Raw genomic sequence first — 46,849 nt, forward strand, 5'->3', positions numbered from 1 at the left:
AAATATTCAACGGCCAGATCAGCGCCAGGAAGTTTGCTGGCCGCCAGACGTGAGCACCATCGGTGGGTTGTATAGCGCTTAAGTTCGGCGCTGCTATTGTGGTAATGGGCGGTTTTGCTGCCAGAATGATAGGTGAATCCGGTTTTTTGATCAAAAACGGACGTTTTTACCAGACTGAGTTCTTCGGTCATCATCGCCTCCTTTTTCTTTTTCAGAAAAAACAGAACGTTAATGACCTCAGTATATCATTTATGGGGTCTGAATTTTGTTACGTATAGACAGTAGCAATCTATAGTTTGGTAGGTTCTGTGGAATCTATATCTTCGAAGTGGCAATTGTCAGTTCATCCGGATCTGCTCACTCCGTAGGAGTTTCAAGTGAGAGAACAGATGAAACGCATCGCTTCCAAAAGCTGCACTTCGGCCTGATCCCCCCTTACATCACGGCTGGCAGGCAGACCATCCGTAGCCTGCTGTCAGTTGCGGACGTCCTGTCCGAACCCCTTCGAGCCTCGCTGAGAACCGCCGGCACGCGTCAGCGAGGTGTTTCCCTCCCAGCAATAACCTTTGTCTTCCCGATCGCAGATACATGGGCCTGATTCGGATGAACCATAATTTGTCCCACCCCATTTTTTTTTGAACCTTCTCCCTGTCCGGCCACACCAATAGGAAAAGCACACGAAAAGAAGACAAACAAACGCGTCATCACCCAGCGATATCGCAGGAAAACAACAAGGGGGTACGAACATGTTTGGAATTATTGATCTGATCGTTTCATTGTGGCTGCTTCCGGTAATCCTGTTTGTGGTTCTGCCGATGGGAATGCTTTGTCTCTGGGTGGTCGCTCATTTCGCACGAAAGATGCTGACCATCTTCGGCGTGGCTATCGAGTATGGCAGACAGGAAGTTGAGTTAAAAAATGTTTCCGCGGTCAAAGCATAAACCAGGTTCATCAGGCAAAAAGACAATTCATAAATATCCCTATCAATTTATCTACTGCACAGGAGACCCGCCATGAAACTTTCGACCAGCATCCTTACTATAATTGGCTCTTTTCTCATGATACTGGGTACCGCCACTTGCGGATTTACATACGACAGTACTGAGGTGGTCGATCCTGATGGAACTGTCCGTGTTTGGGAGATGTATGATGATGGCTCAGTGTGGATCTGGACGTATTATAAAGACGGCAGAATAGTTGGTAGCGAATCCGATAGCGCCGATCCCGACAGTGGGGCATCCGGTTCAAGGCCGACCGCTGACGATATCAAAGACCTTGCCCGCCGAGCATATCAGGGCAAACTGAGCAAAGGCGTCCAGACCAACAACCCTTTTGCGATCAAGCAAAGCGCCAGAGGGAAAGGGCTGGCACCCCGCTGGAATCCGCCCGGACGTCACTTCAACGGAATTGACGGCACGGGTGGGTCGGGCCCGGGGAGCAACGGTGGCGGAACCAGCGAATGGTTCAAGTCAATGGCTAAAAAAGGCAGCAGTGACGATGATACGAACGAATCCGGAAAAGGTCCGGGCAAACGACCTGAACTCGGCACGAACGGTTCTGTGCGCCCGGAACGGGTCAACCCGGTTCCGTTCCTCAATCAACAACTGCGCCACTCTGCTGCCTCCCGATCCCTCGGTCAGGCGGCGCGTACCATCGGCACGAGCAACACCAAAACACACATCGGCGCCAGTACCAAAATAGCATCGCCTCTGCCGAAAAAGGCATCGCTGAAAAAAACTCGCACCACTGCACAGGCAGTGAAAAGCAGTACTCATAACAACAGCGTAATGACACACAAAGAGGTCCAGAACCAAAGCGGCAAGCTCACTGTCAAGACTGTTGCCGTTGCGTCAACTGAGAAACGGGTTGCTGTTGCGGCCCAGCAGATTCTCCGCAAGTAGGAAAGCAAGAGAACAGGCCCGTCACGCTTTAATCGACCGAAGCACCGGTTAAAAAAATCTTGACCAAGCAAGCCGCGGACAACCTCTTCCAGGGACAGGACTTGTTCCTGAAAGGGGTTGTCCTCGGTTGTCAGAGATTCGAAAAAGCAATGCGGACGAAGTGATTCGATGCACATATCAAGCACTGGCTATGTTCATCCAGGAAAAAGGGCAGGCGTATTTTCCTAGCAATAAAAGGTTGCGATACGTATGCTGATCAAGAGGATAAGCAAGCCTGATCCGTGTAAGCGCCTAACACAGTGTGACCGGGAAAATCGCTCCGTGAAATTGACAAATGATTGGATAGCTCATTTATGCCCCGCCTACAGACTACGAGGTGAACGACCATGAAACAATTTCTTGCTGCCGTGATTGTCATCGTATCTGGTCTCTGTGCGAAGCCGGCCTGTGCACTCTGGAATTGCAGTGATGCTGAATTATTTAGTCATTCCTTCGGTTATACGCAAAACTCCTATATCATTTCGTGGCGATGCAATCAGGTTTATCCAAACAGTGTGAAGATAGAAGTAATAAAAACTGCATATGGTGGGTGGAAGAAAAATACGAACTTGGCGTCTGAAACAATTAAGGACAGTTATCGCCGCTGGGATAAAAATGGATCTCCAACGGGGGAATGGGAAAATTCGGAAAATCTCAGTGCCTCATGTCAGGAAGATCCCTGGCTATCAGAACTACCTTGTCTTCCTCCACAATCAAGCAGCAGGACGATTCTCGCCAAAACGGTAAGAGCCTATCTGCAGCAGCAATACGCGATCCAAAATACTGCGCCCGAGATCTTGGAACCGCATGATGGCAGGGTCTTCGATTATCCCGTCGACCTCCCGGTCAAGATCCGTCACCATCCTGATTACAACGTCCGTTTCAAGATCGAATGGCGTGAAGATGCCACTCAGGCCTGGACCTCGGTAACAAACTCGATCATTTACGGAAAACAGACAAGCGATGGGGTGACCACGGCGAAAATGCGCCCGATGAAGATCGGCAAATGGGTACTACGTGCTCAACTAGATACGTCTACAGACCCCTGGTGGAGTGATCCGTGCACCTTTACGGTTAACGAGGGCGCGCCGAAGGTGGAATTTTTGTCGCCCAAGCCCGACCAGGTCTTCTACGACAATAGTACGATAACGTTTCACCTCGATACGGAAAGTGGAAAACCGTGGAGTAGCAGTGATGCACAAGGCGGTAGAGGCAGTCGAGTGGTTTTAATGGAAATGTGGTTCAAACCCCTGCCGAAAGAAGGAGGGATACAGCCTTTCCCGATCAAAGTAGTTGAAACGTATGTCCCTGCTGATTTTTTTGAATCCGCCCCTGCAAATAGTTATTCGGAAGGTGTTTGGAACCTGGTCGCCAAATATCCAGCCTCGTTGAGTGAAGGGGAGACCCAACAAGCCACCGCTCAAGTCACTTTCAAGGTTATCAAACCACTGCTTGGTGAACCGCCGGTGCCACCCAATAAACCGCTCGCCATAAAACCGCCGCTCGTCTTGCAGAAGATGGCAACGGTCCCGTTGGCTAAACAAAACCTCAAACCGCAGACGACCAAACTCACCGTGACCGCCCAGCATGGTGCCTTAAAGACGGCGCCGACCATCATTGGGCCGGCAGAGAATCAACGTTTCAGCAAAACGGGTACCATTCCCATCAACGCCAAGGTGAGCGCTGCCGATGCTTCATTGATCTGGGAGATCGAATATCAGGCGTTCGGGGCAACATCTTTTTTGCGGCAAAAGCCGTCACTGGCCGGTGGGCCGGCAACAGGCGCCGGTATGGTCAAAACGGCCCGACTCACTTTTTCGGCACCGGGCACGTATCGTTTCCGGGTTAGGGAAGACGATGCAAAGGCCCTGTGGAGCGGTTGGCGCACGGTGATTGTCGGTTCGCCGCCTGCCGTGGCACCGGCCGCCAAGACGATGCATCTCAGCAAACCAGAACCGGTTACTGATGCAGTAAAGAGCTTGCCGCAGGAGCAACCGACAAAGCCATTACCGCAGACGGGACAAAAGAAGATTCAACCGGGCATCATGAAACCACCGACAGCGCCGATTACGGTACCACGGCACTAAAACATTTTTGAACCTTTTCATGTCCTGGTGACACATATCGGTAGAGCAAACGGAGATCGCTGTCGTTACAACAGCTTTTCCCGACAAACGGGGGATCGGTTTTTAGGGTAGCAGAGGCACATAACTTCTTATCACCACAGGAGAGGGTACAATGATTACGTCGAAAAAAGCAGTGAGCTCGTTGATAATCGCACTGGTAATGTGTGCTGGTTCGGCAATGGCGCAGGACGGTATTGGTGCGGCAAAAAAACAAGTAGCACCGGTGAAGCCGGACATCCCAAAGAACGTGGTCGTTCTCCCCGATCTGAAAATCAGTCGTGTTGATTTTACGCCGAATAATGTTTTCAGAGCGACTGTACAAGTCGCGAATATCGGCTTGGCCCCATCGACTCCCTGTCTTTTGATGATGGAAGTGGGCTGTTCGTCCCCTAAAAAATTAATATTTAATATTCCTGCATTGAAACAGACTATACCTGGTGCTTTTCCCGATCCTGCCTCACAGGAAACAATCGTGATCAATAGCCCCATTGCCTTTAATGTTTCTAACATCAAACTGACGGTCGACTCTCAAAATGCGGTAAAGGAGAAAAACGAAACCAATAACACGTGGTCGAAGAATAATTGTGTGAAATAGTGTTGGTCTGAGTGACGAAGAGGCTACAAGACGTAGTCAAGCCTCCGGTGACCATGACTTCTGTGCCAAAGGGGAGTTCCAAAGGCGAAACGTATGCTCAATCCGGATGAGCCTTGAAAATGATTACACGCCGGTTATCTGGAACGTGGGGGATTATCTCGTTCACTGGTATGACGATAGTGATCGTGGGTGTCCTGGTGCTGCTGGATCTGCCGCCGGTTATCAGGTGGTGCGGCAGTCTGCTTGCGGGCGTACTGTTGCTGCTCCGGATTTACTCGGTGATACGGGGAACAGCCAAACGTTCCCAGCGTTTTTCAGCATTTGAACACAATACCCTGGGGCAACCGGTAACAGAGGCCTTCCTCCCACCGATTCAGTATGACTTGGATCTGTCCAGCGATGAATCGGTGGTGGCCTTGCATGCCCCTGTGCTGCGGGTCATGAGCAGCCTCGGCAGCCTGTTCAGGGGCGGTACCTGGAGCTTTTTGGGTAAAGGGAAAACGACGGATGCAGAAAACGGGCTGGTGCTCACGCAGAAAAGGTTGCTTTTCCTCATGATAGGCCCGGAGACACTGAGAAGGTATTGTTCCTCCTCTCATGCCGCAAGGCTCCTGGATGCACTCCCTGGTGATGCCTTCGCCAAGCGGCTCATGCTTTGGCAGGCAGGGGCAAGCGACGTGCACGATGCATTGGCGGGTCTGGTCGCCGAACAGAACCTGGAGCAGGTGCTACAGACGCATTTCAGTTTTTCCATTCCACTAACCGAGATTCGTTCTGTGGGCTATTCGCTGGAGAGGCACACCGTACAATTGCACCTGGCTGAGTTGAGCCTGCGCTATTGCTTGAAAAGCGCGGAGGAGCTGGGCAGTTTGGTAAAAGAATTGAGAGATCTTGGCGTAAAAATTGAGTAGGTCAGAAATGGGCGCTCCAGTCGGCACAATAGTGCGCTTTTGCCCCATCGGCGACTGCCGCCCCTTGGTAAAGAACGTGCATGATTTCTTAAACTGGCGCATAGAGCGTGCCAAGGTGACAGCGCCCCTCGTGACGCCGGTACTTGCCGATGACGAAAGGGGTACTATTTGACAAAGCCGACTTCGACATGGTTCGCGTTGTTTGCCTGGTTGCATTCTTCACCGGCCTGAAAATTTGATGGGCCAGCCGGTTTGACCGACAGGGTAAAGAGAAGTAGTATCGATTGCTTGAACAGAATCGTAGCAAAATTAAGGCGGGTTCTGGCAAGATTAAACTGATATCCAGGGCTCTAACTTGAGATGTTTCCTGATATGGTTAGGTCAACTATGAGGAGAAAACTGATCAAAAATGGAGTAACTGCTCAGTTGAGGTTCCCAAAGAACACCTTTCCCAAGTGCAATGGCACGCCAAGTTGAAGTGTCTATTGCGAATCTCGTTTTATCCTTCCATCCAGCAGCAATGATCTGTCATATAAGGTTGCGCCATCTTAGTGGCAATTGCCAGATTGGAACACGTTTTTTACAGTTGATCTGAGTCAACAGGCACCGGCCGAAACCTTTCCCGCCGTTGGATGTTTGCAGAGGACAGGTTGAAACCTGTCCCACCGTTGATTTAGATAGCCCAGCTCTTGATATGCTCCTCGTCCGGCGGCTCGCCGGTCAGCTCCAGGCGCTCCGCGCCGGTCTCAACAACCACCCGGGCGGCGGCCGGACGGCCGTCGATCTTTTTGGCATAACGGGCGACGAGGTCGGCGGCCAAGCTCAGATCGGCCGCCTGAACTGCGCTATCGGCAACCGATTCACCGGCACGACGCAGCAACGCGGCCGGGCCGGGTCGTTCTTCGACGAGCAGCAAGACGTCGCCGGCCTCGCGCAACTCGACGATACGCAACGATTCCTTCTCATCACGGCCGAGTACCAACCAACCGCCACCCGGCATCAGGAACTGGCGTCCGACGAGCATCAGCCGGATGTCGGTTACGCTCATGGAGTCCGGGGTAACAACAAAACCACCGTCGTAGACCCGGGCGATTCGCTTGCTGAGAATCGGGTCGGCCAGAATGCAGCCGCCGGCCGGCGCCGGGAAATCGGTGATACCGAACTGCCTGGCCAGGGCGATCTGCCGGGATCGTCCGCGGCCGCTGAAATCGAGCAAGCGTTCACGATCGACCCAGCCCTGACGCTCCGCCTCGGTCTCCGTGAGCAACCGGGCGGAGAGCGGGCGCAGCAGAATAGTACGGCTGCCGGAATCGCGCTCGATGATATTGAGCGTATCACGCCGCTGCGACATCGGCCGCTGACCGAGGACTTCACCGCTGATCAGAAACGCCGCGCCCAATTGCCCGAGCATGGTCCGGGCCCGCTTGAGCATGAAGATCTTGCAATCGATACAGGGATTAAAATAGCGGCCGAACCCATGCGCCGGTCGGCGCAGCATCTGCAGGTAATCATCGCTGATGTCGACCACCACCGCATTGATGCCGTACTTGTCCCGCACCTCGCGTTGATACCGCTGCGGGTCGCGCAGGATCGCATCGCCGAAAAACGGGGTGATAAAACGGACGGCGAGCACCTCGACCCCCTGCTCCATAACCACCCGGGTCGCCAGAATCGAATCAAGTCCACCGGAAAAAAGGCTCAACGCTCGAACGACACTCATCGAGCCGTCTGTCCCTTCTCAAGCAGCGTGGTCGCCCAGTCGCGCGTCTGTCTGGTAACCGACTCGCCGGCAAGCATTCGCGCCAGTTCGTCGATCCGCTGCTCCTCGTTGAGCTGGACCACCGAGGACAGCGTGCGCCCGTTGCGAACTGACTTTTCCACGACGAAGTGCGCGGTCCCCCGAGCGGCGATCTGCGGCAGATGGGTGATGCAGATCACCTGGTGGTGGCCGGCCAACTCGCGAATCTTCCGGGCCACCGCCTCGGCCGCTTCACCGCCGATGCCCGCATCGACCTCGTCGAAAATTACCGTTTCCACCATATCCTTGCGGGCCAACAGGCACTTGAGAGCCAGCATCAATCGTGACAATTCGCCGCCCGAGGCAACTTTGGCCAACGGCCGGGCCGGCTCTCCCGGATTGGGCGCAAAGAAGAATTCCGCCCGGTCCAATCCGCTCAGCCGAACTCCGTCAACTCCATCGAGCTGCTGCTGAAAATGCACCTCGATACCCGATTGACTGAAGGCGAGCGAGCCCAATTCTGCGGCCATAGCCGTTTCCATCTGTTGGGCCGTGGCCCGCCTGGCGTCGGACAAGGCCCGGCCGAGCTTGAGAAGCCGCTGCTCCAGTCGCTCAACTTCGTGCCCCTGCAGTTCGATCTCTCGATCGAGATTCTCGATCGACTCCAACTCTCGCTTCGCCTGGCTTAAATAGCCGAGAATCTCCTCGATCGTCTCACCGTATTTGCGCTTGAGCATCTTGAGCTGGTCGAGTCGGGCGCTGACCGCTTCGAGTCGATGCGGATCGACCTCCAGGGCGGTATAATAGTCACGCAGACGACCACTATAATCCTCGGCCAGAAAGGAGTAGGAACTGAGTTCCTCGGCCAGACCGGATGCCTCGGGATCCAGTCCGGCAAGCTGTTCCATGTTTCGGCGGACGATAGCAAGATTGTCGCTGATCGTCGTTTCGAAGAGATTATAGCTTTCCCGGCCGAGACGGATCAGCGTCTCGGCGCTTTTCAAACGCCGCCGCTCCACGGCGAGTTGTTCATCTTCTCCGGGCTGAAGTGCGGCTTCGATGATTTCCGCCACCTGAAACGTCAGAAAATCATAGCGCTGACCGCGTTCACGATCCCGGGCACGCAACTCGGCAAGCCGTTCTTTGGCCTGCTGCCAGTGTTGATAACAGGCGGTGAAAGCGACCCGATCGGGCCAATGGTCGCCGAGGGTGTCGAGAAAATCGAGGTGAGACGCCGGTTGCAGCAATTGTTGATGATCGTGCTGACTGGCAATATTGAGCAGGTAGAGGCAAATTTCGGCGACCGTTTTGGCCGGCGCCATCGAACCGTTGATATAGAGCCGGCTCCGCCCTTTGCTGGTGATCACTCGTTTGATGATGATTTCGTTGGTACCGCCGTACCCTCCAGCTTCAAGCAGCTCAAGCAGCTCCTGCTGGCGATCGCTGATTTCGAACAGCGCCTCGACCGTGCAGCTGTCGGCGCCGCTCCTGATCCAGTCGGCGGACGCCCGGCCGCCGGTCAGCAAACCGATGGCCCGCATCATGATCGATTTGCCGGCCCCGGTCTCGCCGGTCATCACCACCAGCGAATCGCCGCTTGCATCGGCAAAACTCAGGTGTAGTGTTTCGATCAGGGCCAGGTTCTCTACTTTGAGTTCGCAAAGCATCCCTTTTCCACGTATCTTCGGCCAACTATCAGCTCCATTGTTGACGGAGCGACAAAAGGTGGGTATCGTAACAGGCGTATACCAACCACGCTTCGACTTGGCAACCAGTTTCCTGGAAACCGTGCTGCCCGGCCGGGATCATCCTGCCATGGAATCATGAAAAAATCTACCGATACCGTCGACCTGAGCGCCAGCCTCGAAGACTATATCGAAGCGATCTACCACATCGTTGAAGAAAAACTGGTTGCCCGCAGCAAGGATATCGCCTCCCGGCTCGACGTCAGCCGCGCCTCGGTAACGGAAGCCCTGCGGGCGCTGGCCAAGAAGGATCTAATCAACTACTCGCCGTACGAAGCGATCACCATGACTGAACAAGGCCGGCGGGTGGCTGAGGATGTCATTTACCGGCACGACTCGCTGAAACGCTTTTTCACCGAAGTGCTGGCCATCAAACCCGATCTGGCCGAAGAAGCGGCCTGCAAGATCGAGCACGCGGCGCCGCCGGTGGTGATCAGCCGGATGATCGATTTTATCACGTTCCTGCAAGTTTGCCCGCGTGGCGGCGACGATTTGCTCAACGGCTTTGCCGATTACTGCCGGCACGGGTCCACCAGGATCGACTGCAGCAAATGCATCTCTTCCTGTCTCGACGGCTCAGGCGGCAAATCCTGACCATCATTTCTTGCCGCCGAGCAAGGCGGCCAGTTCCTCCGCTTCCGGAAATCGCCCGAGTTTCTTTTTTGAAAAAACCAGCTGTCCGTCTACGGTTACCTCGAACACTCCCCCGGACGAAGCGACCAGTTCAATATCGGCATCGAATCGGCGGCGCAATTCGTCTCCCAGACTGGAAGCACGTGGCTGATAATTTCACACCTGGCAATATTCTATGACCGCTTTCATGAATTCTGCTCCTGATCGAGTTTTATATCAAAATCGGCGGAACAGGTTTTAACCTGTCCCCCGCTCACTTTCACTAACCGGATCTTCCGACCACGGCGTCGATTTTCTTCGTTCGTTGTGACCTCTGGTCATGGGCGTTATATGCGAATAGGTGTTCCGGATTGATGGTCGACTCTTCCTGCCATTATACAGTAATCACTGGACAATTCGACCCCAAAATGACCTTTTCCAGGTCCCACCGTATGCACGTCATCGACTTTTGCCCGCAGGCTGATTATGCTGTCCCGAGAATAAGACGACCGCATCCCCTGTTGCCGAACCATGACCGCACCCCCGGATTATAGCCCGATGTTCGAGTTGCTCGCCGCTCTCAACGACGAAGAAACCAGGCGCCTCTCCCCGGCCGCCGCCCTCAGTGCCGACGGCCGCCGCCGCAGGGCGGAAGAACGAATCGGTTATCGCCAGCACTTTGCCCAGGACGCCGATCGCATCCTCCATTCCCGTGCCTACACCCGCTACATCGACAAGACCCAGGTATTCTGCCTGATCAGTAACGACCACATCACCCACCGGGTGCTGCATGTCCAGCTGGTTTCACGTATCGCCCGGACCATCGGCCGCTTCCTGCGCCTCAACGAGGACCTGATTGAGGCCATCGCGCTTGGCCATGATATCGGTCACCCGCCGTTCGGCCACGCCGGCGAGCACGTTCTCAGCTCGCTGTGTAGCGTCCACGATCTACCGCCGTTTCAACACAATATCCAATCGGTCCGGGCTCTGGAACGTTTGGAGCGCAAGGGGCGCGGATGGAATCTGACCCTGCAGACCCTGGACGGTATCCTCTGCCATGACGGCGAAGTACATGCCGCCCGCCTGGCTCCGGAACCGCTCGGCGATTTTGCCGGCTTCGACGCCAAGCTCACCGCGAAATCCGCCGACCCGGCGATTAACCTGCTGCCGATGACCCTCGAAGCCTGTGTGGTCCGCCTCGCAGATACCGTCGCCTATATCGGCAGGGATATCGAGGATGCCATCATCCTCGGTCTGATCCGCCGCGACGACATCCCCGCCGGTCCCCGCCAGCTGCTCGGCGAGACCAACGGCTCGATCGTTTACTCGCTGGTCACCGACCTGATCGGTCACAGCCGGGTCACACCGCCCGACTGCCCTCTGACTGCCGGAACGGACTATATCGGCTTCAGCCAGCCGGTGGCTGAAGCGCTCGACGAATTGAAACGATTCAACTATGAAAAAATCTACCTGAGCCAGCAGACCCGGCAGCATATACCGATGATCGAGCGCTGTTATCGGGACCTTTTTTCCTTCTATCTGCGCCATCTGGAAGACGGCACTTCCGACCGGCTTCATGTCGACCTGATGGGCGATCTGGAAGACAGTTACACTCGCTACCAGCCGCCGGCAGCCAGGGTTCGCGATTTCATCGCCGGCATGACCGACGACTACTTTCTGGCCCAGGCCGCCGCTATCGGCTGCCCTGTCCCACCGCGACTCTGACGGATATGGGTTGCACCGGAGCAATGACGCTCGTTCGGCTGATCATCATTTTGTTCGCAATCGTGCTGTTCGGCCCCGCCAAAGCGACCGCAGCGTCCGGCGAGACGCTGTCGATTCACGTGGTCGATGTCGGTCAAGGGGACGCGATGATCCTGCACCAGCCCGGCGTCTGCACTGCGCTGATCGACGCCGGCGGTCTGCTTTTCGGCCATCGGGTCACCGAAAAGCTGCAGGAACTGGGGCTCTCCGAGATCGACCTGGCCATCATCAGTCATCCCCACCTCGACCACTTCGGCGGTCTGTTCGACCTGCTGCCGCGGGTCGGCATCAAAGAACTCTACGACAATGGCGGCAGCAATCCGGTCCCGGACTATTTCGACGACTATCTGGCGCTGCGCAGCAGCCTCCAAGGAAAAACATTGCGGCGCGGTGACCGTCTGACCTGCGGCGACCTCGAGCTTGCCGTTCTCCATCCGGAGAAACCGCCGCAACCGCAGGATGATATCAACGGCTCTTCATTGGTATTGCTGGTAACCTTTGGCGATTTCCGGTTGCTCCACCTCGGCGACCTGTCCGGCGCCGCGGAAAGAACCTTTCTCGATCGCACCGACGACCTGCGCGCCGATCTTTTGAAAATAGCCCATCACGGCGCCGCCGACGCCACCGCCCCGGAACTGCTGGCCCGCAGTCGGCCGGATCTGGCGGTAATCAGCTGCGGCCCCGACAACCGCATCGGCGCCCCGGCCGAGCAGGTCCTGCAGCGGTTGCAGGCCGCAGGTATCCCGGTCCGGCGTACTGACCGGGAAGGCACCATTTCGCTGACGATCAGATAACCAGGCAAACGCTATTTTTTCAACCAGAGGCGCAGTCCGGTAAGAGCGGCGGCGGCAACGGCGATCACCGCCACCAGGAGCAAGTAGCTGCCGAGATCCGGATTTCGCAGCGAGGCGGCAAGGCGGTCGGTAACTGCCGCCAGCGCCGTGATAGCCGGCAGCATGCCGATCAGCGTGCCGAGTTGGAAGTCGCGCCAGCGGAGACGGGACACCCCGGCAATGAGGTTGATCAGCGAGAACGGGGCGACCGGGACGACGCGCAAGGTAATCACCGCAATCAGGCCGGAGTTGGAGAGCCGGCGGTCGAGACGGTTGACCAGGCCGCCACCGAAGCGATCGATCATGTCTTTCCCGAGAACGCGTCCCAGGAAAAACAGGCAGAGCGCGCTGAGTTGCGTTCCGAGCAGCGCATAGGCAAATCCCCACCACGGCCCGAAAATGATCAGGCTGCCGATCACCATCAACGTAACCGGGACAGCGGCGCAGCCGCCGACAATAAACGCCGCCAGCACCAGCAGCGGTGTAAACCGCCCATCCTTGAGCCAGGCTCCCACCGAGTGGACCGTCTCGATGTCGAGCCATTGATTCAACGGCGTCCAGCGCCATGCGGCGGCCAACCCGAGCACGGCGGCGATCAGGAGACCACCGGTTACAAGGTGTCGGTACGCCGGTTTTCGCTGTTTGCGACCGACAAAATAATCGAGCAGGCCGGTCGGTTCGATCGGCTTTTCCGGATCGAGAAGCTCGGACTCCGGGACCAGCCGATCGACATCTTCAGCAACCGTGCCGTCAAGCGGGACAAGCGTCCGTTCACCGTCGCACAGCGCTTCGATGGCCTCGATCAACGAGCCTCGCTCCGACCGCTGCCGGGCCACGTCGGCGGCGGAAACCCCGAGATGCTCGGCCAGCAGGCGGTTGCACAGGGAGCCGATGGTCTGTTCATCATCACTGTCCGGGCGAGCGGCGACGGCAAGATCGCACTCGGAATCGAGTCCCAGGGAACGATTACTCAGATTCGACGAACCGACACGAACCACTCGATCATCGATCACCATGAGTTTGGCATGTACCATCAGGTCGACCGGTGGCTTGACGGCCAGTCTCGGGTAATAGATGCGTAGACGATCACCGCGGTCCGCCTCACGCAGCAGGACCATGATCCGCCCCCGCAAGACATCCATGGTGTGTTGCTCCAGCCAGCCCCCGGTCTGCTTCGGCAACACGATAACGATTTCCGGGCCGGTATCCTGCGACAACGACGCCTGCAACGCTTCACCGATCCGGTAGGAACTGAGATATTGATTTTCGATATAGATGTACCGGCGCGCCGCTGCGATCATATCGAGATAGAGGCGCTCCACTTCACGTATTTCAGCATGCCCCCGATACAGCGGCATGGTCCGGGCGATCGCCACGTCGATATCGTGAAAGACCGGCTCGACACTCTCCGGCCAGGGTGCCCTGTCATCCGAGGGCCGGACATCAGGCAGCCGTTTTCCCACAGCCCGCTGCCAACGCTCTCGGGCCAACTCGCCAAGGGCCGCCGCAGCCGCCCCGTCAACGACCATCTGGATGTCGTGAAACGGCGGATACGATTTACCCTCGGGATCGATGCGTTGCGGATCGTCCGGCTTGTGCTCTGACGTGTCCCAGCGCCATTTGCTCACATCCAGGCCACCGGCAAAGGCGAGCGCATCATCGATTACGACCACTTTCTGGTGCTGGGAACCGCCGACGGGATGACAATCATCAAGACGGAAATGAATATTGCGATGACTGCGCCAGGTCAGCCTGTAGCGGGGGAAAAATTCTCGCTCCAGTGCGTAGATCATCGCAAAATCCCAGCTCAGCAAGTAAATCTCGAGCTGTCGCTGTCGCTTGGCGACAAAATCAAGAAACGCACCCAACGTGCTTGGCGTATCACCTCCATCACCGTTGCGGATCAGTCGCACTTCGCTGTGCAGGTCCCAGCCGAGAATAAAAACAGACCGGCGTGCCTGGAGTATCGCCTCGTGCAGGGCCTGAAAATAATCCTTGCCATCGACCAACACGGCAACGCGATCACCACGCCGCACCCGCCAGCAATTCTCAGATGGTTTAAAGCATTCGCTCATTTCTCAATCGATACCGGAAAACGGTGGAAAAACGTACCCGTGACGGCAAACGCATCACCACAGCAGCACAACGAGCAGTCCCGGCAGCATCGCAACGCCCATAAACACGGGCAGACGAATCGCCTGCCTGGTGCCGCTGATGGTGGCAAACATGATTCCCTTGACCAAGGTATTGGTCGCACACGCAAGCAAAATCCCGACGATAGCGACATCGGCCTGCGCGGGCTGCCGGGCGGATTTGGCAAGAGACAGCGTAATGGCATCGACGTCCATTATCCCCGAGACCACCGACAGGGCGTAGACACCGTAGTCGCCGAACCAGGCTTTCATCGCCTCCGACAACAGCAGGATAGCGGCCAGCAGGACACCGAATTGCAGGGCCATGCCGAGTTGCAGGGGATTTTTCACCTCGACATCCCGACTCACATCCGGGCTGCTCCGGCCGCCGCGCAGCCAGAGCCAGACAAAACCGGCGAGCAATCCGATGCACATCATGCTGAGCGGCAACCACATCCGGGCGAGCAGGCCCGGGTAGACGACGAATATCTCGATCATCACCCGCAGGAACATGATCGCCGACGCCAACAGGACCCCGCCGGCAAACAGCCGGTAGCGCTGACGCTGTTTGGCCAATCGCGCCAGACTGACGGTTACCGCGGTAGAAGACGCCAGGGCGCCGACGATGGCCGTCATGATCAGGCCGGCACGCTCACCGAGTATCTTCATGCCGACGTAGCCGAGAAAAGACAGCCCGGAGATCAGCACCACCATCAGCCAGGTCCAGAAAGGATTCATCACCTGCCACGGTCCATACCCCTGATTCGGCAACAGGGGCAGCAAAACGACCGAGATGATCAGCAATTTGGCGCCGGCAAAGAAATCCTGCGGCGAGATCATATGCAGCCAGGAATGCAGCACCGGCTTGTAGCCCAATAGAGAGATGACCACCACGGTAACCGCCATTGCCGGAACGACAGCACCGTACGCCGCCCAGGCGGCCAGCACGAAGACCAGCATCATGGAAAAAGCAGTCGTCGTCCCCAGGTCCTGATCTTCCTGGACATCGAGGACATGTGCGGTGATACTGAGAGCAGCCACTACGATGAAGGCGACGCCGACAAACCAGCCGCCGACTTCCCGACCCAACAACACCGCTACGCCGCCGAGCAGACCGATCAGGCTGAAGGTGCGCAGACCGGCGATACGCGAACCCTCTTCGCCATCGCGATCGCTCCAACTCCGCTCGATCCCGACCAGCAGGCCGATAGCCAGCGACACCGCCAGCGTGATCACACTTTGATAGGTGTCTTCCATCGCACTGAGTTTTCTGGTCTGCAAAGGACGAGTAACCGCCGGCAACGCGTTCCCGGACAACCGACAAAGGCGGGACGGCACCGACACTGGAGAGTCTTGACACTACCCAGTCTCGGCCGCATTTGTCAATATCGTCGCTCACTGGCTACGGCACCTGCGGTGATAATCATCGGGCCGATCCCGGCCTGATCTGGTATTATTGACGCAACAATTCACCGTCACCGCAGGAGACACGACAATGACCACAGAAAAAACCGTCGGCTTCATCGGGCTGGGTCGCATGGGCGCGCCGATGGCCGGAAACCTCGCCCGAGCCGGGTACAAGCTGGTCCTGTTCGACCGGCAGTCGGACATCACCAATCGCCTTGCCGAACAGTGCGGCGGGCGGGCGGCGACCACTCCGGCCGAAGTCGGCCGGAGCGCCTCGGTGGTGATTACCATGTTGCCCGACAGCACCGCCGTCAGGCAGGTTGTTCTCGGCGATGGCCGGGAATGGGGCATCGCCGACGCGGCACCGGTGGGCACCATTTTTGTCGACATGAGCTCCTCCGCTCCGGCCGATACGAGAGGACTGGCCGGCGAACTCCAGCAGCGCTCGTTGTCGCTCATCGACGCCCCGGTATCGGGCGGCGTCGCCAAGGCTGTCAGCGGGACGCTGACCATCATCACCGGCGGCGAGCCCGCCTTGATCGAATCCATCTCGCCGCTGCTGCTGGCCATGGGCAGCAGCTGTATCCATGCCGGCCCGATCGGCGCCGCCCACGCGATGAAGGCTCTCAACAACTACGTGTCCGCCGCCGGACTGGCCGCCGCGTCCGAAGCGCTGCGTATCGGCAGCACCTTCGGCATCGACCCGGCGGTCATGGTCGATATCTTCAACGCCTCGACCGGCCGCAACAACAGCACGGAGAACAAGTTTCACCAATTCATCCTGCCGCAGACCTTCGCCTCCGGCTTCTCCCTCGGCCTGATGGCCAAAGACCTCGATCTGGCGCGCGATCTCGCCGACACCTCGGGTGAGTTCGCACCACTGCTCAAGCGTTGCGCGGAACTCTGGCGCCAGGCCGCCGAAGCGCTTGGCCCCGACGCCGACCACACCGAATTCATTCGGTTCACCAGGAACTGACCCGGTCGACGACGCCGCGCCATCGCCGGCACCAAGGAAGCTCAACGCAACGTTTGCGCCCCCGCCGACCGCCCGGTTCGGCCGACATCATCGCCGCAAAAAAATCCGCTTGCATACATACACGGATGTATGTATATAGGGAGGTTTCGTAATCACCTCTTCTCTCTTTTATAACAAGGATGATTGATATGAATGGAAATAAACGATCCCCATTGCTCCTGCTGTTCGCCCTTGTCGCTGGACTGACCATCGGCGGCTGCAAGGATCAGGAACAGGCGGCACGGCCGGCCCCCGGCCCGGTCGAGGTCAACGTCGTGACCCTGGAGGCACAACCGGTCGAGCTCTTCGCCGAACTTCCCGGACGAACCGCCGCCCACAGAATCGCCGAAGTACGCCCCCAGGTGAGCGGCATCGTGCAGAAACGATTGTTCACCGAAGGCAGCGAAGTCGCCGCCGGGGAACTGCTCTACCAGATAGATCCTGCCTTGTACCAGGCCAACTTCGACAGCGCCAAGGCCGCCTTGGCCAAGGCCGAGGTCATTGAACAATCGGCCCGCCAGAAGGCGGAGCGCTACCGGACCCTGGTACGCACCAAAGCGGTCAGCGAACAAGAACAAATCGAGGTAGAAGCCGCCTGGAAGCAGGCTCAAGCGGAAGTTGCGGCCGCCAACGCGGCACTCGCCCGCGCCAGGATCGACCTCGATTACACCCAGGTCACGGCACCGATCTCGGGCCGCATCGGCAAGTCGATGGTCTCCGAGGGATCACTGGTCACCGCCCAGCAGGGCATGGCCCTGGCCATCATCCAGCAACTCGACCCGATCTACGTGGACGTCAACCAGTCCAGCACCGAGCTGCTGCGTTTGAAACAGGAACTGGCCGCCGGCCAGATTGCCAAAGACCAGCACCTTCGTTCGGAGGTATCGGTTATCCTCGATGACGGTTCCCTCTACTCGCATAACGGTTTTCTCGAATTCTCCGATGTCTCGGTCGATCAGTCGACCGGCACGGTAACCCTGCGGGCCATCGTCGAAAATCCCGATCAGGATTTGCTGCCGGGCATGTTCGTCCGGGCCCGCATCACCAAAGGTACCCGACCGGACGCGATCCTCGTGCCGGCGGCCAGCGTCATCCGCAACAGTCGCGGCCAAGCCACAGTGCTGCTGGTCAATACGGAGAATCAGGTGGAGAGCCGAATCATCGAAGTCGAACAAAACCGCGGCGAGCAGGTCCTCATCGGCAGCGGTCTGGCCGTCGGTGACAAGGTGATCGTCGCCGGCATCCAGAAAGTAAAAGCAGGCGCCCAGGTCACCGTCGTCGAGATGCCGGCTCCGGGCTCGGACCAGGCAACGGCGCCCCTCGCCACTGCCGGGAAAACGGAGTAAGCCATGGCCAGATTTTTCATCGATCGCCCGATCTTCGCCTGGGTCATCGCTATCGTCATCATGCTGGCCGGTACGCTGTCGATCCTGCGCCTGCCGGTTTCCCAGTATCCGGAAATCGCCCCCCCGTCGGTCCGCGTCACCGCCAGCTACCCGGGAGCATCGGCGCAGACCGTCGAAGACAGCGTCACGCAGATCATTGAACAGAACATGACTGGGTTGGACAATCTGCTCTATATGAATTCGCAGAGTTCTTCCAACGGCTCGGTCACCATCTCCCTGACTTTTGATTCCGGCACCGATCCGGACATCGCCCAGGTCCAAGTGCAGAACAAGCTGCAGCAGGCCCTGCGATTGCTCCCCCAGGAGGTTCAGGAGCAAGGCGTCCAGGTCAACAAATCGAACTCGACCTTCCTGATGATTGTCGGCCTGATATCTTCCGACGGCTCCATGGATCAGCGCGATCTGTCCGACTTCATGGTCTCGGAGTTGCGCGATCCGCTCAGCCGGACTCCCGGCGTCGGAAGCATTCAGATCTTCGGCAGCCAGTATGCGATGCGCATCTGGCTCGATCCGCACAAACTGACCAGCTATCAGCTGACCCCCAGCGACGTCGCCGCCGCGATCCGGGCCCAGAACAACCAGGTCGCCGTCGGCGATCTCGGCGGCGCCCCCTCAGTTGACGGTCAGCAGGTCACCGCCAGCATGATGGCGCAGACCAAACTCAGTTCCCCAGAGGAATTTGCCAAGATCCTGCTGCGCGTCAACCAGGACGGCTCGCAGATTCGACTGCGCGATGTGGCTCGCGTGGAAATCGGCGGCGAAAACTACTCCGCGACCGGCACCTATAACGGCCAACCATCGGGCGGCATGGCCGTCATGCTGGCCACCGGGGCCAACGCGCTGGACACCTCAGAAGCAGTCCGTGACAAGGTAGAGGAGCTGAAACCCTATTTCCCAGCCGGTATCGAGGTCGTCTATCCCTACGACACCACCACGTTTATTAAAATTTCCATCGAAGAAGTAGCACAGACCCTGGTGGAAGCCATCATTCTCGTTTTTCTGGTAATGTTTCTCTTCCTCCAGAACTTCCGGGCCACGCTGATTCCGTCGATAGCCGTACCGGTCGTCCTGCTCGGCACGTTCGGCATCATGGCCGCCTTCGGCTTCTCGATCAATACCCTGACCATGTTCGGCATGGTCCTGGCCATCGGCCTGCTGGTCGACGATGCGATCGTCGTCGTCGAGAACGTCGAGCGAATCATGAGCCAGGAAGGGTTGTCACCCCTGGCGGCGACGAGAAAGTCGATGGACCAGATCACCAGCGCCCTGATCGGTATTGCCCTGGTCCTGTCCGCCGTCTTCGTCCCGATGGCCTTTTTCGGCGGCTCCACCGGCGCCATCTATCGCCAGTTCTCCCTGACCATCGTCTCGGCCATGGCCCTGTCGGTCCTGGTGGCCTTGATCCTCACGCCGGCCTTGTGCGCCACCATCCTCAAACCGATCGACCCGCACAAGCATGCCAGGAAACGTGGCTTCTTCGGCTGGTTCAACCGCATATTCAAGCGCGGAACCGATCGTTACCAGCGGACCGTCGGCTATGTCCTGCGCCGCTCGGTACGGTTCGGCCTCATCTACCTGCTGTTGGTCGGCGGCATGGCCTTTCTCTTCGCCAAGCTGCCTACCTCTTTTATTCCGGAAGAAGATCAAGGCGTCTTTCTGACCATGATCCAACTGCCGGCCGGAGCGACGATGGAGCGGACCCAAGAGGTGATCGACGTCGTCCGTGATCACTACCTGATAAACGAAAAAGAGAACATCAACTCGGCATTCGCCGTCGCCGGCTTCAGTTTTGCCGGCAGCGGACAGAATAACGGTATGGTGTTCGCCCAGCTCAGGGACTGGGATGAGCGAAAACGGGCCGACCAATCGGTCAACGCCATCATCGGCCGGGCCATGGGTCGCTTCATGCAGATCAAGGAGGCCCAGATCTACGCTTTCAACATTCCGGCAATCCCCGCTCTCGGGCTGGCAACCGGGTTCGATCTCTATCTCCAGGATCGGGGCAACCTCGGCCATGAAAAGCTGGTCGAGGCACGCAACATGCTGCTCGGCATGGCCGCCCAGCATCCGGACCTGACGAGGGTCCGTCCCAACGGCATGGAAGACACGCCGCAGTATAACATAGACATCGACTACGAGAAGGCGATGGCCCTCGGCGTCGCCGTCGCCGACATCAACACCACCCTGTCAACCGCCTGGGGCTCGAACTACGTCAACGACTTCATCCACCGCGGCCGAATCAAGAAAGTATACCTCCAGGCCGACGCACCGTTCAGGATGCAGCCCGAAGATGTCGCACTCTGGCACGTTCGCAACAACACCAAGGAGATGGTGCCCTTTTCTACCTTCGCCGAAGGTCACTGGAGCTACGGTTCTCCGCGACTGGAGCGGTTCAACGGTATCCCGGCCGTAGAGATCGTCGGCGAGGCCGCACCCGGCAAGTCAAGCGGCGAAGGCATGGCGACAATCAGTGAGCTGATCTCCCGCCTGCCGGCCGGCATCGGCTTCGAGTGGACCGGAGCCTCCTACCAGGAGGTTCAGTCCGGGGCGCAGGCGCCGGCACTCTATGCCATTTCGGTGCTGGTCGTCTTTCTCTGCCTGGCCGCCTTGTATGAGAGCTGGTCGGTACCGTTTTCGGTCATGCTCGCTGTTCCGCTCGGCGTGTTGGGTGCTCTCGGGGCAGCCTGGCTGCGGGGCATGGAAAATGATGTCTACTTCCAGGTCGGCCTGCTCACCACCATTGGCCTGTCAGCGAAAAACGCCATTTTGATCGTCGAATTCGCCAAAGCACGCTACGATAAGGGCGACGGGTTGTTCGAGGCAACAATCGCCGCCTGCAAACTGCGACTGCGTCCGATCCTGATGACCTCAATGGCCTTTATGCTCGGCGTCCTGCCGCTGGCGATCAGCACTGGAGCCGGCGCCAACAGCCGGAACGCCATCGGTACAGGAGTTCTCGGCGGCATGATTTCGGCAACGGTACTGGCAATCGTCTTTATACCGCTGTTCTTCTACGTAGTCGTCCGCGTTTTCAAAACTCGTCCGCGAATAGAAATCGAAGCGGAACGAGAAGCAACTTCAACGGTGGTTCAGTCATGAGTACCTCCAGAAACCTGTCTGCGCTCATTGCTATTTTTGGTCTGCTGCTCGGCGGCTGTTCGCTGACCCCTTCATACCAGCGACCGGACCTACCGGTGGCCGACAACCTGATCGGATCGTCCGCCGGCTCCTCGACCGCTGAGCCGGCACCTGGGCAGACCGGCACCATCGCCGATCTCGGCTGGCGCACCTACTTCCCCGACCCGACCCTCCAGCGTCTGATCGACCAGGCCCTGGCGGCTAATCGCGACTTGCGCATTTCAGCGCTGAACATCGCCGCCTATCAGGCTCAGTACCGGATTCAACGCGCTGCATTGCTGCCCGGTGTCGATGGAGACGCGTCGGCTGCCAGACAACGAACGCTCGTCGGCAACACCCACGCCACCGGCAATCTCTTCCAGGTCAAGGTCGGCCTCGCCGCCTACGAACTCGACTTCTTCGGACGACTGCGCAGTCTTGAAGACAAGGCCCTCGAGAACTACCTGGCGATGGAGCAAAACCATCGCAGTGCACTGATCAACCTGATCGCCGAAGTCGCCGGCGCTTATCTGAACCTGCTGGCCGATCGGGAATTGCTCGCCATCACCAAGGACACACGCCGTATCGAAGAGGAGTCCTTCGAGCTGATCAAGCAGCGGGTCAAAGTCGGCATCGCCAACGAGTTGGCCCTTGCGCAGGCACGGACCAACCTGGAAGCCGTCAAGGCCAACCTTGCCCTGTACCAGCGGCGAGTCGCCCAGGATCGCAATTACCTGGATTTGCTGACCGGTGGCGGTGGTGCCACGACCCCGGCGACGGCCGATGAAGGTCTCCTGAACGGCCGGCTGATCGAGGCCGAAACACCACCATCCCAGCTCTCCTCCCGGGTCTTGCTGCAGCGCCCCGACATCATGGCCGCCGAGCACGAACTGAAGGCGGCCAATGCCGACATCGGCGCCGCCCGCGCCGCTTTCTTTCCGGCCATCAGTCTGACAGCCAACGCCGGACTGATCAGCACCGAACTCGACAGTTTATTCAACGGTGATTCGGGGATGTGGCTCTTTTCGCCGGCCATTCGCCTGCCCATCTTCACCGGCGGCCGACTGGAAGCACAACTCGATGTCGCCCAGATCCGTAAAGACATCTCTATTGCCCGCTACGAAAAAGCCATCCAGGTCGCGTTCAAAGAAACGGCCGATTCCCTGGTCGCAGTCACCACCTACCGTGACCAGATGATTGCCCAGCAGGCCAACCTGGAAGCCAGCCAGGACTACCACGCCATCGCCAGCCAGCGTTACGAACAGGGACTGGACAGTTTTTTGACCCTGCTGGATGCCCAGCGCTCGCTCTACGGTGCCCGGCAGAATTTCCTCAGCCTGAAACTGGCACAGTTGATCAACCAGATCACGCTCTACAAGGTCCTGGGCGGCGGCTGGCAGGAGCAGAACTGAACCATGGCCCGCAAGACCAAGGAGGAGGCACGGCAGACCCGAACCGATATCCTGTCTGCGGCGATCCGGATTTTCTCGGTCCGCGGCGTGTCCCGAACGACACTGAACGATATCGCCAAGGAAGCCGGTGTCACCAGGGGTGCCATCTATTGGCATTTCAACAACAAAAACGACCTGCTCGCCGCCCTCTGGGATCAGCTCTTTCTGCCCATCGAGCCGATCGTCCAAGCCAGCGAAAGCAGCGATGAGAGCGATCCGCTCGGCAGAATGCGCGAGGCACTGCTATCGCTGTTCACCTCTCTAGCCAGCGATCCGACGCAATTGCAGCTGTTTCGCATCCTGCACGATAAGTGTGAACTGGTGGAAGACACCGGCACCGAGCACCTGCACCGGGCCAATTGTCACCGGGACGGCCTGAAACGCATCGGCACCGTGCTCAGCAACAGTGTCGCCAGAGGACAGCTACCGCCGGATTACAATATCCATCTGGCCAGTATCGCCGCCATTTCCTTCATCGACGGCCTGCTTGCCAACTGGCTGATGTTTCCGACCCTGATCAGGGCCGACCGGGAAATCCCCCTGCTGGTTGACGAATTGATGGCTATGCTGCGCCGCGGTTTCTCCGCCCGGTCCCACGACAGTCAGTGATTACGGCGGGTCAACCACTCCATTTCCGGAAAAAGATCGATCGCCAGGAGATACTTCTCAAATCGGCACGTACCGGACACCGACTGCAGTAACGCCGATATCCCCTTCTGTTTATTCGTAGCGCAGGGCCTCGATCGGATTGAGCCGGGCCGCCTTGCGCGCCGGGAAATAACCGAAGACCACACCCACCGTACCGGAAAAGAGAAACGCCGCCGCAATGACGCCCGGTTTGAAGACGAATGGTACGCCGATGATCCTGCCGATCACCGCCGCGCTGCACAGCCCGACAATGATGCCGATCAGACCTCCGAAGAAGGCCAACACGACCGCCTCCACGAGAAACTGGAGGAGCACATCGCGCTCCAGCGCACCGATGGCCAGCCGGGTGCCGATTTCCCGGGTGCGCTCGGTCACCGAGACCATCATGATATTCATGATGCCGATCCCGCCGACCAGCAGCGACACCCCGGCCACGGCGCTGAGCAGCGCGGTCAGAACAGTGGTTGTGCCGGCCAGGGTATCGATAATCTCCTTCATATCGCGTACGTGAAAATCGTCTTCCTGTCCGGCAAGGATACCGCGGCGCTCCCGCAGTAATTCCTCGATGCCGGCCTGCACGGTCTCGGTGGGCACCCCATCCAGCACCGAGACGTAAATCGCCTCCACGTCGTTATTGCCGGCCATCCGGCGCTGCATCGTACGCAGTGGGACAATCACCAGGTCGTCCTGGTCCTGACCGAAGCTCGATTGTCCTTTTTTCTCCAGGACGCCGATTACCTTGAAGGAAATTGTGCCCAACCGGAGCGAACTCCCCACCGGGCTGCCGTTTCCGAACAACTGGGTCTTGACTGTTTGCCCGATCAGGCAGACGCCGGCACCGGCCCGCTCCTCACCCTCGCTGAACAAACGCCCTTCCGCCAGCACCCAGTCCCGCACTATCAGATAGAAAGCCGTGGTGCCGGTGACCGAGGTCGCCCAGTTGGCGCTGCCGGAAATGGCCTGCCGGGCTGTCTGCGCGGTTGGCGCCACCGCCGCCAGACCGGCAATACCGTTGGTGATGGCAGTGGCATCGGCCGTGGTGAATCGAGCGGAGGCGATGCGTGCCCCGCCCGGACCACGCATCGCTTGACCGGGACGGACATGCAGCATATTGCTGCCGAGTTTGGCGATATCTCCGGTCACTTTGGCGGTGGCGCCGCTACCGGCGGTGACCATGCTGATCACCGCCGCCACACCGATAACCACCCCGAGAATGGTCAACGAGGAGCGCAGCACATTGCGGCGGATGGCCCGCAGGGCCAGCAGTACGGTTTCCCAGATCATCACGACACCTCCCGGCTGGAATCCTCGACGATCCGGCCGTCCTGGAACTGGATACGCCGGTCGGCATAGGCTGCCATATCCGCTTCATGGGTCACCATGACGATGGTGATGCCCTCGCTTCGATTGAATGATCGCAACATTTCAATGATTTCAATACTCCTGGCCGTATCGAGGTTTCCGGTCGGTTCATCGGCCAGCAAGATCCTGGGCCGGCCGACGATCGCCCGGGCGATGGCCACCCGCTGCTGCTGGCCGCCGGAGAGCTCTCCCGGGGTGTGCTGCCACCACCGTTCCAGGCCAACAGTTGCCAGTGCTTCCAGAGCCATGATTCGTCGCTGCCGAGGTGGAATTTTTCTATAAATCAACGGTAGTTCGACATTTTCCAGTGCAGACGTGCGATTGAGCAGGTTGAAGCCCTGAAAGATAAAGCCGAGGAAATGCCGGCGCAACAGGGCCCGCTTATCCCTCGACAACCGCTCCACCCGCACGTCTTCAAACTGGTAGCTGCCGCTGCTCGGGATATCGATGCACCCGAGGATATTGAGTAAGGTCGACTTGCCCGACCCGCTCGGCCCCATCATCGCCACGAATTCTCCGGTAGCAATGTCCAGGTCGACGGACTGCAGCGCCTGCATGGCGTTGGCTCCGCTGCCATAGGTCTTGCCGACGCCGGCACAGCTGATCAGGATGTTTGTCTCCATCACTTAGTTAACCGCCATGATTTCATTGGTGATAACCGCCCGGCCCGGCTGCAGGCCGTCGGCCGAAACCGCGGTCCGGGCACCGTCGGTAGCCAAGGGATGCACCGTCAGCGGTGCCGGCCGCCGGTCGGGACTGAGCGTCCAGACCGTCGCTCCCTGGCCCGGCAGCTTATCATTGTCGGCTGCCGTCATGCTTCGCGACGGGCGCCGCCGCGGGCCGGGAAGCAGGGAGGAAAGCAGGCCGCCGGATGTACCGGCCTGTCGAACCAAGCTGTCCGGCCGGTAACGCAGGGCCGAGTTGGGCACCAGCAGCGTATCCTCGATCTTCTCGACGACGATTTCCGCCGTGGCGGTCATCCCTGGTCGCAGCAGCAGGTCGGGATTGGCCACGTTCAACACCGCCTGATAGGTGACCACCCCGTCGGTCGTCACCGCTCCATAGCGGACCTGGGTAATGTCTGCAACAAACTGCTGCTGCGGATACGCATCAACGGTAAAGGTGGCCGCCTGCCCTTCCTTGACCCGGCCGACATCGGCTTCGTCCACATCCACCTGCAACTCCATCTGGCGCAGATCCTCGGCTAGGGTGTAAAGGATCGGGGCCTGCAGGGAGGCGGCAACGGTCTGACCGACCTCCACGTCACGGCTCAACACAAACCCATTAATCGGGGCATAGATGATCGTTTTTTCCAGGTCGTTTTCATTGGCCTGCAAGCCTGCCTCGGCCATCTCGATGGCAGCCGCGGCGGCGTCAACCGAAGCGATCGCCCGCTCCAGATCGGCTTCCGCCTGATCGATGAGTTCCTGTGACGGTGACTTGCCGCCCGTCAATTCGTGGGTACGACGATAGCGGGTCAGGGTTTTGTCTGCCGCGTTTCGGGTAGCTTGCGTCTGCCGATGATTGGCCCGAGCGCTGGCCACCTCGGCACGAGATTTGTGAACCGCCGCCTGATAGCGGACGTCATCGAGGTAGACCAAGGGTTGGTTGCGTTTGACGCTATCATTGAAATCAGCGGTCATCGAGGTGATGATGCCGGAAAGTTCGCTGCCAACTTCTACCTGATTGGTCGCCGCGAGGTTGCCGGTGGCGGTGACCGTGATCACCAGATCCCCCTGCTCGACCGGCTGCGTCTGATAGCCGACGGCATCACCGTCCCGGCGTTGATACCAGACCAGCACAATGGCCCCGGCCACCAGCACTATTACCACTATCACCAGCCAGCGGACGAGCCTTCGTCTGCCGCCGTGTGAAGAAAGATGCGCCAGTGTCTCGTTGACTGAATCCTCCGAATGGTTAGTCATGTCTGTTTCCTGAAAGGGTTGTTGATCGGGATTGATACGCCAACTCATCAAACGTCTGCCAGCCGCCGCCAAGGGCCTGATAAAGACGGATCAGTTCGGCCGACGCGGCCGCCACACTCTGCACCGATTGATCCTCAAGCGACAGCAATGAGCGCCGGGCATCGACAACTTCGCTGAAATCACTGAGCCCGCCAGTGTAGCGCTGCTCGGCCAGTTCAGATACCGATCGGGCGGCAACCAGCGCCTGTCCGAGCCACTGTTGTCGTTGCTCTTCTTTGGCATAAGCGATCAGTGCGTTTTCCACTTCCTCCAGCGCGGCCAGGACCGCACTCTCGTAACGCAACAAGGCCTGGCGTTGCACTTCGTCCTGGATCAGTACCGTATCGTGCAGGGTGCCGGCATCGAACATCGACCAGCTGATCGCCGGGCCGATCGACCAGGACCGGGCTGGTGAAGCGAGTAAATCCCCGAGAGACAGGGACTCCAAACCGATGGAGCCGCCCAACGAAAAACGCGGATAACGCGCCGCTTCAGCCACACCGACCCGGGCGGTTTCGGCGGCCAGTTCCCGCTCGGCCCGGCGGATATCCGGACGCTGCCGCACCACCTCGGCCGGCACGCCGACCGCAATCAAAGCTGCCGCCCGGGGTACCGGCTGCGCCGTGCCGAGTTCCCGGTGCAGGGCGCCGACCTGCTCTCCGAGAAGCACCGCCAGCCGGTTGAGCACCGACTCCACTCCGGACTCCAGCACGGGAATCGCCGCGTGCGCCGTGGCCAGGCTGGCACGGGCCTGGGCCAGCGCCAGTTCATCCTCACGACCGGCACGGCTGGCGGCCTCGATCAGCTCAAAGCTCTGCTGCCGGGCCACCAGATCGGCCCGCGCCACCGCCAACCGGGACTGGCTGGAACGCAGATCGATGTACGACAGACCGACCTCGGCCAACAAGACCGCAATCACATCATGCAGCTCCTCGATACTTGCCTGGTAGTCGGCATCAGCGGCTTCGATCCGTCTCCGAATTCCACCGAAGACATCGATCTCCCAGCCGGCGTTAAGACCTGCAGAATAGCTCTCGGTCCCGGTGCTCCTGCCATCCGCCGTTCGATTTTCGCTCTTTTTGGCCGATCCAGCGGCGTCAATCGCCGGCAACTGCGACGCCCCTGCCTGATGACGCTGCAAACGAGTCACCTCAACCCGGGAAAGAGTCTCTTCAACATCGAGGTTGGCAACAATCGCCCGAACCATTAGATCGGATAGCACGGCATCGTCAAAGACCTGCCACCAGCGCTCAAGTCGCACCGAATCGGCCGAAGCAACAGCTGGTTCGGCGTTACGCCACTGCTCCGGGACAGCTGGACGGGGTGGTGAATAGTCCGGCCCGACGGCGGCACAGCCGGCCATCGCCACCACCGCCACCACCACCACCAGCACGGCAAATGACTGGGCCTGAGCCGATCCACTGCCGTTTCGTGCATTCTGCCCCTCTCTCATGCCAACCTCCTGTTCCTGCCCCAATGAGCATCTCTGCTGCTCAGACCGCCACAACGCTTCTGATCTGTCAGAGACCATGCTACCGCACGAGTATGGAGAAATTATGGAGGAACCATGTGATTTTCAGGGAGAACCGACAAGACAATTGCAATTGTCGCGACAATACGATTCAACAAAGGAAAACAATCATAACCTGCAATCGGCACATGGCAGGACCAGCTTCTCTCTTGAGTCATCGACCATGATACGCTTGACCATCGCCCACAAATTGTTCGGGGCCTTCCTGCTCATTCTCGCTCTTGTCGCCGCGGCGATGGGCTTTTCCCGGTACCTTTTTTCGATGAATTTCCATCATTATATCAATCAGATGGAAATTGAGCGCCTGCACGCCCTGGTTCCGGTTCTCCAGCAGGAATTCCGCACCGCCCAGGGATGGGAACGGCTCAAGGCAGACAGCGGACGCTGGTCGGAACTGCTCAACGATATCGCCGAGATCAAGCAAAACACTCCGCCTCCGGAGGAGACCGGCGAACGAGAACGGAAGATCTCACGCATCCTGCTCAGCGATCAACAACAACCGATCATCGGCTCAGCGGAGCAGGAGGATCAGCCGCGGCTGGTATCGATCGACGTGGACGGCAGCACGGTCGGCTGGCTGGGCCTGAAAAAACGCCGGCCCTTTCGCGGCGGCCCGCCCGCGGCCTTGCTGGAACGCCAGGCCAAACACCTGTCGCTGCTGGGCGGGGTGGTGCTTATCTTGACCGCCCTCGTTGCCTTTCTCTTTTCCCGTCACCTGATCAAGCCAATCCGCACCCTGACCAAAGGGACACGTGAGCTGGCGGAACGCAACTTCTCGGTGCGCATCGAGCCAACCACCCGTGACGAACTCGGCCAACTGGCGGAAAATTTTAACGAGATGGCCCGCACCCTGGGACACTATGAGACCATGCGCCACCAATGGCTGACCGACATCTCCCATGAACTGCGTACTCCGTTGACCGTGCTGCGCGGCGAAATCGAAGCGATCCAGGACGGCATCCGTACGCCATCTCCGGACAACCTCGCTTCCCTCCATGGAGAAATCATCAGACTCGGCAAACTGGTCGAAGACCTGCACCAGCTGTCCCTGGCCGAATCGGACACCCTGGTCGTCGATCGACGCCGGTTGGCCCCGGTCACCATTCTCTCCGCAGCACTGGACAGCTACCGGAATCTGCTCCGCCAGCAAGGCATCGAAATCGGTGCGGAACTGGCGGATTTTGAGACGGTCACCCTTAAAGGCGACGGCGCCCGCCTCAGCCAGGTCTTCACCAATATCCTCGACAATGTCTGTAAATATGTTCAGGCTCCGGGACACCTCACGATAACCGGCCGCTCCGCCGGCGGCGTTCTCGAATTGCGCTTCGCCGACTCCGGCCCAGGCGTCCCACCCGACGCCCTGCCACAGCTCTTCGACAGGCTATTTCGCGTGGAAGGTTCACGCAACCGCAGCAGCGGCGGCAGCGGCCTCGGCTTGGCGATCTGCAGACACATCATTGAGCAGCACGGCGGCACGATCCGGGCTGAACCGAGTGAGTTGGGCGGACTGGCAATTGTTATCGCACTGCCACTCGCATCTCGAAACCTCAGCAAGCAGGACCAACCATGACTGCAGGACAGATCCTGATTATCGAAGACGAAGTCAAGCTCGCCGAGCTCCTGAGAGACTACCTGAAGCAGGACGGTTTCACCGTCTCCTGCCTGCATAGCGGTGAGTTGGCCGTAGACACGGTACGCCGGGCGACGCCGGATCTGATCCTGCTGGATCTGATGCTGCCGGTGGTCGACGGACTGGCCATCTGCCGTGAAATACGCCGCTTTTCAAACGTGCCCATCATCATGATCACCGCCAGGGTGGAAGAGATCGACCGGCTGATCGGCCTGGAAATCGGTGCCGACGACTATGTCTGCAAGCCGTTCAGTCCGCGTGAGGTGGTGGCCCGGGCCAAGGCGGTGCTGCGCCGGACCCGTACTCCGGCCCAATCACAGCGCCTGATCGCCGGCGAGATCACCCTCGACGAGGCGACCCGGCAGGTAACCGTCGCCGGCAGAGCTCTCACCCTGACCCCGAGCGAATTCGGCCTGCTCAATGTGCTGCTCAGCGCGCCGGGCCGGGTCTTTTCCCGCAACGAGTTCCTCGACCGGGTGCAGGGCTATCGTTTCGACGGTTACGACCGCACCATCGACAGCCATGTCAAAAACCTGCGTCGCAAAATCGGTGAGTGTCTCCCCGATCAGGACGTGATCGTTACCGTCTACGGCATCGGTTACAAGCTGATCGGTTGACACCTGACTCCGGCGGTGGTAAAAGAGGCCGACACACGCCTACACACGTGCCCGTAGCTCAGCTGGATAGAGCACCAGGCTTCGAACCTGGGAGTCGGGGGTTCGAATCCCTCCGGGCACGCCATTGCCAAATACACTAAAAAGCCCGTACATGAAGGACTGCAAATAGAAAAGCCCTCTTTCGAGAATTGACTTCGAGAGAGGGCTTTCGCTCGTTAGGGGAAACGGGAACTACACTTTGGGCACACTTTGAATGTTTGATTTCTAAAGTGTGAAAAGGAATCTGATTACCTAGAAAACCTAATCTCAAACCAAAAATTTGTTAATATTAATGATAAAATCAGCACTACGTATAATCTTCCATTAAGTCTAGAGTTAATAATAAATTAAAATTTCTTAAGGATAAGACGATAACAAATTCCTTCATCGATTAAAGGGAAATCTCCAATCTGTATATTCTAAGCCTTTTGCACCGCTGATTGCCTTTTCTTGATATCCTCTTCTATATTTTTGTATATTATTTTTTTCATCATTCCCGTGCATGAATTCTGTAATATCAAAATTGATACGAACTGACCTTCCTAGCCAGTTTTCAATAGTAATTTGATCAAAATATCTAGGTATGGCTGACTTATTGTCTGTGTGAATTGTTTTCAAAGTACCATCATCGTTTCGACGGGTTATAACTTTTGGGTACTGTGGGTGTGTTTTTTCTATCAGTATTTGCTCTATAGGTTGGTATCGGGGATAGTAGGTGTTGAGCCAGAAATATTCCGAGAAAACACCGGCTTTACCAGAGCGGGCTCCAATGATCTGTATGGACTGTTCCAAGGTCGTCCCGTCATTACCATAGAGGAGGATTTCATTACCATAATGGACATATCGCAATAATTCAGGGCGAGGTCGATCTAAACCTGGAATGATGTCGTAGGCTTGAAATCCAAATAGAGACAACACAGCAAGTAGGACCCCAAAAACGCCAATTGCACCCATATATATACTTAGTTTTGTCGGTACACTCCATGCTAACCATCTTTTTTTACTTAATGAATTTTTAATAAAGAACTTCTTAGTTAAGGTTACAATGATCTCTATGATTGCAAGTAATGTAAGGATAACTAAAATCGGACCAAAAAGAGTAGGTACTATAGCGTGCAATCCAGGGCTACGGGAATAGATCAGAGTTGAGAATGCTACACAGTAGCCAAGACCGAAACGGAGTACGATTTGACTACCGAAGCGAACCCTCAAGAATAATGTGATAAATATGCCAAAAACATGGCCCCAAAACTCATATTCCCAGACACCACCAAATACGGACGGAAATAATACAGACTGTTGGTAGAATGCTGGATAATGATGATTAGGAATAAGACTACCGCAGAGAGCGCCTAAGGTTGTCCCGGCTAAAAGAAGATTAATGCATATCGTTGTACGAGTCATTGCAGTTGACCAGGATAAATGAGTCACATGTTTCGAATAAATATAATATCATAACTGAAATGCTGAGATTAGTTTTAATGCTTGTATAATTATCGATGCGCGTGTGTTCTGCCAGTCCTGATTTTACTTCTACGTCAATTATAACAGTCTGTGTTCGTTCCTAATCGCAATTAAGACACTTGCAAACTAGCGGCTCATCGAGATCTTCAATGATGAGTTTATAAAATCGCCCATCAAAGAGAACAATGACATCTGGATTATACTCGTACTCATAAAGAAGGATATAATCTATTACCTCATAGTAGTGTCCGGATCGAGTCTTGAACACATGTCCCTTACGTATAGAGCCACTGATCTTACCAGCGATGCTCGTTTCCTCATACAAGTTCCATTGGGCTTCAGCCGGGGTCACAAGGAGCAAGCCAGCTGCACAGACGAAGAGAGCTTTTAACAGTTTACCCCACAACACGTTGCCTAGCATGTCGTTAGCTCCAATGTGACTGATGGTATACTTATCGGTTCGACGATCATAACCGTGTCTGTGCGAAGTTCCTGGTTACTACCCATATTATTGACCGGCTAATTATTGACTCATCTTTTTGCTCAGAAAATTAAATTTTTTATGTCGAATATTCACAACATGTATAATGAAGAAGACTGGAATTCTATTAATTTTTAACCAAAGAATAACGATTACGCCCAAAATCTTTTTTCATATGACAAGTTAGTCATCACACTAAATATTTCTTCAAAATCCGTATTAGATTCGTGTATCTCGCAATATCTTGCCCCATATTTAAAATCTTTTCTCAAAATATCCAAAATTAGGCCATAATCTTCTTTCTGAATACAACTATTGAAACCACGAATTTTTCTATTAAACAATATTGTATATAATATTTCTGAGACAACTGTTGATTTTGCTAACAGAGAACTCTTTACTTCGGAAATCGTATCCTCTGAATGATTTTTCAATTTCTTTTTAATCTCTTCCGTATGAAATTCTAACAATGAAAGATTCGATAAATATTCATGTAATTCACAAATATACTTACAAATTTCACCATGCTCTTTTTGTTTTCTCTTAACAACTTCTGGCCAAATAATTAAACCGTGCATGAAAATAATTGCCAGAGGCAGAACTATTATCCACGCTAAATGAACAGATATCATATTATCACCTACCAATGGTTGCTATTTATTTATAACATATGTACCAGACAATATATCATGCAAACCTTGCTTATTTTGTGTAAAGGCAACCATAATATAACCAATTAGCAGAATTGCATAGGAGATGATTTTCCCTAAAAATCTCCCAGTAGCACCTCCAAATGAAATCTTGTTACCATTTTTATCTACAACAATTATTCCTAAAGCCATTTTTCCTAATGTCGCTTGATGTTTTGAACTTTCCATATAGGAAAAATATATCCAAGGTAATAGTAGTATTATTCCCCAAGATACAATCAAATCAATTATAGATATAAAATTCTTCACCGTAATATTGTCTATATGATATTTAATTATTGACACTAAAAAGGTAAGGACAAAGAAGCAAATCCACAACATTACAATAATGATAATACTATCAACCATAAGCGCAAAATATCTTTTCCAAAAGCCAGCATATTGCATAGACAATTCACTTGACATTTTCTTCTCTCTTTATATTATATTTCACTTCAGTCTTAACAATTCATCTACTATTAAAATACCATTTTCGCTACAATATGCTTTTACTTCATCATTGGTGACAGTTTGACAAGTAAATAGTGCTTCACTTTCCCATTGACAATTTCTCGCTTCATCCATTGATGTTATCTCGTTCCATACATCTTTGAGGTTTATCAGACACTCTTCTATCGAACCATATCGACCATAGATACCTCCAATGTTGACTCTTGAATTATCCACATGTGCCCATAGATTTGCAGGAAAGAACATCACAATCAAGGCAAATATTATGATTTTAATTTTATTTTCCATTTGTAATTTCAAGTCAACAACATGAAAGCTCATCTAACAGTGCAGAAGCCCATCGTCGATTTTGAACATCAATTGTTTTAATTTTCAGTATTGTCCTGAGAACTGTTTTTGCTTGTCCATTATTACCCAAATCTATTAGTGCCTGTGCTTTTATCATTAGCGCTTCGACACATGCCGGGTCTTTGCTGAGGACTTCATCAATGATCTGTTTAACCCGCACCATTTCCTTCTGCCGAAGATAATGTTTTGCTTTGTCAAGATCAGCGGTGAAGGGCCTTCCTGAACCTGACTTACCACCAACGCCGAATAAGACATTACCAAGAGTATTACCAAGGAGGGAGACAATGAAGAATACGATGATTGCTATAATGACGGACGCTATGGCACCAAGTGGTAGGTAATCTGAAAATCCGGTAAAGACAAATATAGGACCACAGATAAATAAGGTGGTAATGAACCAAACCCGAATGAAAAGGGTTATATTGTATTCATCTGTCACAGAGCGCCCCCAGGCAGAATCTACTGATCCCGATCATTAAACCATAACTGACCATATGAGCGCAATTATTGATTCTACTATAGATTGCTAGGAAACGTTCTCACCTTCAGAGGAAATCATTTCCTTTGTGTTTTGGTATAGACCGTATAAAGGAAAATGGATTTTGGTTCGCAGGGGTTGGTAATATGCAAGATGAGGGAAATTTTACCGACGGCATCTCGTAAATAGTATCCGAGTATCTAGGTTCCGTACGTTGCTTTTCCCGGACTTTTCAATGCCTGGCGCCGTATAATATTTTAAATCAATGAGACTTCGGACCAGATATCTCTCGCGCGCATACGTATATACATAGCCGGATCTTCTGATATGGATGTGCTGTTAAGGGGGAACTGGGACGGCACGGGAGGAAAAGAGGGGAGACTTACATCCCTGGTATTTTACCTTCCCTAATCATTTTCCCGATGGCTCTTGAGTTTGCTTTTTCCTGCAGTGCCACGTAGGTAGAGACAGAATTAATCAGCTTCGACACTTGGCTAGGCGTAATCTGTCCGTTGGCCGCAGCACTCAGTAATTCGCTAATGAATCTTGGCACGTCATCCAGTCCCTCGATAGGCGCAAGGTTTAGCCGGGGCATCGGTTCCCTGGCGTCTGATACAATCTTGTTCAATAACACCTTGCCAGCGTTCGTTGATCCGTCATCTGCAAGACGCTCGTAAAGGGTGTCGATGATCGATGGTGCTAGCTCGCGCAGTTTGTCCTGCATCTCGCGTTCGAAGTTGTCCTCAGGGAAAAGATCTTTCAAGTCTGCCATTTTAATACCTCCGATTCTCATGTTTTCCCATTTCGATCATTTGCCGCAGCGTTCGCGGCTGTAGGAATGGTGCCACTCGCCTCGCATTGCCGACATAACCACCACCTGTCAGCAAGTAGATGAATGCCTCCTCGGCAATTTCTCCAATCACTGGATAGCGGTCGGTGATCCGAATTACCCGGTGAACCAACTCTTGAACCTGCACGGTATTAAATTTCTCACCGGCCCGATCCGCTTCCCTGATTTCATCGAGCAACGCGTTGAACCTCTCGTTATCGCTGCCAAGGAAGCCGAAATCGATGGCCAGCTTATTATCACTCGTTTGCTCCATCGCACACCTCACTCTGTCGCCGCCTTCCACTGTGAACCGCTGTGAACACCTGTGGACGCTCGTGGAAGCGGCGGGGTTCACACCGCACTGCCCTGGAGCCCGCTAAGGACGGGCAGTCCGGAAGCTGTGAACGCTGTGAACCCTGTGAACAGCCTCCGGGCCTACTCTTTCCGCGTCCGTCTCTTACCGCACTCCCCCACCCGTTCCCGCTTCCCATTTTCACTCTCTTTTTTAAGGGGAGGTGTTCACAGGGTTCACGCCTCGTCCGACGCGGGCTCCAGAGGTTCACAGCAGCGTTCACAAGTGTTCACACACGTTCACACGTGTCCTCAGTATCCAATGGTTTCCTTGTCATAGAGCATCTCATAGTACCTCCTTACAATGTCTGATTTGTTCCCCGCCGCTGCTAATTCGGGCGAGATCCACCCGGCAGGTATACTTTTGAATTCGATCTCACCCTTTTCATTTGGTATCCGTGCTTTGAAGGACTTCATGTTGACTTTCATCCAACCGGCATAGCGCATCGCGGATTCAATTTCATGCGGCAAAATCCCTGGAATTTCCTCTCCTATGCGATAATTGGATATGTGGTCGAATTGCTTTAAACGTTCAATACTCTCAATGAGATCCTCTGCACGTGGGGTCAAATAGTAAAATTCCTTGTTATGGTCATACTGCATCTTCTTTAACTTAGGGGTATCAAGCCAGTGTTTCTCCCCTTGATAATAGGCATGCAGCGCTTGCGCCCAGATTTGCTCTCGATTGTCGCGGATATAGTCAAGGTCGAACGTCTCACCTATTTCCACTTTGCGGCAAGGAATGACGAAGAAGCGGGTGCTGCCTGTCGGATCTTTCAGGAAGCCGAGACTGCCGGGGTTAATCGTGCCGATAAGGACTGCCGAAATCCGGACGTTAACGTGATACCGGCCATAAGGTAGCCGGACTCGGGGACTGGTACTGCTGATGATATTCTTCAAGGCATCAACGTTATCCTTCTTATTACCAACCATCTCTGCCAGTTCCCCGAAGACAATGCCTAAGAGAGAGGCCCAGAAATCAGCGGGCTTTTGGCTGAGTTGGCTGACGCTGACCGAATCAGTGAAGATTCTGCATCCGGCAGGCGGAACCGGCAGCAGATTATAGACGAGGGATGACTTACCGCTGTCCTGTGCCCCGGCCAGGACGAGCATCTGTTTGATCAACGGTGGCGATTCGATACCTTCCTTGTAGAAGGCGCGAACAATACTGGCTATGAGCGTTTTCTTGAGGTAAACGGGATAAATTGGAGCCGGTACCCCGGAAATGTCCTTGGCAATAATCTCGAACCGGTCAACTCCGTCCCACGTGGGCAAAGCATCAAGCCAGTCATTCCACCAATTGGTTATTTTTTCATGGGCAACAAGGCGAGTTGCCGTATCAATCTTGTCCCTGGAAATGTCCTGACCAAAAGTCTCGGCAAAACATTTCTGGAAGTTGGCTGAGATGGCGTCGTCCAGGAGTTGTCCATCGACCGTTATACTGCCGAAGTGTTCATCGAACTGGATTGTATAATTCCGTCTAAGAAACCCAATCGCTTTCGTGAGAACAGTCTCTTTCCCCGGCTTCGATACCTTCGCTGAACAGGTTGCCTTGAACTGGCAATCTCCGCAGCCGGTAAACCCTTCATATTGCTTTTCCTCGATTTGCTCCCGCTTCTTCTCATAATCATAGGGCTTCTCGAACGGCTTCTTTAGACAGCGCGGAGCCAAATCGACGAATCTATCCAACTGTCCCTGCTGGTGGAGATAAACAGCTAGGTTATGGATTCCAATGTCTCGGCAACCGACATCAAAGCCACTGATCAGCCCATGTTGTATGCATGGTGGGGCATCAACGATCTCAACCCGATTGTCTTCAGCACAGGCGATGTAACCTTCAACATCAAGTTCGCCTTGGCTACTGTGGGCGATCTGACCATTGGCGAACGGTGCTATGGTACTGTTACCGTGCCCCTTCCCCAGTTGATTCTGTTTCGGGAAGACCTCGGTCGTCTCCGGAAGCCCGAGCAGCGGCAAACATGACTTCAAATACCGCCTGACGACAGCGGCGGCGGTTGGCTTTTTCAAAAACAAGCTGAGCCGAAACCCACCGGACTTGGAAACGCTGAGAATGAACGGCAAACCAAGCTGTTCTAGCTTACCAATCAACTTTGCATGACCGGGAAGCGGCTTACCGTCGCGATGATTAACACCATCGAAATCGTCAATGTCGATCTCTCCCCGAATCACTTCTAACTCAGAGACAAACATTGTCAGACCGACAGCAATTTTCCCCTGGAGATGTTCTTCAAGGTCAGAGGGTGTCAGGGCTCTTTTCTCGGTATAAATTGAGTTAGGATCACTTGGCTGATTTGACCGGATATGAAAATTGGGGGGAGAGGGGTTCAGCAGGTTAAGGAGCCGCGCTGCTGTAGAATTTTCCAGCGGGATTGGGGCATGCTGATTCGATACGTTGTACATGATGCACCTCGACATAAAGGGGGAAAATCCCTGAATATTGTTGAAGTGCAACCTGTGCTCTTCGCGCTGGGGTTGACAGTATCACCCTGCGCCCCGCCTTGCCGCAACCGTTGGAACCCGGCCATTTCTGACCGGGTTCCTTTCCCCTACTGCCCAGGTACCAGTTGCAACTCGATCATCTCCGGGATTTCAGAGATGATTACAGGCGTTAGCCTGCGCGGTCTACAACTCCGAAAGCGAGTTGGCCTCCTCGGCTTTCCTCTTCATTGGAACACACCGAGAAGGCATCTTCAATCCTCTGAACTAAAACATGACACCGATATTGATATACATTTTACCAATGCCGGTGGGGTCTGTTATTCTCGTCCAGAGAGATAGGTATCCTTTCCTACGGAACATGCACCCTACATACTTTTGCAGCACAGCGCAGGTAGGGACATAAATCTGCATATTGGCAGATTGTCGACCCGTCCTTAGGGTTCCAAGGGTTAATTGGCTCTTTTGCGTTAGGAACGATTCCTTTCATAGCTCAACTCCTTATTACTCGATGTCTTCTTTTCACATTTCTCACATTGATCGATGCTGACAATTTCTTCATCAAAAAGAGTTGGGTCATCATGGAGGACCAATTGAAAATCATAAATATCCTCTGAACCACAACGTTCACATAGGGACAATATTCTTGTATAAGGCATAACTCTCCTCCAAATTTAAATTCAATACCTTTCGAGCTAATTACAATTTTATAAAGGTCGCTAAAGGAGGTCCTCGGGGCGAGAATGAATTATGTAAACAAGAATTTTCGGACGAAGCGGTATCTTCTGAGAGACATAAAAAAACGAAAAATATTGCGTCAGGCAGGGATAGTAAATAGAAAGGAAAAGGATGTCGAACAGTACTTTTCAAAATGCGCTCCAGTAAGGTGATTATTCCCTACGTTGTTGAAGCGCATCATTCTGCTCTTCGCGCTGACGTTAGCATTGGCCGTCTGCGCCCCGTTTGCAGCAACTAAAGAACCTCAGGGGAACTACATGAGATTCCACCGCAATGCCACGGTGTATGCGCTGCAAAACCACCCTTGGAAAAGGTGAGACCAGAAATCACTCTGGCCGGTATACAACCACGACTAAAGGTTACACGAAAGCTGAAAGCATTTCAAGTACATTTATGAATAATATCAGCGGTGTAAACGTTGTTTAGAGGAGGGGGTACTATTATTTAAGCTAATCATTAAACGTAACTGCTTGAAATTGCTGGAGGATTTCAAGCAGAGTAATTTGCAAGTTAGGCAGCTAGGCAAAATTTTCTAGATTCATAGCAGTTGAGGCAAAAAGTGATTTGCTCCAACCTCCGATATCTTCTGTGAATCTCTCTTCTCTTCCTTTCCGAGAGCGCAGTAAGACTAAGTGCTTAGTATTTTTCCTTTTTTATTTTTCTTCCAGAACTATTGCCCAAATGCGAAAAGCCTCGTGCCTCTCCTAATGCAGAGGAAGGTCCTTCCCTTGCTCGTCGCTTTACGCTCGCTCTGGCCCCGCTATATCTGGCCGTATCAGATCGTAAAGCTCAGGGAGAGCCTCAGGAGACATTAGTCCCGCGCATACGTATATACCCAGGCAAGATATGACCCTCAGGACAACAACCTAGTAGTCACCCCTCGGAAAAGCACTCCTATCCTCAACTCTTAAGAAACGCCGCCTCTCCGGGTGCATCGGGGGTGTAGTAAATTGGTTTCTAGGCTGGGTTAAAGCTGAATACATCTTTGGCTTGACTGCATCCGGGAGTATACCGCTTTCCGTTGTTGGTTATGGTGTTGAAATACAGGAAGAAGATCAAGTCACAGATTTTCTTAAGTGATTGAGCTTGCCACTGAATCTATAATGATTGTATAAAGGAGATATCCAGTTTTCGGATACCACACGAAATACACATGTCATCCGGTTAGAACTGGCTGACACTTGTGAGAAACAATGTCAGATTATCTTTACCCGGAATGATATCAGGAAACTGGATAATAACTTGTTATATTTCAAAAGACACAAACCAAAGTGGTAAAATTGAGTTCTTAATTTAGGTTACTTTTTCCAGAAAATACAAAAAGGGAAACTATGAGTACTGTCACTGATGTAATTGAATCTTCGGTAGGATTGGAACATGCTGGAGATGAAAAAATTTTTGATTACATAACAAAAAATGAAATCCAAAATACACCTGAAAACCGGGAAGCTAAGGTAGTTATTGAGGAGCGATTACATAAAGAATATGGCTACGATATTGACCAGATGCTACCTGAATTTAGAGTACAAAAAGGCAGCACATTAATAGGGCCAGCAGATGTTGTCATATTTAATGACTCTAAAGATAAAACCCAAGATAATATATTTGCCATTGTTGAATGTAAAAGGAAAGATAGAAGCGACGGTATTGAGCAACTAAAAACATATCTTGCTGGTGCTGAATCAGCTCAGTATGGAATATGGTTTAATGGCGACGATATTGTATATATACGGCGCCTAAAAAAGGCCCCCCATTGGAAGTTAACCTACAATATACCTCGTAAAGGTGAACCATTAGGTTTGCCGAGAAAAGACTCATTAAAACCCGCAACAGAACTAGTAAAAGTATTTGAATCATGCCACAACCATATATATGTAAATGATGGCCACCTGAAAGATCAGGTATTTAATGAAATGTTAAAAATACTTTTCATTAAATTGATGGATGAAAAAGATTATACAAATCAGGTTTGCAAGTTCGGTATTACTGAAAAGGAATTTGATGAAATTCAAGAAGGTAAAGTAAACGAATTCAAGGAAAGAATAGAAAAACTACTATTTTTAGCAAAATCTCAGCATAAAGATATTTTCTCGAAAGATGAAACTATTAACCTAAAACTCTCAACACTTGCGTTTGTTGTGGGACAGCTCCAAAACTATGATTTATCTCATTCATCAAGGGATATTAAAGGGCTTGCATTTCAAAAATTTGTATACGCTCACCAACGCGGAGATAGAGGGGAATTCTTTACACCCGACCCAATCATTGATCTTGCTGTAAAAATTATTTCGCCAAATATGAATCAGGTCGTTATGGACCCAGCATGTGGTACTGGCGGTTTCTTGGTTGCATCTATGAAGCATGTAGAGAAAAACCTAAGAGAAGTAGTTAAAAACCCTGTTGATTATGAGAAGGCTAAAACGAATTTTGCGCTTAAAAATTTGATTGGAATAGACTTTAACCCAGCACTCGTTCGAGTCTCTAAAATGCGTATGATTCTCGAAGAAGATGGTCATACAGGTATATTTCACTCAAATTCTTTGGTGGATATGGAGATAATAAAATCATCTGCAAAAACTGCTAGTTCACCTAGCGTAGATTTTGACTCAGTGCAGATAGTCTTAACAAACCCACCTTTTGGGAAAAAAGGTAAAGTCACAGAAAAGCAGATTTTAAAAACATTTGACTTAGGACACAAATGGATAAAAAAGAATGGGAAATATGAAAAATCAGACAAAGTACTAGATAGCCAAGTCCCAGATATATTATTTATTGAGCGCTGTTTAGACTTTTTAGCGGAAGAGGGTCGTTTAGGCATCGTATTGCCAGATGCTATTTTATCTGGCCCATCTCTTCAGTATGTCAGAGAGTATATATTAAGCAAATCTAAACTAATTGCTGTTGTTTCTCTTCCATATTCAACATTTATACCTCACGGCGCTAATGTAAAAGCATCTATACTCTTCCTCCAGAAACTTAACAGCAAAAAGATAAAAGACTTAAATTTAAAAGATTACCAGGTGTTTATGGCGGACATAGAAGACATAGGCTATGAAGGAAACAAAAACGGTACAATTACATATTTGATGGACGACTATGGCGAATATATAAGAGATGATAATGGCAAAAAAATAGTCAGAGAGGATGTAACACAGGTAATTGAAGGGTGGAATAACTACTGCACCAAAAACACTGCATGGGAGAATTGAGGTGTTTACTTCAATCAAAGCATCAACTCTTACTCAAAGATTTGATGTTCGATATCACTTATCGGACAAAAATACAGATAACGACTCATGGACATTAGGGGAATTAAAGGACCTGATTGTCAGAGATCCAAACTGTTATGGATTCAAATATGCCAGAATAGGGTTACCAATAATAAGAATTAGCGATATGAGACAACCTTTTATTGATTTTTCAAGAACTGTCTTGATATCTGAAAATGTTCATCAAAAATTCCATAAAACCCACCTTAAACCTTACGACATACTTATTTCTGTAAGGGGAATGAGTACAGGAAAAGTGTCTATATTCTTAGGTGAGTTCGATAGGGTCAACATCAGTCCAAACATAATTATTGTGCGTCTAAAAGATGCCGAACTGTCACCCTATGTGGCAATGGTTCTAATATCTCATGTTGGACAAAACCAAATAAAACGTTTTTTTAGTGGTGGCGGGAAACCCAGCTTAACAGCGCCAATGGTTAATGCTATTAAAATCCCCAAGCCATCGGAAGACAAACTCAAACAAATCAATCTACTATTTAAAGAGGCAAAAGAAAGACGAACTGAAGGGAAAAACCTCCTTAGGGAAATCAGTCAAATTTTTGAACGTGAGTTTACCGGTCTTAATATTGATAAAAGTATATGTTCTGTAAGAAATGTGAGTGACCTTTGTGACCGTTGGGATTCACACTACCATAATGATGGTTTTGTAAATTTAAGAGGATATTTAAAGAAATATAAAGGTGAGAAGAAATTAATTAGTCATTATGGAATTGAGATAGATGAACCGGCAAAGAACTTTGATAAAAAAGAAAAAGTACAATACATAGAGATTGGCAGCATTAACAATTTAACCGGCATCATTGACTCAACAACGATTAATTATCCAGAACTATTGCCGAAATCTGCAAAAGTTGAAGTGTCTGACGGTGATATTCTTATTTCTAAAGTAAGACCATATCTAAATTCAAATGCAATTGTTGTAAAAAGTTCAACAACTTTTCGGACTGTTGCTTCAAAAAATGCTTTTACAATATTTAATACTGAGAAACATCATTTTAGATATTATCTGGTAGCATTTTTAAGAAACAAATTTGGATTAAGTCAAATAGAAATGTATCAATCAGGTACATCATATCCTACAGTGTCAGACGATGACGTAAATAAAATATTTATTCTAGAGATAGAAGAAACGAGTATGGAGCAAATTAATGAGCTATACAAAAAATACGTAGAAATTAAAATAATAGAAGAGTTTACAACTAATACAATACTGGAAATGTTGCAGGATGATGAAGAAATATAACAAGGCGCTGCACATTGACCGCAAGGGGCGCAGGGTTGTTGCCCTCTTGCGTATTTCGGTGTTTACGGTGCTACTTGAAAGCGCTGAGTCCCCTTGCGGCAAGTGAGCTTGAGCGTTAATATTACCCTCTTGAAGGTCTTAATATTCTACCAACGATTCAAGTCTAGACTATTCCTGTTAAGATTTGTTTTTTCTAAAGGTGTCAGATCAAATTAAATTTTGCCATCCGGAAGCGTCAGATCGGATCACAATTTCTAGATATTATCCGAATATTTCCGCCTTCCGCTTTTTAAACTCTTCGCGTGAGATAGTTCCTGTATCCCGAAGAGATTTCAATTTTTCCCATTCCTCTTTCCTTTCTTGCCTTTCTATCTCTGCCCATTCCTCTGGCGTAGCACCGGAAGACTGAGCCTCAAGTATATCTTCATCACTGTAGCCTCCATTTTTCATATCGTATAGAAATTCCCAATCGCCCATCTTTATCTCCTCCGATCAATCCTATAAGTATTTATATACAAGTAGTTAATACTGCATTTTCCGATATTATACAGAGATAAAAAACGTTAGGCAACGCATTAGAGAACTCAACGCCTTTAACGTGCGTTAATCAAGGTTTACGATCTGAATAAGAACAGACAAGCCAGTGATGACGCTTTAGACGCTTCCCGCCTGTCTTTGATTCCATTCTAGTTTCGGAAATTCAATAATTCCATTCCAGATTTTGGATATACGTGCTCCGTGGTTCTTCAATATCTGGCGTTACCGATTCATCTCAACACGCAAAACGGCCAGAAGAACCCTTCCTGCGCATACCCGTATATATCCTAGCAATTTATGAGCCCTAAACCAAAGGCCCGGTTTTTCTCTGATATCATGCTTCCCTTCCCCACCCTAAAGTTCTGCCCTTCTCTTACGGCCAATCTACCTGTCGATAAGCACCTGGAATTAAATAAGAAAATTGACAAATAATTATTTTATGTGTTCAAATTTTCCTATAATTATCGGGTAATTACGCCCATCATAACCTCAATTATAGGAGAACAGCATGGCTATCAGGATCGAAGACGTAGCAACTCTGGCTAAAGACATCGCACCGACTGACATCGTTCCATGGACCGCTGAGCAGTTATCGCAGCTGCCGAAGGGGGCAAAATTCCCTGGCTATTCTGGTCGCTGGAGCAAGAACGTGATCGAGAAATGCCTTGAGGAACGATACGCGAAGACGAATAACCCCGGCAGCGTCAAGATGAGTTGCTGCAATCTGCTTCGGGCAGCAATCAAACGATGCGAGGTGCAAGATGGCAGTGACGATCAGGCGTAAGCGCAAGAATGGACCATGGTTCGTATTCGTAACCCACCAAGGAAAACGGAAGAGCTACTCGGCAGGAAGCAAAGAAGCAGCGATCAAGCTGCAGAAAGTGCTCCAAGGCGAACTGGCTCTCGGCAAGGCGGGATTCATGAATACCAAGACTATTGCCGCCCCAATATTCAGGGACGTTCGAACCAAATGGCTTACGACCGTGGTGCCGTCAAAATGCAAACCGGCCACCCTGAGACTTTACCAGTCACTCGATCGTACCTACCTCGAATCCATTCCTTGGCGCGATAAGGCCGTTGACCAGATCACCACCGGGGAAGTGAAAGAGTACCTGTTCGACTTGCTCAAGGAAAGATCGGCTTCAACTTGCAGCCATGTCCGCGATGCGATCTCCGGCATTTTCGAGTTATGTAAAGATCACAAATATATCGAAGTGAATCCGGCCCGAGGCATTCGATTACGCAAGCCACCCAATCCGGTGCCGGAACCTTATAATCAGCGCGAGATCGAACGATTTTTGAGAACTGCAGAAGGAACCAAGTTTTACGCTCTATGGGCACTGCTCGTGTTCACCGGCTGTCGTTTATCGGAAGCCTTTGCAGCGAAGCACACCGACTTCGACTTGGAACGACGGGTCTGGCATCTGCAGCGCAGTCTCTCTGCTGGTCAGATATCAACGCCGAAGTCAGGAAAAGCCAGGACGGTTGATTTGAGCAACCGGCTGGTCGATATTCTTGCTGCAGTCCAGAAGCAAGAGAGCTGTGACTGGATGTTTCCAAACGAGAAAGGAAACCTGCTGCAGAAATCGAACGTGTACCATCGGCACTGGAAGCAACTGCTCAAGGCGGCGAAACTACGCCATACGCGGATACATGACCTCCGGCATAGCTGGGCAAGCCGGATGATTGCAGCTGGTGCAAACCTGTATTATTGTCAGCGGCAGCTTGGCCATTCATCAATTCAGATACTGATCGATCGCTATACCCATTTGCTGCCGGATCACCGAAATGACAGCAAACCGGTCGACCTGATCGACAACACTTTGGAAACACCTCAGCTCTCGGTCATTCGCTCTGAAAGCCAACGGCCACGGGCTCTTGTGGGTTAAGCGATCGGCTTCGAACCTGGGAGTCGGGGGTTCGAATCCCTCCGGGCACGCCAGTCCTTCTATGCTCTACTTTCCGGTCCAACAGGAATTGTAAATTGGAAAACCCTCTTCCGCGCATTGACGCCGGGAGAGGGCTTCTACCGTTAGGGGAAACTGGAGCAACACCTCGGACGCACCCTGCATGGAGTGTGTAGAGGTTGCTACCTAGAACTATTTTAGCTCCTGGGATGCCGGGAAAAAATCTACGAGGTGACCAGGAAACAACACACCTAATCTTCCGGTTTTCTTATTTAAAACAAGGTCATATGTTTCAATAAAAATTTCGACCTGAGCCTTAACATCTTTATCAAGGCGCCCTAAAATATACTCGATAAAATCTTCAACTGTATTGAGGTAGGTGTCTCACTCTCATTGACACAGAGGGCATACTCATTTACCCAGATAAAACATGACTCACAGATCTGTACCCTAGTAGTCACCCCTCGCAAAGCTGTTCCCCTTAACCACTCTAAAGAACCATCACCTCTCCGGGTGCACCAAGGGTGCAGCAAGCTGTTGTCCGGGGTAGGTTAAAGCTGAATACATCTTTGGTTTGACTGCATCCGGGAGTATACCGCTTTCCGTTGTTAGTTTTGTTACGTATACTCAGGAATAAGATTAATCAGAGGTGTATAGTGGACCCCAGTTTTAAGACAGTAGTTTAAGCTAGACGCAATCCCGAGGAACAGGAAAAGATGAGTGAAGGAAAGAAGAGAAAGTTCCATACTCCCGAGTTCAAGGCCAAGGTAGCTCTGGAGGCATTGCGAGGGATAAAAACGCTCAACGAGATAGGGCAAGAATTTGGGGTCCACCCTATTACGGTTGGGCATTGGAAGAAGGAACTTCAAGAGCAGGCAAAAACGCTCTTTGAAGGAAAGCGAGGTCCTACACCGATCGCGGCACATCGAGAACCTGAACTGTTGTACAGCGAGATTGGCAAGCTGAAGGTGGAGCTCGACTGG

General features: G+C 53.1%; 39 protein-coding genes and 1 tRNA gene. 21 read left to right on the forward strand and 19 right to left on the reverse strand.

Annotation, left to right across the window (positions count from 1 at the left end; genetic code table 11):
- Positions 1-194, reverse strand: a 194-nt coding sequence (locus tag BUC26_RS19205) for a hypothetical protein (protein ID WP_143166080.1), incomplete at its 3' end; no start/stop codon positions are given.
- 552 nt (positions 195-746) lie between these two features.
- Between BUC26_RS19205 and BUC26_RS19210 the strand changes: the two genes are divergently transcribed.
- The 5 genes from BUC26_RS19210 (at position 747) to BUC26_RS19230 (ending at position 5,572) form a co-directional block, all read left to right on the forward strand.
- The gene (locus BUC26_RS19210; RefSeq protein ID WP_073378723.1) at positions 747-941 is read left to right on the forward strand and encodes a hypothetical protein; all 195 of its coding nucleotides are present in this window, start codon (positions 747-749) and stop codon (positions 939-941) included.
- A gap of 72 nt (positions 942-1,013) precedes the next feature.
- Complete coding sequence (locus BUC26_RS19215; protein ID WP_073378725.1) at positions 1,014-1,901, forward strand: hypothetical protein; 888 nt, start codon at positions 1,014-1,016, stop codon at positions 1,899-1,901.
- Between the two features lie 386 nt (positions 1,902-2,287).
- Positions 2,288-4,027: a hypothetical protein gene (locus BUC26_RS19220; protein ID WP_073378727.1), complete on the forward strand. Its 1,740-nt coding sequence runs from the start codon at positions 2,288-2,290 to the stop codon at positions 4,025-4,027.
- A 151-nt stretch (positions 4,028-4,178) separates the two neighbouring features.
- Positions 4,179-4,661, forward strand: a complete 483-nt coding sequence (locus BUC26_RS19225; protein ID WP_073378729.1) for a CARDB domain-containing protein — start codon at positions 4,179-4,181, stop codon at positions 4,659-4,661.
- A gap of 119 nt (positions 4,662-4,780) precedes the next feature.
- Entirely contained in the window at positions 4,781-5,572 is a 792-nt protein-coding gene (locus tag BUC26_RS19230; RefSeq protein ID WP_073378731.1) for a hypothetical protein, read from the forward strand.
- Between the two features lie 673 nt (positions 5,573-6,245).
- On the opposite strand, the gene BUC26_RS19235 is transcribed toward BUC26_RS19230, so the two are convergent.
- The gene (locus tag BUC26_RS19235) at positions 6,246-7,292 is read right to left on the reverse strand and encodes a thiamine biosynthesis protein (protein WP_073378733.1); all 1,047 of its coding nucleotides are present in this window, start codon (positions 7,290-7,292) and stop codon (positions 6,246-6,248) included.
- Positions 7,289-8,977, reverse strand: a complete 1,689-nt coding sequence (gene recN, locus BUC26_RS19240; RefSeq protein ID WP_073378735.1) for a DNA repair protein RecN — start codon at positions 8,975-8,977, stop codon at positions 7,289-7,291. The genes BUC26_RS19235 and recN overlap by 4 nt, the downstream gene beginning before the upstream one ends.
- A 156-nt stretch (positions 8,978-9,133) precedes the next feature.
- On the opposite strand from recN, the gene BUC26_RS19245 reads away from it, so the two are divergent.
- A complete protein-coding gene (locus BUC26_RS19245) occupies positions 9,134-9,649 on the forward strand; it encodes a metal-dependent transcriptional regulator (RefSeq protein WP_073378737.1) in 516 nt (171 codons plus the stop codon).
- Positions 9,650-9,652: 3 nt separating this feature from the next.
- Here BUC26_RS19245 and BUC26_RS19250 read toward each other — a convergent pair whose 3' ends face one another.
- Positions 9,653-9,877 carry a SelT/SelW/SelH family (seleno)protein gene (locus tag BUC26_RS19250; protein ID WP_279626316.1) on the reverse strand — a complete coding sequence of 75 codons (225 nt, stop codon included), beginning with the start codon at positions 9,875-9,877 and terminating at the stop codon, positions 9,653-9,655.
- A 321-nt stretch (positions 9,878-10,198) separates the two neighbouring features.
- Between BUC26_RS19250 and BUC26_RS19255 the strand changes: the two genes are divergently transcribed.
- On the forward strand, positions 10,199-11,392 hold the full coding sequence (locus BUC26_RS19255; RefSeq protein WP_073378740.1) for a deoxyguanosinetriphosphate triphosphohydrolase family protein: 1,194 nt from the start codon (positions 10,199-10,201) through the stop codon (positions 11,390-11,392).
- A 23-nt stretch (positions 11,393-11,415) separates the two neighbouring features.
- On the forward strand, positions 11,416-12,225 hold the full coding sequence (locus tag BUC26_RS19260) for a ComEC/Rec2 family competence protein (protein WP_073378742.1): 810 nt from the start codon (positions 11,416-11,418) through the stop codon (positions 12,223-12,225).
- Between the two features lie 11 nt (positions 12,226-12,236).
- On the opposite strand, the gene BUC26_RS19265 is transcribed toward BUC26_RS19260, so the two are convergent.
- Both BUC26_RS19265 and BUC26_RS19270 read right to left on the reverse strand, forming a co-directional pair.
- On the reverse strand, positions 12,237-14,339 hold the full coding sequence (locus tag BUC26_RS19265) for a VTT domain-containing protein (RefSeq protein ID WP_073378744.1): 2,103 nt from the start codon (positions 14,337-14,339) through the stop codon (positions 12,237-12,239).
- Positions 14,340-14,393: 54 nt separating this feature from the next.
- Entirely contained in the window at positions 14,394-15,653 is a 1,260-nt protein-coding gene (locus BUC26_RS19270) for an MgtC/SapB family protein (protein ID WP_073378805.1), read from the reverse strand.
- Between the two features lie 238 nt (positions 15,654-15,891).
- Between BUC26_RS19270 and BUC26_RS19275 the strand changes: the two genes are divergently transcribed.
- The 5 genes from BUC26_RS19275 to BUC26_RS19295 all read left to right on the forward strand — a co-directional run bounded on the left by BUC26_RS19275 (position 15,892) and on the right by BUC26_RS19295 (position 23,401).
- Positions 15,892-16,779: an NAD(P)-dependent oxidoreductase gene (locus tag BUC26_RS19275; protein ID WP_073378746.1), complete on the forward strand. Its 888-nt coding sequence runs from the start codon at positions 15,892-15,894 to the stop codon at positions 16,777-16,779.
- 188 nt (positions 16,780-16,967) lie between these two features.
- Entirely contained in the window at positions 16,968-18,164 is a 1,197-nt protein-coding gene (locus BUC26_RS19280) for an efflux RND transporter periplasmic adaptor subunit (protein WP_073378748.1), read from the forward strand.
- A 3-nt stretch (positions 18,165-18,167) separates the two neighbouring features.
- Positions 18,168-21,323, forward strand: coding sequence for an efflux RND transporter permease subunit (locus BUC26_RS19285; protein ID WP_073378750.1), 3,156 nt, complete (start codon positions 18,168-18,170; stop codon positions 21,321-21,323).
- Positions 21,320-22,753, forward strand: a complete 1,434-nt coding sequence (locus tag BUC26_RS19290; RefSeq protein ID WP_073378752.1) for an efflux transporter outer membrane subunit — start codon at positions 21,320-21,322, stop codon at positions 22,751-22,753. Before BUC26_RS19285 ends, BUC26_RS19290 begins: the two co-directional genes overlap by 4 nt.
- 3 nt (positions 22,754-22,756) lie before the next feature.
- Positions 22,757-23,401, forward strand: coding sequence for a TetR family transcriptional regulator (locus BUC26_RS19295; RefSeq protein WP_073378754.1), 645 nt, complete (start codon positions 22,757-22,759; stop codon positions 23,399-23,401).
- A 111-nt stretch (positions 23,402-23,512) separates the two neighbouring features.
- Here the strand turns inward: BUC26_RS19295 and BUC26_RS19300 are convergent, their stop codons facing one another.
- The 4 genes from BUC26_RS19300 to BUC26_RS19315 are packed head-to-tail and all read right to left on the reverse strand — an operon-like array spanning position 23,513 to position 28,219.
- Positions 23,513-24,724, reverse strand: a complete 1,212-nt coding sequence (locus tag BUC26_RS19300; protein WP_073378756.1) for an ABC transporter permease — start codon at positions 24,722-24,724, stop codon at positions 23,513-23,515.
- Entirely contained in the window at positions 24,724-25,425 is a 702-nt protein-coding gene (locus BUC26_RS19305; protein WP_073378758.1) for an ABC transporter ATP-binding protein, read from the reverse strand. The genes BUC26_RS19300 and BUC26_RS19305 overlap by 1 nt, the downstream gene beginning before the upstream one ends.
- A gap of 3 nt (positions 25,426-25,428) precedes the next feature.
- Positions 25,429-26,727, reverse strand: coding sequence for an efflux RND transporter periplasmic adaptor subunit (locus tag BUC26_RS19310; RefSeq protein WP_073378767.1), 1,299 nt, complete (start codon positions 26,725-26,727; stop codon positions 25,429-25,431).
- Positions 26,720-28,219: an efflux transporter outer membrane subunit gene (locus tag BUC26_RS19315; protein ID WP_073378769.1), complete on the reverse strand. Its 1,500-nt coding sequence runs from the start codon at positions 28,217-28,219 to the stop codon at positions 26,720-26,722. The genes BUC26_RS19310 and BUC26_RS19315 overlap by 8 nt, the downstream gene beginning before the upstream one ends.
- A gap of 103 nt (positions 28,220-28,322) precedes the next feature.
- On the opposite strand from BUC26_RS19315, the gene BUC26_RS23120 reads away from it, so the two are divergent.
- The 3 genes from BUC26_RS23120 to BUC26_RS19330 all read left to right on the forward strand — a co-directional run bounded on the left by BUC26_RS23120 (position 28,323) and on the right by BUC26_RS19330 (position 30,668).
- A complete protein-coding gene (locus tag BUC26_RS23120; RefSeq protein ID WP_161949889.1) occupies positions 28,323-29,867 on the forward strand; it encodes an ATP-binding protein in 1,545 nt (514 codons plus the stop codon).
- Positions 29,864-30,544, forward strand: a complete 681-nt coding sequence (locus tag BUC26_RS19325; protein ID WP_073378770.1) for a response regulator — start codon at positions 29,864-29,866, stop codon at positions 30,542-30,544. Before BUC26_RS23120 ends, BUC26_RS19325 begins: the two co-directional genes overlap by 4 nt.
- A 47-nt stretch (positions 30,545-30,591) precedes the next feature.
- A tRNA-Arg gene (locus tag BUC26_RS19330) sits at positions 30,592-30,668 on the forward strand.
- Between the two features lie 299 nt (positions 30,669-30,967).
- Here BUC26_RS19330 and BUC26_RS23125 read toward each other — a convergent pair.
- The 8 genes from BUC26_RS23125 to BUC26_RS19365 form a co-directional block, all read right to left on the reverse strand.
- Positions 30,968-31,987 (reverse strand): hypothetical protein, encoded by a 1,020-nt coding sequence (locus BUC26_RS23125; RefSeq protein WP_143166083.1) that lies wholly within the window; start codon positions 31,985-31,987, stop codon positions 30,968-30,970.
- Positions 31,988-32,680: 693 nt separating this feature from the next.
- Positions 32,681-33,160 carry a hypothetical protein gene (locus tag BUC26_RS23130; protein WP_143166084.1) on the reverse strand — a complete coding sequence of 160 codons (480 nt, stop codon included), beginning with the start codon at positions 33,158-33,160 and terminating at the stop codon, positions 32,681-32,683.
- Positions 33,161-33,181: 21 nt separating this feature from the next.
- Complete coding sequence (locus BUC26_RS19345; protein ID WP_084540782.1) at positions 33,182-33,643, reverse strand: RDD family protein; 462 nt, start codon at positions 33,641-33,643, stop codon at positions 33,182-33,184.
- A 24-nt stretch (positions 33,644-33,667) separates the two neighbouring features.
- The gene (locus BUC26_RS23135) at positions 33,668-33,976 is read right to left on the reverse strand and encodes a hypothetical protein (RefSeq protein ID WP_143166085.1); all 309 of its coding nucleotides are present in this window, start codon (positions 33,974-33,976) and stop codon (positions 33,668-33,670) included.
- A 13-nt stretch (positions 33,977-33,989) separates the two neighbouring features.
- Positions 33,990-34,475 (reverse strand): tetratricopeptide repeat protein, encoded by a 486-nt coding sequence (locus BUC26_RS19350; protein WP_073378784.1) that lies wholly within the window; start codon positions 34,473-34,475, stop codon positions 33,990-33,992.
- A 421-nt stretch (positions 34,476-34,896) separates the two neighbouring features.
- Positions 34,897-35,286 (reverse strand): hypothetical protein, encoded by a 390-nt coding sequence (locus BUC26_RS19355; protein WP_073378786.1) that lies wholly within the window; start codon positions 35,284-35,286, stop codon positions 34,897-34,899.
- A 1-nt stretch (position 35,287) separates the two neighbouring features.
- Complete coding sequence (locus BUC26_RS19360; protein ID WP_073378794.1) at positions 35,288-35,617, reverse strand: hypothetical protein; 330 nt, start codon at positions 35,615-35,617, stop codon at positions 35,288-35,290.
- Between the two features lie 329 nt (positions 35,618-35,946).
- Positions 35,947-38,115, reverse strand: a complete 2,169-nt coding sequence (locus BUC26_RS19365; RefSeq protein ID WP_073378796.1) for a VapE domain-containing protein — start codon at positions 38,113-38,115, stop codon at positions 35,947-35,949.
- Positions 38,116-40,220: 2,105 nt separating this feature from the next.
- Here BUC26_RS19365 and BUC26_RS19370 point away from each other — a divergent pair.
- Together BUC26_RS19370 and BUC26_RS19375 are read left to right on the forward strand one after the other, a co-directional pair.
- On the forward strand, positions 40,221-42,098 hold the full coding sequence (locus tag BUC26_RS19370) for a type I restriction-modification system subunit M (RefSeq protein ID WP_073378798.1): 1,878 nt from the start codon (positions 40,221-40,223) through the stop codon (positions 42,096-42,098).
- A 1-nt stretch (position 42,099) separates the two neighbouring features.
- Positions 42,100-43,422: a restriction endonuclease subunit S domain-containing protein gene (locus tag BUC26_RS19375; protein WP_073378800.1), complete on the forward strand. Its 1,323-nt coding sequence runs from the start codon at positions 42,100-42,102 to the stop codon at positions 43,420-43,422.
- 261 nt (positions 43,423-43,683) lie between these two features.
- Here BUC26_RS19375 and BUC26_RS19380 read toward each other — a convergent pair whose 3' ends face one another.
- Positions 43,684-43,899, reverse strand: a complete 216-nt coding sequence (locus BUC26_RS19380) for an SHOCT domain-containing protein (RefSeq protein ID WP_073378802.1) — start codon at positions 43,897-43,899, stop codon at positions 43,684-43,686.
- A gap of 568 nt (positions 43,900-44,467) precedes the next feature.
- Here BUC26_RS19380 and BUC26_RS19385 point away from each other — a divergent pair.
- From BUC26_RS19385 to BUC26_RS19395, 3 genes are all read left to right on the forward strand, one after another.
- Positions 44,468-44,743, forward strand: a complete 276-nt coding sequence (locus BUC26_RS19385; protein WP_073378803.1) for a hypothetical protein — start codon at positions 44,468-44,470, stop codon at positions 44,741-44,743.
- Complete coding sequence (locus tag BUC26_RS19390) at positions 44,721-45,848, forward strand: tyrosine-type recombinase/integrase (RefSeq protein ID WP_073378804.1); 1,128 nt, start codon at positions 44,721-44,723, stop codon at positions 45,846-45,848. The genes BUC26_RS19385 and BUC26_RS19390 overlap by 23 nt, the downstream gene beginning before the upstream one ends.
- A gap of 734 nt (positions 45,849-46,582) precedes the next feature.
- Positions 46,583-46,849: IS3 family transposase (locus tag BUC26_RS19395; RefSeq protein ID WP_073375807.1), on the forward strand; the 267-nt coding region annotated here is incomplete at its 3' end.

This window comes from Desulfofustis glycolicus DSM 9705 (assembly GCF_900130015.1).
GTDB classification, from domain to species: domain Bacteria; phylum Desulfobacterota; class Desulfobulbia; order Desulfobulbales; family Desulfocapsaceae; genus Desulfofustis; species Desulfofustis glycolicus.

Coding starts and splice junctions, on each gene's coding strand:
- BUC26_RS23130 (WP_143166084.1), bottom strand. CDS start 33,160: ATGATATCTGTTCATTTAGCGTGGATAATAGTTCTGCCTCTGGCAATT.
- BUC26_RS19270 (WP_073378805.1), bottom strand. CDS start 15,653: ATGGAAGACACCTATCAAAGTGTGATCACGCTGGCGGTGTCGCTGGCT.
- BUC26_RS19260 (WP_073378742.1), top strand. CDS start 11,416: ATGACGCTCGTTCGGCTGATCATCATTTTGTTCGCAATCGTGCTGTTC.
- BUC26_RS23135 (WP_143166085.1), bottom strand. CDS start 33,976: ATGGAAAATAAAATTAAAATCATAATATTTGCCTTGATTGTGATGTTC.
- BUC26_RS19295 (WP_073378754.1), top strand. CDS start 22,757: ATGGCCCGCAAGACCAAGGAGGAGGCACGGCAGACCCGAACCGATATC.
- BUC26_RS23125 (WP_143166083.1), bottom strand. CDS start 31,987: ATGACTCGTACAACGATATGCATTAATCTTCTTTTAGCCGGGACAACC.
- BUC26_RS19265 (WP_073378744.1), bottom strand. CDS start 14,339: ATGAGCGAATGCTTTAAACCATCTGAGAATTGCTGGCGGGTGCGGCGT.
- BUC26_RS19235 (WP_073378733.1), bottom strand. CDS start 7,292: ATGAGTGTCGTTCGAGCGTTGAGCCTTTTTTCCGGTGGACTTGATTCG.
- BUC26_RS19370 (WP_073378798.1), top strand. CDS start 40,221: ATGAGTACTGTCACTGATGTAATTGAATCTTCGGTAGGATTGGAACAT.
- BUC26_RS19355 (WP_073378786.1), bottom strand. CDS start 35,286: ATGGCAGACTTGAAAGATCTTTTCCCTGAGGACAACTTCGAACGCGAG.
- BUC26_RS19360 (WP_073378794.1), bottom strand. CDS start 35,617: ATGGAGCAAACGAGTGATAATAAGCTGGCCATCGATTTCGGCTTCCTT.
- BUC26_RS19225 (WP_073378729.1), top strand. CDS start 4,179: ATGATTACGTCGAAAAAAGCAGTGAGCTCGTTGATAATCGCACTGGTA.
- BUC26_RS19230 (WP_073378731.1), top strand. CDS start 4,781: ATGATTACACGCCGGTTATCTGGAACGTGGGGGATTATCTCGTTCACT.
- BUC26_RS19275 (WP_073378746.1), top strand. CDS start 15,892: ATGACCACAGAAAAAACCGTCGGCTTCATCGGGCTGGGTCGCATGGGC.
- BUC26_RS23120 (WP_161949889.1), top strand. CDS start 28,323: ATGGAGGAACCATGTGATTTTCAGGGAGAACCGACAAGACAATTGCAA.
- BUC26_RS19290 (WP_073378752.1), top strand. CDS start 21,320: ATGAGTACCTCCAGAAACCTGTCTGCGCTCATTGCTATTTTTGGTCTG.
- BUC26_RS19310 (WP_073378767.1), bottom strand. CDS start 26,727: ATGACTAACCATTCGGAGGATTCAGTCAACGAGACACTGGCGCATCTT.
- BUC26_RS19385 (WP_073378803.1), top strand. CDS start 44,468: ATGGCTATCAGGATCGAAGACGTAGCAACTCTGGCTAAAGACATCGCA.
- BUC26_RS19215 (WP_073378725.1), top strand. CDS start 1,014: ATGAAACTTTCGACCAGCATCCTTACTATAATTGGCTCTTTTCTCATG.
- BUC26_RS19300 (WP_073378756.1), bottom strand. CDS start 24,724: ATGATCTGGGAAACCGTACTGCTGGCCCTGCGGGCCATCCGCCGCAAT.
- BUC26_RS19345 (WP_084540782.1), bottom strand. CDS start 33,643: ATGTCAAGTGAATTGTCTATGCAATATGCTGGCTTTTGGAAAAGATAT.
- BUC26_RS19325 (WP_073378770.1), top strand. CDS start 29,864: ATGACTGCAGGACAGATCCTGATTATCGAAGACGAAGTCAAGCTCGCC.
- BUC26_RS19255 (WP_073378740.1), top strand. CDS start 10,199: ATGACCGCACCCCCGGATTATAGCCCGATGTTCGAGTTGCTCGCCGCT.
- BUC26_RS19365 (WP_073378796.1), bottom strand. CDS start 38,115: ATGTACAACGTATCGAATCAGCATGCCCCAATCCCGCTGGAAAATTCT.
- BUC26_RS19390 (WP_073378804.1), top strand. CDS start 44,721: ATGGCAGTGACGATCAGGCGTAAGCGCAAGAATGGACCATGGTTCGTA.
- BUC26_RS19380 (WP_073378802.1), bottom strand. CDS start 43,899: ATGGGCGATTGGGAATTTCTATACGATATGAAAAATGGAGGCTACAGT.
- BUC26_RS19220 (WP_073378727.1), top strand. CDS start 2,288: ATGAAACAATTTCTTGCTGCCGTGATTGTCATCGTATCTGGTCTCTGT.
- BUC26_RS19280 (WP_073378748.1), top strand. CDS start 16,968: ATGAATGGAAATAAACGATCCCCATTGCTCCTGCTGTTCGCCCTTGTC.
- BUC26_RS19315 (WP_073378769.1), bottom strand. CDS start 28,219: ATGAGAGAGGGGCAGAATGCACGAAACGGCAGTGGATCGGCTCAGGCC.
- BUC26_RS19285 (WP_073378750.1), top strand. CDS start 18,168: ATGGCCAGATTTTTCATCGATCGCCCGATCTTCGCCTGGGTCATCGCT.
- recN (WP_073378735.1), bottom strand. CDS start 8,977: ATGCTTTGCGAACTCAAAGTAGAGAACCTGGCCCTGATCGAAACACTA.
- BUC26_RS19210 (WP_073378723.1), top strand. CDS start 747: ATGTTTGGAATTATTGATCTGATCGTTTCATTGTGGCTGCTTCCGGTA.
- BUC26_RS19305 (WP_073378758.1), bottom strand. CDS start 25,425: ATGGAGACAAACATCCTGATCAGCTGTGCCGGCGTCGGCAAGACCTAT.
- BUC26_RS19245 (WP_073378737.1), top strand. CDS start 9,134: ATGAAAAAATCTACCGATACCGTCGACCTGAGCGCCAGCCTCGAAGAC.